We start from the raw sequence: 57,671 nt of genomic DNA, 5'->3' as shown, positions 1-57,671 counted from the left end.
CATCAAGCATCATAGATTTAGGCTTAGCCACCGCTTTATCGGCAAAAAAACCATGTAATGGAATAATGTTGGCGGTACGTGAAAATGGGTATAAATCGTCAGATGAATCGCTTTGATAAACGGTTTTAAGTCTATCCAGAATATGCCTGTTCATTACGCAAAGTACAGCGAGCGAAGGCATATGACGTACTGCTAGCTCCCAAATAAATCGATGGGTTGAGCGTTGAATACGCGCTATATCTCTAATTTTGAAATACGCGGAATTTTCCTCAACCATGGCATCAACACTTGCCCCAGCTTTAGATTTTTTTACATCTTCTAAGCATAGGCGTACAACGCCTGACGAAGCGTCATAGTGAACAACCTTATATTTCTCGTTTTTAATTTTAAGGTCTGGTACCGATACCCGCACTTCATTTTGCAGTTCAGTGCCTGGTGCAACCATTATCTTCATACCACTGGCAGATAAATCGGCAACACGTACATTAATTGAAGATAACAGCCCTACTTTTATCATGGCGACTTTATCGATGATATACCGGGTCTCAGAACGCCTATCAAGATCATCTTCCATCACAAAATCAATGGACCAGTTGTCGCCCGAAGCCCGCAGCGTTTTCGATAAGGGTTTAAAATCACACTTTTCGCTTAGGGTTAAATTAGTAAGGTACATAGAGATATCGCGGCAGTACATTACGTGGCTTAACGCAGCAAGATGCTCAAACTCTTTGCTAGGGATATCATGAATAGCGAATGCTTTTACTTTGTCTTCACGGCTTACATCTTCTAAGCGGCACTGCGTACAAGTAAACTCCCCACTTTTAACCAGTAGATAAACGATAGCATTGAGCTGACCAAGTTCTACAAGTTGGCGATGGGTTGCAGTGATGGTAATTGCACCATTTTTAGTTTTAATGATGCCATGAAAGACAAAAGCTTCATTGTACTTTTTTAATTCTTGAACCAGATTTTCAAAATGCGCTTTGTTTTGCAGACTTGCCAGTAATTTTTCTGAATTGTTATTATCCACATTCGCTTTAGTAAATAGCGCAATAATTGGCTTAAGGGATTTTTGATGGGCAGAAAGAAATACTGGCAACCACGGGCTATTTTCTAAAATACGATCTCGTTCGAGGTCTTGCATTGCCCTTTCAATTTCTAAGTCTCGCTGCAAAGGCTGTTTATACGACGTGCCTTTAATGTACCGCTTTAAACTATTCAGTAACGTCAGATCTGTTTCTGAAGACATAATGAAAAACGATTCATACTTACCAAGGTGTTTATTGTACTTTATCGCATCCAGCTCATAGGTAATTTCAGTCGGCTCGGTGGTTAAGCCCATCACTTCTGGTATAACGAAGGTAACAATATCACCAGTGGTCGCATTAGGCGGTCGTTTTGTTTCTACAGCAATACCTGTAAAAGAAAGGGAGCTAACCGTACAGTGCCTGCCCTTTTCAAAATCTACGGAAGACACGGTGAAGTTGGGTCTTACAGCAATGTCATCACCAAAATCTATATCAGTAAATGACTGGCTTTCTACATTAAATGCTTCAACAATTTTTTTAAATTGATCGCGCTTAATTTGTGTTTGATAAAAATCGGAGTTCATCACCGATTCAAACACACCTACGGTATATCGTTCTTGATATAAGGCAGTTTCATTTTGAAGGATTTTAGCGCCCACTTTGTCTAAACGCATGGGGATGCCAAAATGTTTGAACTTCATGACAGGGAATTTTGCGAACGCAGAATTGTCCGCAGATGCATCAGTTAAAGACGTAAGCCTAACGACTTCCTCTTTAATGATTTTGCGGATATTGCCTGGGAGCCGCTTTGAAAATTTATTAATACCTTCCAATAAGCGATTATCTTGCTCATAAGGAATTAAGGCACGAATAAGCGGCTGATACTGCTTTATGATTTGTTGTTCTTCGCCGGCCGACATTGGTACACCATGCACCGTATTTAATTAACTACAATCTATTCAGATTTGAAAATAAAACCTGCATCCAGATATAAATTTAAACTTAAGTAACGAATATACCAAATTTTTTTTCAATAGATATAAAAAAACCGCAACATGTGCGGTTTTTTTTATTTAAGCTATGGAGGCGTCTACTCTTTCTCGAAGCTCTTTTCCTGGCTTAAAGTGAGGGACATATTTTCCATCTAACTCTACTGTTTCGCCAGTTTTTGGGTTACGTCCCACGCGCGGAGCGCGGTAATGTAATGAAAAACTGCCGAAGCCTCGAATTTCAATCCTGTCACCTTTTTGAAGGGTCTGGGCCATCTGTTCGAGAAGTTCTTTAATTGCCAGTTCAAGATCTTTCGCAGGAATTTGACGCGCTTGATCCGCGAGCCGTTCAATTAATTCAGACTTGGTCATACCAACCTCGTTTCAATATTATCGTTAAACAGCTACTGCGAACAAGGGAGTGCAAGACACTCCCACATATAGCTTATTATTCGCCTTTAGCAGCTTTAAATGCTTCTGCCATTGCGCTAGCAAAACCAGCATCTTCTTGCTGATTAACCTTGTCGATAGCTTCTTTTTCGTCAGCCTGATCTTTTGCTTTCACAGATAGGTTAACGGTGCGGTTTTTACGGTCAACGCCCATAAATTTCGCTTCGATGCTGTCGCCAACGTTAGCAGCTTCAGTTGCGTCTTCAATACGGTCAACAGATAAATCTGCAACGCGAATGTAGCCATCAACTTCTTCAGAAAGGTTAACTGTAACGCCTTTAGCGTCAACTTCAGTAACCGTACCTACAACGATAGCACCTTTCTTGTTATCTGTCAGATACTTGTTGAAAGGGTCTTCTTCGATTTGCTTAACGCCAAGAGAGATACGCTCACGCTCAGGGTCAACTTGAAGAACAACAGCTGAGATTTCGTCGCCTTTCTTATAGTCACGAACAGCGTCTTCACCAGACTTGTTCCAGCTAATGTCAGAAAGGTGAACTAGACCGTCGATGCCGCCGTCAAGGCCGATGAAGATACCGAAGTCAGTGATTGACTTGATCTTACCAGACACTTTGTCACCTTTTTCGTGTGACTTAGCGAAAGTTTCCCAAGGGTTGTCGATGCACTGTTTAAGGCCTAGAGAAATACGACGACGTTCTTCGTCGATTTCAAGAACCATAACGTCAACTGTGTCACCTAGGTTAACAACCTTAGATGGGTGGATGTTCTTGTTAGTCCAATCCATTTCAGAAACGTGTACAAGACCTTCAACGCCGTCTTCGATTTCAACGAAGCAGCCGTAATCGGTAAGATTCGTAACCTGACCAGAGATCTTAGTACCTTCTGGGTAACGTGAAGCAATTTCTTGCCATGGATCGTTGCCCATTTGCTTCATGCCAAGAGAAACACGTTGCTTCTCTTTATCGAACTTAAGTACTTTAACGTTGATTTCGTCACCAACATTTACGATTTCACTTGGGTGCTTAACGCGCTTCCAAGCCATATCGGTAATGTGTAGTAGACCGTCTACGCCACCAAGGTCAACGAATGCTCCGTAATCAGTAAGGTTCTTAACGATACCTTTGATTTCGTGGCCTTCTTCAAGGTTAGCAAGAAGAGATTCGCGCTCTGCGCTGCTTTCTGCTTCAATAACGGCACGACGTGAAACAACAACGTTGTTACGCTTAGCGTCAAGTTTGATAACTTTAAATTCTAGCTCTTTGCCTTCAAGGTGAGTTGTGTCACGTACTGGACGTACATCAACCAATGAACCAGGAAGGAAAGCGCGCACTGTGTTAACTTCAACAGTGAAACCGCCTTTAACTTTACCGTTGATAATACCTTTAATGGTAACTTTATCATCGTAAGCTTTTTCCAGCTCAACCCACGCTTCGTGACGCTTCGCTTTTTCGCGAGAAAGGATTGTTTCACCGAAACCATCTTCTACTGCGTCTAGAGCTACATCTACTTCGTCACCGATAGCGATTTCAAGCTCGCCTTCAGCGTTTTTAAATTGGTCAGCTGGGATAGCACTTTCTGATTTCAAGCCTGCATCAACAAGAACGATGTCTTTGTCGATAGAAACTACAGTACCTTTTACAATTGAACCTGGACGTGTTTCTAGTTCTTGTAAGCTTTCTTCAAAAAGTTGTGCAAAATTTTCAGTCATAAGGTTTAAATTAACTTTAAGTTGATATCCACGCTTCAAATCCGGATAACGTGGGGTTATTAGTAAAAGCCGCCACTCCCTGTGGTAGCACTGCTTTGAATATCTTAAAAACTCACCTTACTTAAAGGCGCGAATTGATGATATCCATCGCTTTTTCAAAGACTTGGTCTATATCCAAGTCCGTTGAGTCTATAATTACCGCATCTTGAGCCGGTACCAATGGCGCCACTGAACGTTGTGTATCTCGCTCATCTCTGGCCTTGATATCGGTTAAAAGGCGCGCAATATTAACATCCATACCTTTAGCTTTCAACTGGCTATAGCGACGTTCAGCACGGGCTTCGGCGCTAGCGGTAAGAAATATCTTCACTTTTGCGTCGGGGAAAACCACTGTACCCATGTCTCGACCGTCGGCGACAAGGCCAGGATCTTGTTGAAAAGCACGTTGACGTCGAAGCAAAGCTTCACGAACGCGAGGTAACGCGGCAACCTTCGATGCAACACTACCCACTTCTTCAGTACGAATGTCGTCAGTTACGTCTTCACCTTCCAAAATGACACGTGTGGTGTCTTTGTCAGTTTCAAAACTTACATCAAGACCCGTTGCTAACGGAACAACACATTCTTCATCGTCGCACGGTAAGTCGTGGTGTAGAGCTGCGACAGCCAGAACACGATAAATCGCGCCGCTATCTAAAAAGTGCCATCCAAGCTTCTTTGCGAGTAAGCTACTTAACGTTCCCTTACCTGCACCGCTGGGACCGTCAACCGTGACTACGGGTGTAGAATGCATACCTGCTCCAGAATTTATAAAATACGTAAAAATCGCGCGCAATTATACGCGTTAAGTAGAGATAAGCAATGCCATCGAGCGTTGATGGCATTGTACATAAGGCTAAATTTCGTTTTAAAAATAATACGCTATGAACGAAATAAGGTCTTTTTTCAGACTAAGAATAGAGTGTGGCAAACCGTGTGAAGTAATCAGGGAAGGTTTTGCGGGTACAGCCTGGGTCGTTAATGGTTACCGGCGTATCACTGAGAGCCACTAACGAAAAGCACATGGCAATGCGATGATCGTTATAGGTATCAATGGCAGCATGCTTTAACGTATCCGTTGGCCATACTTTAATATAGTCATGCCCTTCTTCTACTTCTGCACCCAACTTTCTAAGCTCAGTGGCCATGGCGTTTAAACGGTCAGTCTCTTTTACTCGCCAGTTGTAGATGTTAGTAATACTGGTTGGCCCTTGTGCAAAAAGCGCAGTAGTGGCAATGGTCATTGCGGCATCAGGAATATGGTTCATATCCATGTCTACACCCTTAAGTGGAGCCCCTGTTACTTCCACATATTCATCATGCCAAGTGATTTTAGCGCCCATGGCTTCAAGCACATCGGCAAAGCGAATATCACCTTGGATGCTATTTTTACCAATTCCGGTTACGCGTACCGTTCCGCCTTTAATGGCGCCGGCTGCAAGGAAGTAAGAAGCCGATGATGCATCACCTTCCACCATAAATTTACCTGGCGAACGATATGATTGCCCTGCACTAATGGTGAATGTTTGATAGTTATCATTGTTCACTTCAACACCAAACTTCGCCATGGTATCTAGGGTAATATCGATATACGGTTTTGACACTAATTCGCCTTTAATACGAATGGTCACGTCACCAGTAAACAACGGTGCAGACATTAATAGTGCAGTCAAAAATTGACTCGACACACTACCGTCTACTTCCATTTCACCGCCGGATAACGTCTTACCCTTAATTTGTAGCGGAGGAAAACCGTCGTTTTTAAGGTATTCAATTTCCGCGTTACCCATGCGTAATGCATCAACCAAATCGCCTATAGGGCGCTCTTCCATGCGCGGCTCACCGGTAAGTACGACTTGTACCTTACTGGCAGCGAGTGCAGCGCATAGTGGGCGCATTGCCGTACCTGCATTACCTAAGAAAAGTTCTAATGGCTCGGCAACTGAAAACGCCCCGCCGTTACCCACTACTTTACAGCGAGTTTTATCTTCACTAAGTGAATAAGTAACGCCAAGTTTGGTTAGCGCATTTAGCATATGCTCAATATCTTCACTATCAAGCAAGTTTGTTAGTTCGGTTTCGCCTTCAGCTAATGCAGCAAGCAGTAATGCTCGGTTCGACAGGCTTTTAGACCCAGGAACGTTTACTTCCCCTGATACTTTGCTAATAGGTTCTAATGTTAACTGTTCCATGACTACCCGTTTACTCGTTCAAATTCACGCATAAATTCTACTAACGCCATCACCCCTTCAACGGGCATAGCGTTATAAATGCTGGCACGCATTCCGCCTACAGAGCGATGACCTTTTAATGCCATTAAACCAGCATCTTGTGCTTGGCTTAAAAATAGTGCATCTAATTCTGGGTTAGCCAACTGAAACGGCACATTCATTTTAGAACGATTGTCTGGGTGTACTTGGCTACCATAAAAATCAGAAGTGTCGATTGCAGAATACAACAATGATGCTTTTTCGCTGTTGCGTTTTGCCATAGCATCAACGCCGCCCATCTCTTTGAGCCACTCAAACACTAACCCCGCCAAATACCACGAGAACGTGGGCGGCGTGTTATACATAGAATCAGCTTTAGCGGCTAATGCGTAGTCGAAAATTGACGGTGTTTCTTTGCGGGCTTTGCCCACTAAGTCTTCACGAACAATCACTACCGACAAACCACTTGGGCCTATATTTTTCTGCGCACCGGCGTAAATAAGACCGTGTTTAGCAACATCAACAGGCTGAGACAAAATAGTAGAAGACATATCAGAAACCAGCGGTACATCGCCAGACTCTGGTAACCAATCGTAGGCGATACCGTCAACGGTTTCATTCGGGCAGAAATGATAATACGCTGCAGATTGATCTACATTGGCCAGTGAGGGTTGCGGCATGTAATGCAAACCCTCTTTTTTAGAAAGCTCGCCTACCACTACAGCATTATTGTATTTCGCAGCTTCACTCACCGCACCATCAGACCAAGACCCACTGACTAAGTGAAGACTGGTGTCTGAAGCAGACGATAAATTAAGGGGAACCGCTGCAAATTGACCACGTCCACCGCCATGGGTGAAAAGAACATGATAATTTTTAGGAACCGAGAGTAATTCGCGCAAATCTTGTTCAGCTTTGGCTGCTATCTCGATGAAATCTTTTCCGCGGTGACTGACTTCCATTACCGAGCAACCTGAGTCGCGCCAGTTAGTAAATTCAGCTTGTGCTTTTTGCATTACGGCTTCAGGCAACTTTGCCGGGCCAGCGCTAAAATTGAAAACCTCTTTCATTGCGTTTTTCAACACCTATAAAATAACAAGCGGCCTAAGCCGCTTGTAATAAAGAACACCGATAACTGCCCGCTTTTAAATTAAGCGGGCAATACCCTACTCTTCTGTCGTTGAGCTGTCGCCGTCTTGTGCAGCGTTTTCTTCTTGCTCAATAGGTTCTTCTATAGCGATTGGATTGCCATCTTCATCTAACTCTAGCAATTCTTCTACTACTTCTTCTATACGTTGTAAGCCAACAACGTGTTCATTCTCAACAGTACGGATTAAGCGAACACCTTGGGTATTTCGACCTACCACTGATACTTCACCAACGCGGGTACGTACTAAAGTACCTTGGTCAGAAATAAGCATGATTTCATTGGCTTCATCAACTTGAACCGCGCCAACCACTTTACCATTACGCTCAGAAACCTTAATCGATACTACACCTTGTGTAGCACGGCTCTTCGCTGGGTAATCTTCAAGCGGTGTACGTTTACCAAAACCGTTCTCTGTGGCAGTAAGGATAGGACCATCACCACGAGGTACAATTAGGGACACAACGCGTTGGTCGTCTTGTAATCTGATACCACGAACACCGGTAGCGGTACGACCCATTGGACGTAGTGCTAATAGTTCTTCGCCAGTTTCAGGATCTAATTTAACGTTACCTGTTTCGCTTTCACGCAGTTTTTCGTTAAAGCGAACCACTTTACCCGCGTCTGAGAACAACATAATGTCGTCATCACCATGGGTAATGTCAACACCAATTAGTTCATCACCTTCGTTCAAGTTAACAGCAATGATACCGCTTGAACGTGGGCGTGAATAAAGGCTTAAATCGGTTTTCTTCACCGTACCGTTAGCCGTCGCCATTAATACAAACTTACCTTCTTCAAATTCTTTGATAGGTAGAATTGCAGTAATACGCTCGTTATCTTCTAAAGGAAGAATGTTCACAATTGGACGACCACGCGCGTTACGGCTCGCTAACGGCAATTGATACACTTTCAACCAGTACAAACGGCCACGGGTTGAGAAGCAAAGTATGTGGTCATGAGTATTCGCAACGAGTAGCTTCTCAATGAAATCTTCATTCTTCATCTTGGTAGCGGATTTACCACGGCCACCACGACGCTGAGATTCATAATCATTAAGTTTTTGATACTTCACATAGCCTTCACGAGACAAGGTAACTACAACGTCTTCTTGTTCGATTAAGTCTTCAATATCAATATCGTGACTAGCAGCAGTAATTTCAGTACGGCGCGCGTCACCAAATTCGTCACGAATTTTCTCAAGCTCTTCTTCAATCACTTCCATTAATCGCTCTGGGCTATTAAGGATGTGAAGTAGTTCAGCGATAACGTCTAGAAGCTGTTTATATTCTTCAAGAATTTTTTCGTGCTCAAGACCAGTTAGTCTGTGCAAGCGAAGGTCTAGAATAGCTTGTGCTTGTTGTTCGGTAAGGTAGTATTGTCCGTCACGAATACCAAATTCAGGCATTAACCAATCTGGGCGTGCAGCATCATCACCAGCACGTTCAAGCATTTGCGAAACATCGCCTAAATCCCACCCTTGTGCGACTAATGCTTTTTTCGCATCAGCAGGGCCAGGTGAGGCTTTAATTAGCTCAATAATTGGGTCGATGTTGGCTAGCGCAATGGCTAAACCTTCAAGGATGTGTGCACGGTCACGAGCTTTACGTAGTTCAAATACCGTTCTGCGGGTAACGACTTCACGGCGATGCAGAATAAAGGCTTCTAAGGTCTCTTTTAAGTTAAAGACTTTAGGCTGGCCGTTATCTAACGCAACCATGTTAATACCGAATACCGTTTGTAACTGCGTATTGGCATATAAATGGTTAAGCAGTACTTCTGCTGATTCGTTACGTTTTACTTCAACAACAATACGCATACCGTCTTTATCAGACTCGTCACGTAGTGCAGAAATACCTTCGATACGTTTTTCTTTAACTAGCTCAGCAATTTTTTCAATAAGGCGAGCTTTGTTAACCTGGTACGGAATTTCATTAATGATAATGGTTTCTTTACCGTTATCTTCCGTTTCAATTTCCGCTTTGGCGCGCATGTATATTTTGCCGCGACCGGTACGGTAAGCGTCATCAATACCTTTACGACCACTGATCATAGCGGCAGTTGGGAAATCAGGACCAGGGATATGAAGCATTAAGTCATCAATCGTAATTGATGGGTCTTTAATAAGGGCAATACAGCCGTTGATAACTTCAGTTAAGTTATGTGGCGGAATGTTAGTTGCCATACCTACCGCGATACCAGAAGAACCGTTTACCAGTAAGTTAGGAACCTTAGTAGGTAACACTTCTGGAATGTGTTCAGTGCCATCGTAGTTAGGTACGAAGTCGACGGTTTCTTTATCGAGGTCGGCAAGAAGTTCGTGGGCAATTTTTGCCATACGTATTTCGGTGTAACGCATCGCAGCGGCTGAATCGCCATCTACCGAACCAAAGTTACCTTGGCCGTCTACCAACATATAGCGAAGTGAGAATGGCTGGGCCATACGTACAATAGTATCGTATACCGCAGAATCACCATGTGGGTGATACTTACCAATTACATCACCTACCACACGGGCAGATTTCTTGTATGGTTTGTTGAAGTCGTTTTTCAGTTCGTTCATTGCGAACAGCACACGGCGGTGTACAGGCTTCAAACCATCTCTCACGTCAGGCAATGCTCGCCCGACAATAACGCTCATCGCGTAATCGAGATAGGAGTTCTTTAACTCTTCCTCAATATTAACGGGGAGGATTTCGTTAGCGTTATCAGACATAAACTGCTTAATCCCTTTTTTTCGGTTTGTTCTGCATTATCTATCTAGCTCAATCTACACAATATAGAGAAGCAAACGATAGATTTGCATTGTTATTATGGGCTCATAATCTTGCTTCGAGTGTAACACTTGATGACACATTTATGTAGCGCTTAATTGCCCTTCCTTACGTACTCGTTAACAAGCGATTATTTTTCGTTCAAGCAGGCACTCGAAACTGCATTCAAGTGCCAAAAACGATGCCTTAACGCTGGTTTTGCGTTATGTTATTGCTCTTATATAGGCAGTGTTTAATTAATCGCAGATATCTTCTATCTGTCGAGCGGCATCAGTCATGTGCGTTCTTTTGCAAAATCGGTATATAAAAATCGATGCTATAAATTAGTGCAAAACAATAAGCAGGCGCAGAAAGGAAAAAATATAAATGACAAACGTTGATGAGCAGGAAATTGATAAGTTTTCAGAGTTAGCCTCACGGTGGTGGGATCCTGAAAGTGAGTTCAAACCCCTACATTTAATTAACCCACTTCGTTTAGATTTTATTAACCAACACAGCAATGGCTTGTTTAACAAGAAAGTGGTGGATATTGGTTGTGGTGGCGGCATATTGGCAGAGTCTATGGCGAAAGCCGGTGCTGAAGTTGTTGGGCTCGATATGGCAAGTGCGTCTTTAGAAATTGCCAAGCTTCACGGTTTAGAGTCGGGCATCAATGTTGACTACCACTGTGTTACCGCTGAATCCTTCGCAGACAGTCACGCAGGCGAGTTCGATGTAGTGACTTGTATGGAAATGCTTGAACATGTTCCCGACCCTGCTTCGGTAGTGCGGGCTTGCGCTAAATTAGTTAAGCCTGGTGGCCATGTTTTTTTCTCTACATTAAACCGAAATATAAAGTCTTATTTGATGGGGATCGTTGGGGCTGAGTATTTATTAAAGCTGGTGCCAAAAGGCACTCACGATCATTCTCGATTCATTAAACCTTCTGAACTTATGCAGATGACAGATGATGCCGGTTTGCTACCACGAGATATGACCGGCTTACATATGGACCCTGTTTCCCAGGGCTTTTATCTTTCTGACCGCAATGTAGACGTTAACTACCTACTATATACGGTGTCGCAAGATTAATTAGCACTACATATTGGGGCTTGATGATAATTTCAACACCACATATCGTGTTTAGGTGTTAAGTACGATATTAAGTTAAATTATTTTAAGCCTCGATCATTTTTTCGAATAGTACTTGCAATCAGTATATTTAAGGCTTGTAGAAAGCTAAAAAGTTAGTCACTACTAACCTAAAATCCGTGCCAGTTTAAGTGGTCGTTTAAGCACCAGATATTGGGTTGCATTGTGAGGCAAACCTCACTATCTTGTGTTTAATCCAACGCGGGATCCCAAAGCGATTTTTTTGGAGATTATTGAGATCGACAACGATCCTTTTACTGCGTTTATTCGGATGATCAGACAAAACATACTATTAAAGAAAAGCATTCAGCGGCATCTCTCAAACTTATGCGCTAATAAGTTTAGGGTTGGTCGTGGTTAGTTGTGTATTTCGCGCAAATGGTCTTACGCAGATGTATTACTTCGCAGCGAAACAACTAACTTAAAAAGAATACACATTATAACAGGGTGATATACCCACGCCTCGCGCGCTAACAGACAACGGCCAGAGTAACATGAATAATAGTTTATCCGTCACCAAGCGAAATGGTGAGCAAGAATCCATCGACCTAGAAAAAATTCATAAGGTGGTGACATGGGCTGCAAAAGGACTTGAAAACGTCTCAGTTTCACAAGTTGAAATTAAAGCTCAAATCCAGTTTTTCGACGGTATCAATACCAGCGAAATCCATGAAACCCTTATCAAATCAGCTGCAGACTTAATTTCTACCGACGCGCCTGATTACCAATACTTGGCAGCTCGCCTTGCTATTTTCCACCTTCGCAAGAAAGCCTACGGTCAGTTCGAGCCCCCTGCACTGTTTGACCATGTCACTAATATGGTTGAGATGGGCAAATACGATAAGCATTTAATTGAAGATTATACTGCTGAAGAATTTGCCGAGATGGATACTTATATCGATCATTGGCGCGACATGAACTTCAGCTACGCCGCCGTTAAGCAGCTTGAAGGTAAGTACCTGGTTCAAAACCGTGTAACCGGTGAAATTTACGAAAGTGCCCAGTTCTTATACATCTTGGTAGCAGCGTGTCTGTTCGCTAACTACCCGAAAGATACCCGTATGAGCTACATTCGTCGTTTCTACGATGCCGCTTCTACGTTTAAGTTATCACTACCTACGCCAATTATGTCTGGCGTACGTACCCCTACTCGTCAATTTAGCTCGTGTGTACTCATTGAAACTGGCGATAGCCTTGATTCAATTAACGCTACCGCTAGCGCTATCGTTAAATACGTAAGCCAGCGAGCAGGTATCGGTGTGAATGCTGGCCGTATTCGCGCACTAGGTAGCCCTATTCGTGGTGGAGAAGCTTTCCACACAGGTTGTATTCCTTTCTACAAGTACTTCCAAACAGCCGTTAAAAGCTGTTCGCAAGGCGGTGTTCGTGGTGGCGCAGCTACTTTGTTCTACCCACTATGGCATATGGAAGTTGAATCGTTATTAGTGCTTAAGAACAACCGTGGTGTAGAAGAAAACCGCGTTCGTCACTTAGACTACGGCGTACAGTTCAACAAACTCATGTATCAACGCATGATGAAAGATGACTATATTTCATTATTTAGCCCATCTGACGTACCTGGCCTTTACGATGCGTTCTTTGCCGATCAAGAAAAGTTCGAGCGTTTGTATGTGCAATACGAAAACGACGACAACATTCGTAAAAAGCGCATTAAAGCTATGGAGCTGTTCAGCTTGTTCATGCAAGAGCGTGCAAGCACAGGTCGTATTTACCTTCAAAACGTTGACCACTGTAACACGCACAGCCCGTTCAACCCTGAAGTGGCACCTGTACGTCAAAGTAACCTTTGTCTTGAAATTGCATTGCCTACTAAGCCTTTGCAGCACGTTAACGACGAAGAAGGTGAAATTGCCCTTTGTACGCTATCTGCCTTCAACTTAGGGGCCATTAAGTCACTAGACGAATTTGAAGAATTATCAGACCTAGCAGTACGTGCACTTGATAATCTACTCGATTACCAAGACTACCCAGTACCAGCGGCATACAATGCCACTATGGGTCGCAGAACCTTAGGTGTGGGTGTTATTAACTTCGCTTACTACTTAGCTAAACATGGTGTGAAGTATTCAGACCATAGCGCGAATGGCCTAGTTCACCGCACGTTTGAAGCTATGCAGTATTACCTACTGAAAGCATCGAACAACTTAGCGAAAGAAAAAGGCGCGTGTCCTAAGTTTAACGAGACGACTTATTCGCAAGGCATCATGCCTATCGATAGCTACAAGAAAGATCTTGATGGCGTATGTAACGAGCCACTTCATTACGATTGGGATGCCCTTCGTGAAGAAATCAAGACTCACGGTTTACGTAACTCTACTTTGTCTGCGTTAATGCCTTCTGAGACATCTTCTCAAATTTCAAACGCAACCAACGGTATTGAGCCGCCACGTGGCTTTATTAGTATTAAATCAAGTAAAGACGGCGTACTTAAGCAAGTAGTACCAGAGTACGAGCGCTTAAGAGATCAGTACGAATTGTTGTGGGATATTCCTTCTAACGATGGTTACTTGCAGCTAGTCGGTATTATGCAGAAGTTTATCGACCAAACTATCTCTGCTAATACCAACTACGATCCTAGCCGTTATGACGGTAACAAGGTTCCGATGAAGCTGTTACTGAAAGACCTATTAACAACGTACAAGCTGGGTGTGAAAACCCTGTACTACCACAACACACGCGATGGTGCGACAGACGCTTCAGCATTAGATGTTAAAGCCAATGAGCCGTTACCTCGTCAAGAAGAAGTGGTTATAGAAGAAGACGATGATTGTGCAGGCGGTGCGTGCAAAATTTAGCACGCGCCCGCTTTTGCGAAATCGGTATCGCAGCAAGAACATAAATAATAAAACGCGTTTATCATTAAGTTTTTAGTTAGGCACTCATGAAATATACTACGTTTAATCAGCAAAGTACCAACCCATTGGTTGAACCTATGTTCTTCGGTAACCCGGTGAATGTAGCCCGTTACGACCAACAAAAGCATGCCATTTTCGAAAAGCTTATTGAAAAGCAAATTAGCTTTTTCTGGCGCCCTGAGGAAGTAGATGTATCTCGCGATCGTGTTGATTTTCAAAAATTAACCGACCCTGAAAAGCACATCTTTATTTCAAACTTGAAATACCAAACCCTATTAGACTCGGTTCAAGGCCGCAGCCCTAATATTGCCTTTCTACCTATCATCTCATTGCCTGAGCTTGAGACCTGGGTGGAAACATGGTCTTTCTTTGAAACCATCCACTCTCGCTCTTACACGCACATTTTGCGTAACTTGTTTTCAGATCCTAGCGATATTTTTGAAGACATTGTGGTTAACGATGAAATTAAGCGCCGTGCCGCCGACATTTCGAAGTACTACGACGACCTTATTTTTGCCACTCAATTATGGCAAACACAAGGTGAAGGTGTGCACACTGTTGATGGCGTGCCACATACCATCAACATGTACGAGTTAAAGAAGAAGCTTTTCTTGTGTATGAACTCAGTGAATGCTTTAGAAGCCATTCGTTTCTACGTGTCGTTTGCCTGTACGTTTGCCTTTGCGGAACGTAAGTTGATGGAAGGTAATTCTAAAATTATCCGCCTGATTGCCCGTGATGAAAACCTACATTTGTCTTCTACCCAACACATTTTGAACTTGTGGGCACGAAGCAAAGACGACCCTGAAATGGCGCAAATTGCACAAGATTGCAAAGAAGAAGCTCGCGCTATCTTCATGAATGCCGTTCAGCAAGAAAAAGAATGGGCTGATTACCTTTTCCAGAATGGCTCTATGATTGGCCTTAACAAAGAAATCCTTTGTTCTTACGTTGAATATATTGCCAATCAACGTATGACGGCTATTGGCCTAGATGCACCATTTGATATCAGCAGTAACCCTCTGCCGTGGATGAATAACTACCTTAACTCTGACAACGTTCAGGTAGCGCCACAAGAGTCTGAAATTAGTTCTTACTTGGTAGGTCAAATTGACTCTGCGGTGAGTGAAGACGATTTTGCTGATTTCGAATTGTAGCGCTAAGCTGATTTTGAGCGCTAACAGAGCACACTACAAAAACGCTAAGAAGTAGCGCCAAAAAATAATGAGCACAGCTGATAAAACACTCCGCATCGACGTTGTTGATGTGGGGTGTATTTCATCCCCCCCTGATACTACGCTTCTTACCGCCCTTGAAGCCGCTAACATCAATATTCACTACCATTGCCGTGAAGGTTTTTGCGGTGCGTGTAGAACTAAGCTGATTGAAGGCGAAGTAGAATATACTACCGATCCCCTCGCCTTTATTGATGATGACGAAATTCTTCCGTGCTGCTGCGTAGCCTTATGTCCGCTTAAAATCAAAGTGCCTTTATAAATCGAGCCCCGCTATGAATCGAGTACCGTTATATATCAAGTCCGCTATAATTTACCTACCGCTTAAGCCCAACCTTAATGACTATTCGCTAAGGTAAGTTCAAAGCTAAAACACGTGCCCTTCCCTAATTGACTCTCTACTCTCAAATCGGAATTAAGCAGTGCCATTAGCTTTTTGCAAATAGCCAAACCTAAACCTGCATGGCTACACGTATCTTTTTCTGTATTACTGGCCTGATACCTAGCATCAAAAATGTACGCTATTTCTTTATCGCTAATTCCAATACCGGTATCACGAATATCTACTCTAAGCTTATCGTTATGTAACACCACAGCAAGGTCTATGCTGCCATTTTCCGGGGTATGGCGAATAGCATTGGCAATAAGGTTCGTAAGCACGCGCTCAAGCTTGCCAATATCAGCAAACACGTAGTATTCAAAGTGATCGGGAATAACTTTAATAGCGATATTTTTCTGTTTCGCATCAAGCTCGAACTTTGCGGCCACATCATGCAGTAATTCACCTAACGGAAAAGACTCTTGATGCAAGGTAACTTGTCCGCCTTCTAAATACGCCAGCTCGAATATTTGGTCGATAAGATGCTTTAAGTTTTTCGCGTTTTTAAGCGACACATCTACAAAATGTCTTCTATCTTCTTTAGATAAACTGTCTTCATTCAGCGCTAATGTTTCAATGTAACCTTGTAGGCTAGCCAAAGGAGTACGCAGGTCGTGTGATAAGTCGGCAAGCAGTACACGCCGCTGGCTATCAATTTTATTAAGTTGGTCGAACTGATTGTCTATATGGGTAAGCATATCGGTAAACGCACAGCCTAAGCGGTCTATTTCGTTGGCGCTGTTTTTGTTCCATGTAGCCAAATTAGGGGGTAGTTTTTCACGATGAAAATCGGCTTCTCGTACGCAGTCCATATCATCGCTTAAGCGTCTTAATGGCGTGGTGAAATATTTAAACAACACAAGTAACGCTAGCAAAAGCAAAAACAAACCAACAAACATAAATAATGCGACTTCGCGCATGCTCTGGCTATTTTGTAAATTCGCGATAATGGAGTCGTAACGCTCACCACCAATAATCACATACAAATAGCCTTGCAGTTGTTCGTTGTTATAAACCGGTGCCGCAGAAAATATTTTTTGCAGGCCAATGTTTCTTGGGTCATCGCCTTCAATAGGAAAACCGCGTTCGGTATTAATAAGCTGTTTTATAGGGGCAATATCCACCGCCTCGGCTTTCACTTTTCCAGGCTCGGCCGAATACGTAAGAATGGTGCCTTCAGGGTCTAAATAATAGAACTCAAAACTTGGGCCCAAAATCATTAGCGTATGGAAAAGGTTTCCAAGGGCCTCGTAGTCGTACACCCCTTCCTTCAGTAACGGGTTATCACTAACAAGATGTTCCGCTAAGCCAATATGCAGTTTTTGTTCTGCTTCTTGTTGTGTGCGTTTTTGTAATAAATTCGTGGAGTAAAAACAGGCAATCATCACCACCATAAATACGCCAACCAAGCACACGGCAAGGCGTGGATAAAAGCCAAATTTCATGGGCTATACTCCTTGAGGATTAAATTTGTACCCTACACCCCATACGGTTTGTACAATTTGGGGCGCGGTGGCGTCGTTTTCTAACTTCGAACGCAGCCGGTTAATATGTGAATTCACCGTATGCTCGTAGCCACTATGATGGTAGCCCCACACCGATTCTAATAATTGGCTGCGACTAAATACCTGCCCGGGGTGACTGGCTAAGTGATGAAGCAATTCAAATTCAGTGGCGGTTAGTACCAATTCTTCTTCAGATAAAAATACCTGATGATTTCGCTGGTCGATAACAAGGCGGCCTAGTTTTAACGGTGTATCTGTTTGTTGTTGCGTAGTTTGAGTTTGCTGCACCACATGATATTTTCGAAGCTGAGAACGCACCCTTGCTTGCAGTTCTCTTACACTGAATGGCTTTGTCATGTAATCGTCGGCGCCAAGCTCTAACCCTAATACTCTGTCGGTTTCAGAGGTTTTCGAGGTAAGCATAATAATGCTTTGCATAGGCAAGGCATCTCGCACCTTGCGGCATATATCTAAGCCGCTCATGCTAGGTAGCATCACATCCAAAATTACAATGGCAAATTCATCAGACAACGCGCATTCCAGTGCTACTTTTCCATCAGTTTGATGTTCTATTTCAACACCCAGTTCTAACAGATTAACCCGCATTAAATTTGCGATATCTTGGTCGTCTTCAACAATTAATATTTTGTCGGTCATTTTTGGGAAAACCACAGTTCAAAAACTAATAGAACGATGGAAAAGCGTTAATCTTTCACAAGATTAACGCTTTTTATTTACTTGCCCGTTAAATTAGCGGCTGAATTGGCCGTTCTTCTAGCGATAGAGGCATTGTTTTTCATTACTCTGTTCGCGTAATTTGTATACGAATAACCGGGTTATCGAACTTATGTTCAACCGTTAACGCCGAGGTTGAAAGCCCGTCATCTGAGCTCACCACACCTGGGTGCATTGAGATAAACCCTGTGTCGTCACGACTTGGGCTAAAGCCTTCACCATTGGCTGCTGGGCCTGGCACGGTTGCTGCACTTTCAGTGTTTGCTTCCGTACCTGCATCATAAGCTGGGCTAACAGTAGTATAGGTAGCACCTACTTCAAGGTTGGCTAGGCTCCAACTGTTAATACCGGTAAAGGCATCGTTGGTATTTCCCAGCATGGCGGCAATCGTTAGGTTGGCGTCGGTGATATCGTTAATGGTGACACTAATCGTTTGTGAATCGCCTGGGGTAATTGGGCCAACACCGCCACCACTTGCATCACCTAGCATTAGAAAGTCGGCAGAATCACCTTGTTCAGCAATACGCTCTAACTCCACCGATGCAACTGCACCTACTTCCCATAACGTACCTTCGCTATGCAGCACTACCGCAGGCGGCGATACTGGCTGACCATTGGTTAAATTAGTTACGGTTACGTCGTACGATACCGGCACTGGATCGGGAACTTCAGCTGGTACTTCTACTTCTACAATTACTTCACGGGTATCGTCATCACCACACGCCGCAAGCAAAAAGGGTAACGTAAGTACCAATGCTTTTTTATAATGTTTGGCTAAATATTGCATAACAGCCTCCTTATCGTACGGTTACTGTTACTTTAGCTACTGGGTTCAACCAACGATGAACGGCGTTGTCTACATCACTTGCACCTTCCGTTAACGAGTCGTCGCCAATGTTTCCGCGGTGAATATGTACGGTAGTGTTAGTATCTGCGCCTGCTACACCAGTTCCGCCGTTACCAAGTAATGGGTCTAGTGGAGGTGGTACTGGCATACCCGCCATACCTGGTTCGCCGCTACCACGTAATTCGTCGTTAGCTTCTGTTCCCGCATCATAGGCATTAATGAAAACCGTATAGGTGCCAGCTTCTGTTGGAATTTCCCAGTTATCTAACCCGATAAAACCATCGTTAGAAGGAAGGATCATCGCTACAACCGACAATACAACATTGTCGTCTGCGGTCATTAAGTCGGCTGACGTAGACATGGTGGGCGCTAACAGCCCGCCTGCAGGGTTGGCGATAACGTCTGCACCAATAGCAGTGCCAATGGTAGCAATACCGTCTAAACTGCCGCCTTCGGCCATCATTTGAATTTCAGTGCTGACAGCCTCACCCACTTCAAACAAGCTAGCATCAGCGGTGTGCGCCACAGCGGCAATAGGTGTGAAGTACAACCCGTGAGTTAAGTTCTGAATTTCTACCGTTATATCAGCAGCGAAACTTTGTTGGCTTGCAAACGCAAGCAATGCCGCTGCAGAAATTTTATTAAATCGCTTCATGATGTTTCCTTAGTAATGAATGAGTGAGTGTTAACGCCCTATCAATACTGAAAGAAAGATGTCACGAAAGTATCCAGAAATTGGGACAAAACTGTACTGATGACATAACAGGTTTGTAAAGTTGGCTCGATAAATGTGTTCGATAAGGTAACGAGTCCACTGTAACCAGAGGGGAATCATGGGTTTGGTGGCCATGATGATCGTATTTACCGCAATAGCTAATGGGTGTTCTATGCACTCGATTACTCATAGAGTGAGCCAGTAAATGTATTCGCCGCATGCACAAATTATTAGACATTGCGTACTTACGCCGCCACACATCAAATTTTGACAGCATTCTGGTGAAAACACTTCCACTAAAATGAGCAGCTTTCTTCATCAATATGCTTTACGTAAATTTTTCCAAGATGACTTAAATAGAATCTTCAGCTGCATGAACTGCCTTAATTGGAACAAACGGAATCAAAACCCCCTTCAAAAATAGGTTTGTTTTTTGGTAAATAAGCCTGAATACTCTTTACTTTATAGTAATTTATCATGTGGCAAATAGGCTCTCCATAATGTTTCATAACCTTCCATTATCAAGTGCAGGAAAGTGAGGTTTAGAAATGAAGTAAGCCCTTAGGTATCAGCCCATGCACGGAATGCGAGTCAATTATCTCTTTCGTTAAAAATGACCAATCACTTTGCCTATAAATATAAAAAAAGTAGCACCTATTAACAGGCAAATTGATAAGGCCAACGCATTAAAAAAAACTTTTTTGACTCCAAGTTCATTAATGTTCGTAAATTCATAAGGATAGAATTCTGACCATTTACCATGCAGAATGGTGTATAGGGCGTAGCTTAACGGAAAGATTAGCCAATACCCTACCAATGAGTATTCGAGTTGTTGCTTTTCTGAAAATAACAACCAATACGTTAATGTAGCAAACGGCGTGATAGCGTGAACAAACAAATCAGCAATACGCTCGAAGAATGACAGTTTAAGCCATCCATAGATAAGGTAATTAGCGATACCTACCGTAAAGATGTAAAACGTAATGGCAGCGGCGATATTGGCATTAAGCGCGAAGGTACTGACTGCCTGTGAGGAAGAAAAAGTAATAACTCCAGACCATAACAAGACAAGAACGTTTGAGAGCGTAGTGTAATAGCTAAAAAATTTCCAAACCGTGACAGCTAAGCTATCTTCTCCTCTTTTAGCGATTTCTCTGACGAGACTTAAAGTTAAAGCTAAAGCCGTACTTAAAAAAAGCAAGATACTCATTTCGAATCCTTGGGAAGAAAGAAGGTTCCCCCCACCTCACCACGAGATAAATAATAGTTAGTAACGTTGAGCGAATGTTCAGAATAAATAACACGGCTGCTTATTAATCACACTGGCTTGTTTTTCTAAAAGCGCATGCCAAATACTATCCCATGCTCATAAAAAAGACTATTCGCCACCTCCGCCGCAGTCGCCATCCCCACAACCACCTTCCCCCCCAATAACAACACTTTCACCACCGATGGTTGAGCGACGAGAATAATCTAATAGTGATTCGAAATTAAATCGAGGCCAATTTCCAAAACACGTTTTAGATACGTCTAAGCGCAGATCATTATAAGTTGACGCTAAACCCAATTTTTCGAACTCAGCCTGCGAGCAAAACATGGCAAAAGCATATTCTACATTGTGTTTAGTCTTGAGCTCACTATCAAAAATACGCTTCACTTCTTCAGTAGAATAAAATGTTTGCTTTTCAAACGCACTCACCAATGCTGGGGGCAATACGCTAGCAATTCTGTGAATTGGATTTTTATCAAACATATCTATTATTTAGTACACTCCATTTTGTCATTTTGCCATTTGATGCTTTGCACAGCAGAATTTATTCATGGGTCAGGTTATGCTATCGAGTAGCCTCACCACGAATGCTTATAAAATCAAACTTTTAAGCTGTGATTTTTGTTTTGGGCTAAGGTCATTAACTGACTTCAATGCATTTTTAAGGGCTGACTCGGCTTCTTCTGTCATTTTAAAATCCATATAGGCCTTAATTAAGGCTGAATGTGCATCTACTGAATGAGGATAGTTTTTTCGATTCCACTCCAATAATTCCAACACATCATCATGACGGTTCAAGTATTGCAACCACTGGGCGTAACCATTGACTTTATCTTCTGGAATTTTTAAGTGTGTTTTGAGAAGTGTTGAGCGACTGGCAAATTTTGACTGTAAATCAGCCAACGTTTTAGGCTCACCCTCTGGAATAGGCCATTCGGAAAACAAGTATTTTAATCCGGCATATTGCCCTTTGAGCACGGTTGTATTATGCGTTTCATCACTAAAAGTCTGAGATGTGGCTACCAGCTTCTCAGATGGATAACTAACAAGTAGATCGATAAACTGTTGATACGGATCTGTCATGGTTGGCTCTTCGTTAGCTATCGACATATACAAACGTCCTTGTAACTTTTTGTCTTTTAGAGCTTGCTCGGCTAACCCAAGCAATTGCCGATTATTCCAGTATAAAGATGGGCTGATGGCGATAATGCCATTAAATAAGTCTGGCCGCTTTACCATTGCATTGATAGCAAACTGCCCGCCATGAGAAGTTCCAGATAGAATTTGATAGTCCAGAATGCGGTACTGCTGTTTCACATAAGGAATGACTTCTTTCTCTACAAAGTCTAAAAATCTGTCTGCGTTTTCCAGTTGATTAAGACTTTGCTTATCTGAAGGTGTTATCGTCAGATCTCTAATACGTGTTTTAGCTGGGTTTACAATACCCACTACAATCATTTGCGGTATCTGCTCAAACTTTGCTAGATAGTCTATTGTGCCAACAGTATGTGATCCCTGAATGTCACCATCGGTCAGGTATAATACGGGGTAATGATTTTGACTAAATTTATACCCCGCCGGCAGGTAAACCACTAAATCACGCTTTTCACCAAGTACACTACTATCAATCGTCAATTCTTGTAATGTCGGTAGCTTCGATATAGCCCAGCTATTACTGTGGCTTCCCAGTATAAGCAGCAGTATTCCGTAAATTAATTTTTTCAATCATTTTCCTTAATTTTATTACACTACTCACCATTAGAGTGGGAAACGACAACAACCCAACACGAGTGTTGTTAATTAATTTATTTTAGATAAATTTCGCATAATGTTGATAAAGACTCTTAACTTGCATTACCCCAAACAAACTCTACAGTTTCAAGAATTTTGAAACAACTAATTCGGGGGAATCGCCCGCCGAAGGCCGAAACAAATTTGATTGCTTTGTTATGCAGACACCGGTCATGCAGCCAATTTCCAAACTGCAACTCCAAGCATGGCAAGTAACACCACGCAACCAACCATGAAGAGCCGCAACCGCATTGGCACATAGTTGGACCCCACGTGGACCCAGGCATGCGCGTATCGACTCACAACAAACATATAAGCCAGAACGACGGCCACAATACCGGCGGCATTTATACTGTAGAGAACAACGCATAAAACGTAGAAAAGGATCGGGACTTCAAATTGGTTGGCAATGTTGTTGGAAACCTTGACGACCTCTTCAGGCCATACCCGATTATCTAACGCCGCTTGCTGACGATTAACCTTGCCAGCTTTCACTACCTTGGCCTTTCTTGCTCCCAGAATGATAAAAAGTACTAGGGTAAGAAAAACCTGAGCCAATACAGGCCAAAAGATATGACTAGAATTCATTCGTAACTCCTTATGTAACCAGTTTGTTATGCGTACATCACTGCAAATACGCTAGGGTAAATTGTCGCAATACGTAGGCTAAAATTGGAACGAAGGGACAGAGCAATGTCTCATTGAGCTTGCGAGCAATGTAATGTCATTGTTGTATGCCCTTACCGCGCTGATATTGATATAACCCTGATAAAGCATTGTATAAGCCCGCAACCATTGTGAAATCGTGAGAAACATCGTCAAACTCGTTTAGCTTTAACTTTAAGTCGATGGAACGGTTTTTCATTAGTGTAGCTGCAAACGAGTTATACACTGATTTCATTTCACCGTTTTCACTTCCAATATTCATATAAAGGTAATTTTCGCTGCCTCCGTTTGAGAGCACGTAATTTTGAGCCGATTTAGCCGTCTCTCTTGCTCCCCACCAGACAGCAGGACTGAAGGCTAGATGAGACTGAAAAAGTTTTGGGCGTGAATGAAAGCTATGGATAACTAGCAGTCCAGCAACAGAGTGGCCAGCGATGGAATTAAATTCTCTTGTGCGATATTTTTTGTTGATGCGCGGCATAAGCTCTTTTTCTAAGAAATCTAAAAATTGGTCCCCGCCACCTCCTTTTCCAACAGGGCCTCGTGGATCCATGTTTACGGTTGGTGCGAAATCATCCAGCCGATCCTCTACATCGATACTTACAATAATATGCTCATAAGACCCCTTTGATAAATGGAGTCTTTGAAGCATGCCATTTAGCATATTCTGATTCGAGGTGCCGTCTAGTAAGTAAATAACAGGGTATTCTTTTGATGTCTCAGTTTCGTATGACTGAGGAACAATAACGTTCACTTTGTGAGTTTGGGCATCTGCGGTAAAGCAAAAGAAAATTGAAAGTAACAGGTAATAGGTTTTCAAATTTTAAACTCCTTTTTCGAAGAACTAAGAAACTTAACCAGACAGGCATAATTCGAAACCACCAAAACTGTCCCTTAGTACACTTTCTTTAATCTGAATGGCTAACTTTAACCACGCAGTTTGAAACCTGCTTTAAGCAGGCCGCTGGCAAAGTGATTCACCTTGAGCAATACGCACACAACCAACATCAGCAACGGGTTGAAGGTCGACAAAGTGCAATGCGATTGCTGGGATAGCGTTGCATCTAAATAGCAAATCTCGCAAAAGCAGCTTTACCTTTCCAATTATGCCTGTCTTGTTTAGTCGCTTAATATAACTAGAAAATACGAGCGCTTTACAGCGAGCAGTTTTCCGTTGATGTTTTTGTTATAACCCGAATTAGCCGAGGACAACGACTGTGCCAATGACACCAATTATTATTCCTATTACGAATCCAAATAATCCGCAGATTTGGCCTCTTTTATCAAATAAAGAATTACCTATAGTTTCTTCTAGTAATAATCTATCTGAATCTTCCTTAACTTTTTTCTCTACTATAGTTTCAATATACTCAATTTTCTTTGATTCGGCAGGCGTGTCAGAATTTGCTTTTACACGTAAGTTCATTGCGACTTGCTCTGAAACAATCTGCTCCCCTTGAGATATATTGAAACCCTCTACGACACCCGCTGATGGTGATACTACCTCTAGAACTACTTTTTCTGTTTCGATATCAAACAACGCTTGATCGTACTCAACTTCTTGACCTTCATTAACATAAATTCGAATGATATTTGCGGAATTAGTTGATTCTGGTAATTGAGGTATTTTAATTTCAGTATTCACTTACCTTCCTTGGGATTGGTCTTACCCACTAAGTTTGGGTAAGTCCTGCACATAGACACAATGACTCCCTGTGAAATGCTAGCCTCCGCATTTTCGTGGGTTAACTTTTCAGCCAAAGCCATAATTAGTTTGTTCAATACTAAATCAATTTGGAGGCTAGCATGAACAAACATAGCATGATTTTTATCGGATTGGATACGCATAAAGAGTTTCACGAGGTTGCCTATTGTGAAGAGCAGCGTGGAGCAAGTGCGGTGCACTATGGCCGAATTTCTTCTTCAAAAGTCAGCGTCAAAAAGCTCATTCGTCAGTTTGAATCGAAATACCCCGGGGCAACGATTCACGTGGTGTATGAAGCAGGGCCATGTGGATATTGGATTTATCGACTTATCGCAAGTTTAGGACATTGTTGCTACGTCGTTGCGCCCTCCCTTATTCCGAAAAAGCCTGGTGAACATATCAAGACCGATAGGCGCGATGCATTGAAGCTGGTGAAGCTGCTAAAGTCGGAAGATCTCACGCCTATTTATGTGCCTGAGCCAGAAGATGAGGCAGTAAGAGATTTATCCCGCGCTCGCGAGCTTGCCATGAAGGATCTAAAAGAAGCCAAATACCAACTCAAAGCGCTGCTACTGAGAAATAATATTCGATATGAGGGCACTGCTAATTGGTCGAAGAAACATCTGCGGTGGCTGACTGAGTTGATATTACCTCATCCCGCGCAGCACATTGTGCTGCAAGAGTACTTACAAACGATAGAAGAGCGCATACGACGATTGGAAAGGTTAGATAACGAACTGACACATCACGTACACCAGTGGCGGTATTATCCTGTCGTTAAAGCGATCCAAGCCATGCGTGGTGTGAGGCTGCTAGTGGCGGTTGGGGTTGTTGCGGAACTTGGTGATTTACACCGCTTCGACCATCCTAGGAAGCTTATGGCTTATTTAGGTTTGGGACCAAGCGAGCATTCCTCAGGCGGAAAACGTCATTTGGGCGCTATTACGAAGTCTGGTAACGGCAGAGCTAGGCGCTTGTTAATTGAGGGGGCGCACAGCTATCGATATCCCGCGAATGTGTCGACTAATATTCAAATCCGGCAAGAAGGGCTACCCAAAGACATCGTCGACATTGCGTGGAAAGCACAGCTTCGCCTGTGCAAACGCTACCAGCGAATGAGCAAGAAAGGTAAACATTACAATCTCATTATTACCGCAATAGCCAGAGAAATGGCAGCCTACATATGGGCTATTGTGAGAGAGGTCGTGCTTACGCCGGTCAATCCAAAATTAAGACTGAGCAGAGTACCTGCATGACAAACGAGTTTGAGCTAACGCATTCGGATCAGGCCGCGGAATGTGGCACAACCTACGAGGGCGTTATGACGGCAATAACTTAACGGTTATTGATCCACGAATACCAGCATGACAACCGACGACATTACTACCTCATCCGGTGCGTTAGCTCATTTATTTAGAGCAAGAAAGCAGCTAATTATGGACCGAAAAAATGTCAGGGAGACACTCGGTTTTTATTGACAAGGGGAGTCATACCAACGGAAAGCTAAGAGGCTGGCGATAGCCTGTCCTTACTTGAACGTATTGTTATGACCGTAATTATCACTCACGTAATCACTTTTAAAACTACCATCAATAGTTAAAGATTTGCTAAAAGTACTTTTCGCAGCCTCGCTATCTCCTTTCGATAAATAGGCGAATGCCAAACTGTCGTAGGCCTGCGGTGCATTGGGAAACAATGAAACTAAATATTCGAACATATCAAATGCCTCGGTCCATGATTTTGTTTTAAGTAGTTCCATTCCTACTTCATTAATTGTTCTGCCGATGAATCGACTGTAACCATTGTCGTTATAAACCTGTTTGAAGTGTTTATAGAATTGTTGTTTTCCTTTTGATTGGTAGTACTTAAAGGCAAAGTTTTTTTCCAATTGTCTAATTGGTTGATACTCACCATTTTTGATGTAAGAGTGTATTCGACCAGAAATGCGTTCGGCAACTAAGTGATCAGTGTTTGCCAGAACAACTATTTCATAGCTAGTGTCCAAATCTACTTCCGCGGCTGCACTGACGCCCTGACCACCTCCATATGCGCCCCAATGGGAGCCGTCCATTGCAAATAAATGGCGATTAATCGCGTCTGAGTTCTTTAATAACTTATTGCTATAGAATAACGCTCGATAAAATCGTTGCACATCCACAACAGTCGATTCAATGCCGCCATCGGGACTAGGGTGTTCGATAATACCGACCTTCCTCAAATTGCCATTGTACTGGAATGTATATCGGACTGACTGATATTCATGAGAATTGACCGGCCTGAAGGTCGTTGAAGACATCTCAACCCGATTGAAGATATTGTTTTTGAGTAGTTCTTCGAAAGGCTTTCCAGTTACTTTCTCAAGAATCACTCCTAATACCACATACCCATAATTTGAATATTTTCGATCAGTCCCAGGTGTATATAAAAGGGGGCTTTTTATCAATAACTTTATTTTCTTGTTTAGAGTATCAAATGCAAGTTGATTCTGACGATATTCAGCCACAAAGATATCAGCAAAGCCTGCACTATGATTTAGTAGGTGCTCAATCGTGATTTTATCAGCATCAGGTTGTTTGAACCCCAACTCGAAGCTAACTAGTTTATCACTTAACTTTAATTTTCCAGCCTCAACCTGTTGCAAGATCAAGACCTTGGTAAAGTCTTTCATGATTGAGCCAAGATTAAAGCGACTTTGAATGCTGTTCTTTATTTTTTCTTCGACATTCTGAAAGCCATAAGATGACGCAAACTCCACCTCATTATTTTTAGTTATCAGTAATGCGCCGGAAAACCAGCCCATCTGCTGGTATTGCATGGCGATGCTGTCTGCAATCGTTGCGAGACTAACAGATTTATCTTGCTTTATATCCTCACTGTCCAAAGCCAGTGAAGAACTGGCAAAGAATAAAAGAAAGATTAAACCTAAATTTTGAACCATTTGGCGGAATCCTTTCTGTCATAACGCCGTTTTAAGCGGCTAAAAAATAGTTGGCTACAATTTGTGAGGCACGAACGAAGCCAACTGTTTTTTGTCCGACTTGAAAACTTGTTATGTGGCCGCTTGCTCAAAACTTGAACCCCGTTGCTTTAATGGGAATGCTTTTAATAGCACTTGTACTAATGTGTGTTTTCAAGTCTGAGTATACCTCAGTAGCAAAGTTATAGAATTCTTGATGAAATGCATCATCGTCTGAACATTTAGAAGACTGCGCAAAGCATTTTGCTGCTGAAAATAATTTTGATATACCCACGACCATTATCATTTGTTTTAACCCAACTGCACTGTCTCTAGTGTCTGGCAGAGGAATAACAACAAACTCACCTTTTTCATTCATGGCATGACTTGTTTCGTCATCTATTTGTTGCAGGGTAGGATGTTTCATTTTGCACAGAAGTTTATAGTTGTGGTAACAAAGCTTCCATGCTTGTTCAAAGTTGCTGTCGTTCGGGGCATGGTTTTTTATTTCACCGAATAAATCTCTTTGCGCTGCCATTTTGGATAGCTTTTGAGGTTGCCAAGGAACGTCACCGTTTTTATTCGTAAGTATTTTTTCAGCCAAATCATCTCTACCGCTAATACAATTCACTACTAGTGCATTTTCATAGAGGGAAGCGGCGACACATGCTGCTTGATATGGGTAACCCCAATTAACGAGTAACCAAGCACCTCTAAAATCACTCATTGTTCTTTTAAGAAAGGCAGCAGCAAGCTTTAGAGATTTGCTACCAGTTTCCTCGCCTTTTAAAAATGGTGCTTTTATCGCTAGATTCATACATTTTTCGGCAAGTTCATCCCATGGCTTTAACGCAGTGTAATTTTTATCAATCGCATGGACCTCTAGCTGAGCGAGGTAATTCCAGTAATGATCTGGCCAATTTTCGGGTGTGATTTCCGTCTTCATGTTTTGGACATTCCTCGGGCTTACCTAGGCCACATAACGCACCAATAAGGGGCTAAAAATTGTTTGCTAACATATGTAGCGAAGCGAAACCGAGCAAACTGTTTTTAGTCCCGCTTGATTGGCTTGTTATATGTTTTATATATTAGCTTCAATGACTTGCATATAGAACTCTGAATCTAACTCACCACTAATAATAGAATTATTTTCGTCTGAAACAGTATAGATTTGCTGATTACCTGCAAGAGAACTACTCCCCTCAAGTGCACTGAGCAAAACATATAAGTTTTCTGTTACAGCATCTTTGACGAGTGCTAACACTTCGTCTTTGTTCTCAGTAGAGAGATCTAATGAGTCAAGTTTACTGCCAATATAAGATTCCTTATTAGCATAAAGCTCAAATGAGTTGTCTAATTCAGACTTTAATAAAGACACAAATTTCTTAGAGTTCATAGATATCTCGAAACACATAACTTTTCAATAAGGGGCGCAGACATGTGGGGCATAATGGCGAAGCCGTCCTGCGTGTTAGCTTCCCAGCAGGCCGCCCTAGCGGACTGCGACTTAAGCGTTTAGTTATGTCACAATTGGTAGGCAAAGCTTATTTTCCTTAGAACAAACTCGTTTTCTGAACCATAACCGCCTACGCCAGAAAAGCTCAAATCAACAAATACTTCGTCCGTGCCGGCAGAGACGCTGTAGGATGGAACTCCCAATTCAATTTTCAGCGCTTCCTCGACTTTTTCAAATCGCTCCCTGAAAAATGGCTTACCATTGATAGTTAAGTTACTGACATCATATTTTGTGTTAAATGTTGTCGGAAGTTCTGAAAACGCGTCTGATAAATCGCCACCGATATGAACTTCTCGGAATCTATTTCTTGAAATGAGTAAGCTTACCGATTTTCCGTAGAACAAAAGCGTTCTATTCTTATTTATTCGATAATATCCATTCGGTTTGCCTAACACGGCTTCAACCTCTTCTTGAGAAGAGAGCCATTTAGCTCCTAAAAATCCTTTGTTTATATCTATGTCTAAGTTTGATGCAAATCCATAACTAGGCAGTAGCAATATTAAAAATATTAAGTTCTTCAAAAAAACTCCTTGTGACATAACGCTCACATAAGGGCGACTGAACGCTGGCTAAACTTAGGAACGTAGTGACGCCAGCCAGCGAGAAGGCGTCCCAGTGAGCTTGCGAACGAATTCATGAGCTTGTTATGCATACATTGTACGCAAATTATCATGTTCTTTTTTAATGAAATGTTCAATGACTCGACGCGCATCGGAAAGAGATAAAGATTGGGAGGACAAATTAATGGTTCCCTGCTTTTTAGATAAGCCAAACCAAGAAGGTACAACGCAAGGAAAGTAGCATTCAGAAACAAATGTTAATCTATTATTATTCTCGAAAGGTGAAACCCAAATGTATTCTTTGCCTTCAGTAATAATTAATGACAGTGTAGGTGCACATTTTTGTAATTTATTGGCTTCTTTAGCTTGTCCAACCCAATCAAAATCATCAAATTCTATTAAAGCTTCTTCTGCTAATTTAATAGGTTTATCTTCTGACTCTTCATGCGAGTTATGTGCGTATTGAAAGTTTAACTTCACCTGAACCATCCTTGTATGCGTCCCAGCGAACGTAGTGAGTGTGTTTATTGATTTGTTATCTTCTTTCCATAGTTGCCCAAAAGTAGACCATTAACACTTAAGTCTTCGTCCAGTTGAGGCCAATGAATACCTTCGCCATCACCTAGTATTTCCCAATCTTTAAGTTGATCTGCAGTCGCAGATGAAAGAGATGGGAACCAAGCTAAAGGAACGGAAAGAGTGCGTCCATCAATTAGGCTGATAATAAGTGAGTCTGAGTCGAAACTAACTGAATGAGCAAGAGGGTGATGTTCAACTGCTAAAATAGCCATTCCGAGCCTCCAAAAATGTTTCTTTATTTTCTACCACCAATTGCTCGAGTTTTCTTAACTCTTTCGGTGGAATACGAGTAGAGCTAGCTAAAGCAACGGGCTTTAACCAGAATTAAGCAAGAATCATCTCTCGCTGAATATGTGCGGGTTCATCGTTTTCATCACTATAAAAGAAGAAACGATAAGGCCCTAATCTTAATACTGTCGGCATAAATTAAGATTATCGCAGAAGAGCGCATATGCCAATTGGAAGATAACGCTCCCATAAGGGGCAAATATTTTTTGGCTATAATGACCGAGGTACGAGGTAAAGCCAACGAGTATTTGCCCCAGTGAGCTTGCGAACGAATTCATGGGCTTGTTATATGGTACTTACCACTTATTCTTGTCTAATAATTTACCTGCATATGATTGGATAGCAAGCCAATTCGAATCACTTTGCAAGCCTGATACACCATTATTCATTGGTACATTTTCACCAAATTTATCGAAGTATTCATTAAACAATGAGAGATCGATTAGCTCATTAGTATTAAATGCATTTACAAACTCAGTAGAGTTGGGATGATAAAAATCGTCGAACCACATACAAAACAGCTCAGCTGGAACATTAGCAATAGGTACATTTTTTTCGTATGAAAACTGATTTTCTGATGAGGCAATCAATTGTAACGTTTCGATAATATTTTTTCTGTGCACCATACTTCCTTGTTCCATATAACAGCTTATTATGTTCGCTCGCTTTCATCCTATTAAGCCGCTTTTTATCATACGATAATAGCCACTTGAAAAAGTGTTGTAAGCGACGAATAAGCAAAAACTTATGAGTACAGCAGGTTTCAACCAGTCAACTCCTCTTAGTCGGTCATTATAAGCTAGATAAGCAAATAAAATTGCAGCGGCTATGAAGACGAAGCCAAAGAGAAAAACTGCAATAGCAAAAAAAGAGTCCAACTGAACTTTTCCTTTTTAGAATATAACGCCTCAATAATAGGCGCAGAAATGCTTGGCTAAAATTAGCGACGAAGGAGCGCAAGCCAAGCGTTTTTGCGTCCTTTTGATTGACTTGTTAAGTTACCTATTGAGACGATACAAGCCACATTCATTAGCCCACTTTGCAATTTGAACAGCATGTTCTGGATTACGCAAATAGAAAACATTTGTGTCGTCCCAACTTTCGAAATACACGGCTTCTAATTCAGGCAACACAACTTTATAAAAGTGACTACTATCCACATTATGTTGAGCACACATCAAGTATTTTTCTTTAGCTGTGTTTGAAGTGAATTTACGAAATTGTGGTGTTGCTGAAATCCACCGACCTTTGAATGTGAAATTTAGAACTTCGGTATTGTCGATCAACTTTTTAGCAAATTTAACGAACTTTGAATCTCGGCTATTTTGTTCCTTGACAGAAACGTCAGATAAGTATTTGATTGAATCTTCTTCTCCCAGCCATCGATCGAAAACTGAAATTGCCATATAGGTATATGCATCAGTTTGTTCCACAGCAACTAACTTATCCAAGTCAGGAAACTTTTTCCGAAGATTAAATTGCGATTGTTTATCCAGAGCTAGAAATTTGCGCATATCTTCCTTGGTAACTTAAGCCCGCATTTGCGGCTGGTTTGGAGCGCAGCGGAAAACCAGTCCGACAACATGCGCTTGTTAAATTTAGAAACCCTCAGGATGCGACGATAACCATTCACGGTGCTGCTCCTTTAGTTGATCTCCTTCCTCTGCTGATGCCAACACGATGTCCGCGCCACCATCATAGGGGTGAAAAACGATGCCTTTGCTGGGGCAGATAATCATAATATTACCCACCTCATCGTTGGCCACCATACGAAAAAGGCTATTCAGCTCACTGCCTGTGTACTCGACCTCTGACACATGAAGATGCCAATAGGATTCGTAATCGTCATCATCTTCGTGTTGCTCCAGTGTGCACCAAGGTTCACTGGCTGAAAATAGCTTTAAGAGTTCTGGCTCTGGTTGCGAGGGTACTCTTTCCTCAGAGTACTCTGGTAATACAACGAAAACCTTACTTCCATTACCGCACAACTCTTGAAGAACGATATTGTGCCTATGCAAGACCTCTAAATACTCATCTTCATTTTCTGGATATCGCTTCGACTCTGGCAACGAATGAAAGCGTACCCATCGGCTTTTATACTCATGTTTTAAGTTATGAGCTTCAGGAGCGAAATTATCGAATTCGCTACTCCAGAATTTGGCAAGTTCTTCAATCATGGTGAAATTTAACGCCGTTTTAAGCGGCAAATTGCAGTTGGCCAAAATAAGTGAGGCACGAACAAAAAGCCAACTGTAATTTGTCCGTCTTGAAAACCCTTGTTATACGGGGATTACCGCCGTACCAATATTACTTGCGAAGCCACCAACCTTTACACTGATTACAGTAGAGTTATCCGATTTAACAGATGCTGTAATTATTGAAGTACAATCCATTACTCTACCTTGCTCAAAAACATAGTTACTTCCCAAGGCTAAATGCTCTACAAGATAGCATGCTAAAGCACCACTAGAGCTACCCGTAGCTGATTCTTCTGAGATACCAAAAAAGGGAGCAAAATTACGACAGCTTGCTGTAAGTTTACTTTCAGAACCACAAAGTTCAAAAACATGAAAACCAACAACTTTATGCTTTTCACAAAAGTTAGCGATAAGTTCGTCATCTGGTTTTATTATATCTAAATATCCATTAGGAACCGGAATAATCACATCAGGTAGACCTGTTGAAATAACTTCAATAGGTAACTTAGTGCTTTCTAGTATGCTACTTTTAATGCCAATAACATTTGAAATTTCTTGATATGAAAAACAATCTAATTTTTGAGGTAATTGCTGCTCCATGATTACCTTACCACTTGGTTCGATGGTTACTGGTAATATTCCAGCTTTCGTACGTTGAACATAAGAACCTGCTGTTAGAATGCCCTTTTGGTACAAAGTAGAAAAAGTTGCTAATGTAGCGTGTCCACAAAAGTCAACTTCACCTGTTGTCGTAAAGAAAGAAACTTCATAATCAGCTTCGTCATCACTGGAAACAAAAGCCGTTTCTGAATACCCTACAGCTTGTGAAATTTTCAATTTTTGAGCATCCGATAGTTTGTCTGAATTCAAGACAACACCTGCAGGGTTTCCGCCTTTGCCATTTACTGTAAATGAGCTGACCAAATTAACTTCGATATTCACCAACAACTTCTTCCCCGTATAACAGCTTTTTATATGGAAAAAATCCTTTATACAAGATGGAGTCTTTCCGTACATCATGTACCTAATTCACAAACTTTCGCACGAAAACATTCTATTATCAATCAACTACAATCTAACCTTTAAAAAGTGTCCCCACATTCCGGAATAATTCCTTTTTATTTTTAATCATTCAAAAAACTCGACTAACTGTATAAATAAACAGCCTAGAGAGTAAGACAGGCACAATATGTATACGTTTGTACACAAAGATGCCTGTCTTGTTTAGTCTCTATTCGTGACTAAGCCCAGTGCGGCCGTTTATCAAGATAGAAATCGATAAACGCGCGCACTTTTGGTTCTACCGTGACAGTTTGATGATAGTAAATAAACGCCTCAGCTCTATCCCACCAGTACTCTTCCATCACTGGTACCAATGAACCATCTTCTACGGCCTCCTCAATCTGTTTAGCCTTAGGTAAAGCATTTATTAATCCTAATCCAGACTGAGCACACTCAACCATGCCCGCAACGGCTTTTACCCGTGAGTTAAGAATCTTATGAATTACCTCACCTGTTTGAGACTGTAATACCAATACATTACTTGGCTGGTTATACAAATAACCAACAACATCATGTGTTTCTAAGTCATCAGGTACTTTGGGAGTGCCTTTTCTTTTAAGGTACTCGGGCGAAGCAAAAATGCCATAGCGCTCATTATATAAAGAACGTTGCTTCAATCCGTTAAAGCGGTCACCTAAGTACGAGCCAACCCCCCAATAAATGTCATATTCGTCATGTGCAATGTCGACGAGAGACTCCTTCACATCCAGTACAACGTTCAAAAGTGGGTATTGTTTAAGAAACTCCCCTATCCATGGTGTAAAAGTCTCTGTAATTACTTCGTTAGCTTGCGTTAAAATTCGAATTTCACCCGACACCTCGTACTCTGTCGATTGAACCCACCGCTGCAGTTCTCGGTGTTGATTATTCAGTGCAGTACATCGCTTAAGAAACTCTCTCCCATACTCAGTAAGCTTGAGCTCCCTGCGTGTACGAATAAAAAGAGCCTGACCCACACTGTGTTCTAAATTACTAATTTGCTTGCTAACCGCCATTACGCTCTTCGACATTAACGCTGCGGCTTTAGTCATATTCCCTTCTAGAGCCACTAACTCAAACGTTCGTAATTCTCTTAATTGCATAGCATTACTCATGCTTAAACTTTTAGTTTATCTATTATTTAATATTAATTTATTTTTTTAACAAAGCCAGTTGAATATGCTGTAAGCATTACGAAGTCACTTAAGAAACTATTTATGAATGTAAGCATCTGGTCCTACTCAATGTTGGTTATCATCCTTGCCATACCGCTATATTGCTTGTGGGAAGGCAATAAAACTGAACTGGCCGTTGTATCGGGCGAACAATCAAAATTAGAAGCCTACGCTTCAACAATGGTTTTGCTATGGTTGCCCACTTTATATCTAGTTATTGGCTTGTATAGTGAGCAGATAAGTACTGTTGAAATTTCACTTGTGTGGGTAGGCAGCACTAATAACTGGTTAGGTGCATTGGCCGTGTTAGCGATGACAGGCTATTTTGCGCTTAATTTAATAATGACGAAAAACGCAAAAGAGACACACCCAACACTTGAAGCACAATTGGAACACGTAGCGTGGCTGATGCCGCGAAGCCCAAAAGAATTAATGTATTTTACGTGTGGCGTGTCGTTATCAGCTGGCATTTGTGAAGAACTTCTGTTTCGCGGGTTTCTATGGTTTTTGATGACACCTTTCCTTGGTTTTTGGCCTGCTCTTCTAGTTTCGAGCTTACTTTTTGGTTTAGCACATGCGTATCAAGGGAGCGTTCATGTGCTAAGAACGGGCGTTATGGGCATAATATTAGGTGTAATTTCATGGCTTACAGAAACAATATGGATTGCGATTGCAGTGCACGCACTTGTGAATATTTATGGTGGGCTATTAGCCTACATAGTGTGTAGTAATCCGAAGCCAGAACAAGCGAGTAGCATTACGGACGCTTGTTAGTTTCTTTAAATTTAAAAAGACAGGCATAATTCGAAACCGGTAAAACTGTCCCTTAGTACACTTTCTTTAATCTGAATGGCAAATCTTAACCACGCAGTTTAAAACCTGCGTTAAGCAGGCCGCTGGCAAGGTGATTCACCTTGAGCAATACGCACATAATCAACGTCAGCAACGGGTTCAAGGGCGACAAAGTGCAATGCGATTGCTGGGATAGCTTTGCAACTAAATAACGAATCTCGCAAAACTGATTACCACTTTACGTTGGTGAAGGAATAAATACACTTAAGAATTACTTAGCAACTTTAAATTGCCATATTTTTGTTGGTACACCAGAATTTTCATCAACGCCTTCATGACTGTGCTCCCCAAACAATTTCGATGCAATAGCTAATGAAGCCTCATTGTCAGCCTCAATAAGTGATTCAATATAAAACTCTTTATAGCTTCTAGGTAAGTCTTTTTTGAACTGCTCTAGAATTTGTTCGATAAATAAGACCGTATTACCTTTGCCTCTTAAAGCTTCAAGTGTTCCATAAAATAATCAAAAACACGGAATCCCATCAATAGGTTGGTTTTCATCTAACACAACTATTTGTTGTACTTTTAATTTATTTAATCTCGCATACGTATACCGCTTATTGTAAAGGCCATTGTCTTTTACAAAATAGATATCATCCGTGAACGAAACTCTTTTCATTCTGAAGCCCTGAGAAAAAGCAAGTTCTAATGTTTTGAAACCTGTCATGGGATCTTGGTCTGGATGCAATTTAAACTCCTTATAAATTATTGAATACTGTAGAGTCAGACAGGCACAAAATGTACACCTTTGTACACAAATATGCCTGTCTTGTTTAGTGTAGTCCTATACACATCGCCCACCTAAAAGGCAATGTATTAGCGTGGTTTTTTGCATTGTTTGCCAAAACTATGACAACGAAACATTGTCGTAGTTAAGGAACTTGTTATACATTTTGAGCCTGAAACCTATCAACAATTTTCTGTACTTCAAATGGGTTAGTAGTTGACGCTCTATACTCAGGATCTTCTAAGTGCGATTTATTAAGAAGTGTATTGATCTCACTAGCAATTCGTTTGATATCATCTTCATTAGTTAAATCAAGGTGAGTGAAGTCATCCTCTTGTAATTTTTTGAAAATACCAGCTAAGATCATAGCAACTGAAACTTGGTACTTGTTTCCTCTTTTTGATGAAACTCCATAAATTTCTTTAGAAAAAGGTTGTTCCGTAACTACTGTTAATGCTTCTATGAATTTATTAAAACCATTAAATAACTCTTTTGTTTTCTCTAGCCCAACTAGATCAACTTCTTCAAGATCACTTTCTGATTTCTGCTTCATATAAACCTCGGCATACTGAGGTGATTTACTGATAATTGTTTCATTATCATTTTCATTTATGAAAGTCTGTATAACACCATTTTCTAGTATGCTTAGATTAACAAATATATTCTCGTGGCAAGCTTTTTTCTGATATCGGTCTTTTGATATTGCGTATGCCTTAGCAAGTGAGCTTTGCGGATTTTTATATAAGTCAGTACAGAACATATTCACCAAATTATTGACCGATGAATCAAAAACAGCATGTCTGATTTCTTGCTGTGTTAGTGGTTTTGTGCCCTTATTATATCTATTAAAAATCTCCAACTCGAATTTCTTACCTGGAAAATCTCTGAATGTGATAGTCGCAACTCTTCGACTAAGGAGTTCAATTTTATCGTCTATTGGCATTGTATTTACATCTAAACCTTCAAATTCACTGATAATACTCAAATCTGTTAGCTTATACTCTCCGGTTAAAAAGCGATAAAAGGCTCTAAGTCGATGTTGACCGTCGACAACATTTAATACTTGAACCCCTTTGAGTTTGTGACTGGCGAGAAAAATAGGAGGGATAGGTATTTCTAGTAAAGCCGATTCTATCAACGAACTTTCATCTGGTATTGATGACCTATACTCTCGTTGATAATCCGGTGCAATAATAATTGCATCATTGAAATCTACAAGTTGATCATTAGTTAAGACATCATCTTTTATTTCTTGTAGTTCAAATCCTAGCTTTATACTGTTGAATATTTTTTGCCAAGATTGGTTTTCATCTTTTGGGTTTATTTTAAATTGTTTCTTCATTAGTTTTTCTCCCTAATATAATCCCAAATATCCTGTTGCATCACAATATCTTTAGCTACTGATGGTAGCTCCGGATAAATATGAGAAAAACTAATACCCAAAGAATATAAACTCGATAAAATATTTTTTGCTTCTGATCCCGTTATAATTAATTTTCGTAAAATTTCATCGTTATTAATAGACTCAAGAGGTTTATCATCATTTTGAAAAAGCACAAATAAACCTTTTTGAGCATTAACTCTTTGGTTTATTTTTCTTCCTTGAATCACTATTGGGCCATCATGTATCTCACTAGGTATGCCGGGGATACCAGAGATATTTAATATTTTTTCCTGTTGGACATTTAATAAATTCAACTTTGTTGGATTTAAAAAATAAACAACTGCGTCAACATCATTTTCATTTTGAAAAGACTTCTCTACTGCAAATAAAAGGGACACTATATGAGAAGTAGTAAAATCCATTAACCGCGTAGGGATTCCATAATGTTGCGCATATAACATCCACTCTACATCATTTTCAATATCTGATGGGTTTGCCATATATTGATAAGAATTCAATTTGAATTCATCTAAGAAATTCCTAATTGCTCTTTTGGGATACTTTCGATTACCTGAAGCATCTTTTCTTAACGCACTTGGTAGCAGGGGGTAGTCACCTCCCTGTCCACGCGACAATGTGAACTCTGTCGGTAACTCCTCAATGAAAGCCATATATTCACTAAGTTTATTTATTATGACTGAAGTCAATTTACATCCTTATTTAATTTACACTCAAAGCTCGACAAATGTATAACGCCTCAATTAGCCGCCGCTTCAGCGGTCGGTTGCATTGACTTGTTAGAGCTTCCCGACTGCATAACTGAAACGGTCAATGAGACTGTTGAAATAATTAGAGCAAGAACAGCGATTGCAGTTCCTATCCAAAACCTCTTTCTCTCTTGGCGCAAGCCTGCCAGAACGGAGGTCATAAGTGGAAAATTTACGCACTTCGGGTCATTTCTAACCTTGAGAGCAAAGAAATGAACATTACTCCCATCATTTTGTTTGTAGCCATACTGTTTCTCTAAGTGGTAGTACAAGCGACCAAAGACAATGTCAGAATCAACTTTAAGCTCTCCAGCAATTTTCTTGCAGTCGACCGGAACATAAATTTTCGAAGCCCGCGTCTCATCACCTCTTTCAAAAGCAACAAAATCAGAATGATACATACGGTATATCGTATTTAATATTTCTAAATCCGTGGGAATTCTCATATTTAACCTAGAGCTCTAACAGCTTATTATACGAAAAGCTTCCTTTATACAAGATGGAAAGTTTCCGTACATCACGTTCCTAATTAACAAACTTTCGCACGAAAACACCCTATTATCAATCTATTACACTTTAACCTTTCAAAGTCACTCCAACATTCCGGAATAATTCCTTTTTCTTTTCAACTGCTCCAAAACAGCAGTAAACTATATAAAAACACACCCCGCCAACATCCCCAACCAACTCACTCAAACACCAACCTATTAACTTCAAAAACAACCCGATCTTTCAACTCCAACCGCATGTTACCCAATCCCCCTACTTCATCCAACAAACTCATCAATTCTAAGCTCGGCTGTTCAATGCTATTAAACACATCTAATACACGTTGCAATTTGTATTGATGAAAGCTGAATACAAAACGTTGCTCTTCTACATTTTCAGTTTCGCTCCGCCCTATTTTAAACGTGTGCTGCCCTATTGTTCTTGGGATAAAGCGTGAAGTATTTTCATTACCCGCGTTTTGAACTCGCCAATCAGCTAACGCTTCTGAAGTGTTTTTCAACACCGGCCATTGCTGAGCAAACATATCCTTTAATAGCGGCAATAAGGTTGCAGGTACTTCGTCGTTTTCTAAAAAGTCAGGGGTATTTATGTCGTTACTGGCAGCAGCACTTGTATGCTTTTCAGCGCTTGAGTTATTCATTCGCTTAACCCAGGCGGCTACATTGGGTGCTAGCTTATCCATCAATTGTTTTGGTGCAGGGTCGCGGTATAAATGAGCATACAATGGGCCTAGTAAACCAAAGTCGCCAGTGCAGGGTTTATCGCCCAGCAAATATTTATGAGTAGCAAAATGTTCGTTTAAGTAATGCAGAACGGTATTTTCGTACCAATCTTCAATATAGGGAATGCTTTTCTCGGTAATGCCTAACAGTGGCACAAACCCTTGAAACTTTTTGGCTATTTTCTTTCCAAAATACGCTTTAACAAATTTGGGGGCTTTAGGGGTAACTACTTGCCCAAACTCTTCGTATATAAAAGGAAAGTTATCTTTGTTCCAGCGGTAGTGCATAGCGGGAATAACCAGCCATTCGTCTCCCCATAGGGCGAACAGTTCGCTTGCAAGGTGCTGTGCCGGTGTGGTGGGCACTACTGATAGATTATTGGTGTTGGTATCTGCCTGTGTATTAGCCCGAGCCTGCGCTTCAAAATAATCAATAATGCGGGCGGTATCTTGTAAGTATTCGTCTGAAGGTGTTTTTACCACCGGAATAAAAGTTACACCGGTTTTCGGGCGAATAATTTTTTTGTAATCCGACACGGTAGACAGCACCTCGGTAAAAGGCAGTTGCTTATAGTTAAGGTAAGCGCGAATTTTACCCGTATACAAAGACACTTCAGAACCATACAAAATATACACTACAACATACTCTTAAACGCTGAATAACAACAAGATAATAGTAAGTCATGTTCACGTCTATTAAATGCCTATTTTGTTCAATGATACAGCGCTATAAGAATGGCTATTTACTAGCCTCTACTCTTTACTTATTAGCCATCGACTCTTTACTTACTACCCACCTACGCACCACTTATTAGCCATCTAAGCACCAAGAATTAGTCATTTCCCAACCGCTTAGTAGCTATATAAACGAAAAAAGCAAAAAGTATTTCACATCACAATTGTTACAATATAACATATCACCAACTTTCGACTTTATACCGTAAATCAATGACATCAAAATCTGTAATTAGTGCTAGTGAATTATCGGTACGTATAGGCCAACGTACTATTCTTGATAACCTTAATTTTGAAGTAGGCAAAGGTGAAGTGTTTGCCCTTCTTGGTGGAAACGGTGCGGGTAAATCCACAACCCTTAAAACCTTTTTAGGGTTAATGAAACCTAGCGCTGGCACAGCGTCTGTTATGGGCATGTCGGTAGCAGACAATACCAACGAAGTGCAAAAGTCGGTGGCTTATTTGCCGGAGTCGGTCACCCTTTATGGTCACCTTTCAGGGTATGAAAATATTCGCTACTTTTTGTCGGTTGCGGGTGTCGAAAAATCGGACGATGCTATTCATGAAGCCCTTAAAAAAGTAGCCCTTCAAGAAAATGCCTGGCACAACACCTTATCGAATTACTCAAAAGGAATGAGGCAGAAAACCGCCATTGCATTAGCCATTCTTCGTAATGCCCCAGTGCTGTTTTTAGATGAACCTACCTCTGGCCTCGACCCTGCTGCTATTGATGAATTTAACTCGCTAGTGTCTGAGTTGGCAAACAATGGTGCCACCATATTTATGGTAACCCACGATGTATATGGGGCTTGCCAGGTTGCGCACCGTATTGTGTTACTAAGTAACGGCAAGCTTACGGGGTCGTTTGAACGCTCGGGCGATACGCCTATCGATACCGAAGCCGTTCACGCAGCCTTTGCAGGGCGCAAGTAATGATTGATCAAACAATAAAAACCATTTGCGCTGAACAGTGGCGTTATTGGCTGCGAACCAAAGTTGCTACCACGGTGTTAATTTTGGGCAGTGTACTCACCCTAGCTGCACTTGTGGTAAATAGCTTTCATATTGAAGAGGCAGCGCACGCCAGAGAACACCTTCAACATGAAGCAGAAGAACGCTTTTTATCACAGCCCGACAAACATCCGCACCGCATGGTGCATTACGGGCATTATGTGTTTCGTACGCCTACCCCGCTTAGTGTAATAGAACCGGGTGTAGACACGTACACAGGTAACGCTATTTTCTTGGAAGGCCACAGGCAAAACAGTGCCATGTTTGCCGAGCAGCGTCAGTCTGCAGGGCTAACCCGTTTTAGTAGCTTAACGCCAAGCTTTTTGGCGTTAGTGTTAGCACCATTGTTTATTATTTTAATTGGCTACGGCAGTGTTTCACGGGAACGTGAAGCAGGCACACTCACTTTATTACTTACCCAAGGCGCTAGCCGTTGGCAGTTGGTGCTTGGAAAACTGGTGGCCTTACTGCTGGCTAGCAGTATTTTTTTACTGCCCTTGTTATTAGCTTGCGTGTATGTCGCCTTTTCCAATGAAAGCGCCTTAGTGGTAACGCTTTTCTGTGTAGGTTACATGCTTTACTTCATGTTGTGGGCTGTGGTGGTTACCGCCTGCTCTACGTTATTTGAAAAAAGCAGTGCCAGCTTTACCGTGCTTATCGTTATATGGATGAGCGCTTGCATATTGCTACCTAGAATGGGCAGCAGTGTGGCGACCAGTATAGAGCCCTCTATTGGCAAGTTAGAAGCCGACTTTAAAGTAGAAGAAAAGCTTCGAAGCTTAGGTGATGGTCACGATGTTAACGATCCGGCTTTTGTTAAGCTTAAACAAGACCTTCTCGAGAAATACAATGTCGATTCGGTAGACGACCTTCCTGTGAACTTTCGAGGCATAGTGGCGCAATATTCAGAGCAGCGCCAAGCGGTAGTCATTAATGAATTTGCAGAAAGCCGCATGCAAGAAGAACTAGCCCAAGCCCGTATTGCAAGGCAGTTTGGCTGGCTTTCCCCTACCGTGGCACTGCGTTCATTCTCTACCCTGCTTGCGGGCACCAGTATTGAAACTCACCACCGTTTTTTGCGTGAAGCCGAAATCCTACGTATGCAGTTTGTACAAGGCTTAAACAAAGTGCACGTAGAAAAGCTTGATTACAAACTGGATATGAACCGCAATGCTAGCGAAGAAGCCGCAGACAAAGCGGTAGTACAGGCCAGTAACTGGGCAGTATTGTCTGAGTTTAGTTTCCAGCCCGAAGCCCCCTTGGCGCGCTTAGGCAGTGCTGCCATGTACTGTTTACAACTTTTTCTTTGGGTGGGTGTTGCTGTACTACTTCTTAATCTTGCAGTAAGGAGGCTAAACCCATGATGCGGTTTAACGATATTAAGCGCGAAGCGGGGTTTGTGTTTGCACACCGTCAATTTAAATTAACCTTGTTGGTGGTATTTCTATTAAGCACGGTAGCCTTGTGGTCGGGTCATGCTGAAATGCAGGCGCAACAAGCTACTATTGAACGTTTATTAGAAAAAGACACTGTAGAGCGTGAAGCGGTGCTTTCCCATCAAAATAGCTATGGCATGGTGGCGTATTACGCCTTTCACCTAACCTATGCGCCACCTTCGCCCCTCGCCTTTGCTGTTGTGGGTGAGCGTGATGTGTTTCCGTGGAAGCATCGTATACGTATGTTAGCCCTTGAAGGGCAAATATACGAAAGCGACACCGACAACCCAGAACTAGCGTTTTTAGGGCGTTTCGATTTTGCCTTTGTGGTAAGCGTGTTACTACCGCTATTTATTATCTTGTTGCTGTACGACTTAAAAGCAAAAGAGCGTGAAGCCAGACGTTTCGACTTACTTAATGTAACGGCGCGCAATAGCCATGCGGTATGGACCTCTCGTACGCTAGTTACGCTGGTGCCGTTAGCCTTAGTCACACTTATTCCTTTTATTGCCTTTGCCATTGTAAATGGCGCATCGGCAAGTTCTATCTTGTTAGCCTGCGTTATTGTACTGGGTACTATAAGCGTGTGGTCTGCCACTGTATTGGCCATTGGCGCGGCGCAACGTTTTGCTAAGTACAGTGCCACCCACCTTGCCTCGTTAATGTTGGGTGTATGGCTTATTACCACCGTAATAGTGCCGGTTACCGGTCATACCGTTATTAATGCGATTGTCGATACACCGGAAGGTGGCGACATTGTGCTTACACAACGTGAAGCCGTAAACGGTGCGTGGGATAAGCCGGTAGAAGCCACGTGGGAAAAGTTTATTGAAACTCACCCACAATGGGCTAATTACACGGCGTACCATCCTGAACGTGATGGTTCGTTTAACTGGAAATGGTATTACGCTTTTCAACAAGTTGGCGATGAACGGGCAAGCGAACTTTCTAACGCTTATCAACAAGCCACCCTTAGAAAAAACCAACTGGCAGGTTATGTGTCTTTGTTATCGCCTTCGTTGCTAACCCAGCGTTTGTTGTCGAACACCGCTAGCACCAACGTGCAATCTATGATTGATTATGAAAATAAGGTGCGCGCGTTTCACGCATCGTTGCGCGAGTTTTATTACCAACAACTTTTTGCTGCGCCTGAGTTTACAGAAGCCAGCCTTAAGCAGCTTCCACAATTCACTACAACTTCACAATTTACTACAACATTTACTACAACAAAAAATGAACACACAGGAAAACACCAATGAAAAATAACTGGGTGAAATCTACACTCGCCATCAGTATTGCCGCATTTTTCAATGCCCCTGCTTTTGCTCAAACAAATGACCAAAGCTCGTCTCAAAAAAACGAAGAAGCAAAGGTCGAGAAAATTACGGTACACGGCATGCACCGCGCTTATCAAGGTGCATTTGAATACAAAGAAGTGCCTGCCGCCGCACAAGATATCGACTTAGGCCTAATTGGTGATGCAGGTGCTATTAACTTAAATGATGCATTAGATCTTTCAGCTTCGGTAGCCAGGCAGAATAACTTTGGTGGGTTGTGGAATAGTTTTGCCATTCGTGGTTTTTCTGGTGATGAAAACCTACCAAGTGGTTTCTTGGTAAATGGGTTTAATGCTGGCCGTGGCTTTGGTGGCCCTCGTGATTTAGCGGGTATCGACCATGTGGAAGTATTAAAAGGCCCTAAAGCGGCTTTATTTGGCCGCGGTGAACCTGGCGGTGCGGTAAACTTAGTCACTAAGCGCCCACAATTTTTCACAGGTGGCGAAGTAAAAGCCACTTATGGTAGTTGGGAACAAGTACGTGTTGAAGCTGACGTGCAAACGGTAGCGGGCGCAAAAGAAGACATTGGCGTTCGCCTAGTGGGCTTTTACGAAGACGCTGAGAGCTTCAGAGATACGGTAGAAACCGAAAAGTTAGGCTTTTACCCTTCTGTTACCTGGGAATTTTCTGAAGATACCCGTATTACCTACGAACTTGAGTATACCAAACAAAAAATTCCTTTCGACCGTGGTGTTATTGCGGTGGATGGTAAGTTAGGAATTCAGCCTATTGAAACCTTCGTGGGCGACCCATCTGGCGATAGAATTACTACCGACGTGGTCGGTCACCAGCTTGAGATTTCTCACGAACTCAACGATGACTGGAACCTACTTATTGGCGCAGGCTTACGTGATACTACCTTTGAAGGTAATGCACTAGAAACCAACTTTGAAGGCCGCCAAACCTTGTTTATCGACCCAGATCAAACCTTGCTATCTCGCTTTCAGCGCTACCGCGATTTTGAAACCGATTACGTAGTGCTGCGCGGTGAAATTGCTGGTGAATTCGATACGGGTTCAATTAGGCATCGCGTTATTATTGGTGGTGATTACGATAAGTTTGAAAACGACCAAGTTATCTTGCGCTACCGCCCGCCTTATTTTTCCAGTGACACAGACATCAACGATTTGGATTTAAGCCAATATCTTGTGGTAGATATTCTTAACCCAGATTACTCGCCTGTGGCTGATGTTGAATTGTCAGACAACCTAGACCGCCTAGAAACCCAAGAAGCGTGGGGAATGTACATTCAAGACCAAGTGAACATTACCGATAAGTTTCAAGTGCGCTTTGGTGGTCGAATTGACAAATTCGAACAAGAAATTCAAAACCGCTTAAGCGATCCGGTAACCACTACATCACAAGATGATACTCAATTTTCACCTCAGTTAGGTGCGGTGTATTTACTTGATGACAGCATTAGTTTTTACGCCACCTACGGTGAAGGCTTTCGTCAACTTACGGGTTCTGATTATGCTGGAAATCCGTTTGAACCAAATCAATCAGAGTCTACCGAAGTGGGTGTTAAAACCGACCTAACGTCGTTCTTTAACAATGTTCGCGGCGATATCACCCTGTCTATCTTTAATATCGATCAAAGCAATATTTTGGTGTTCGATAGCAGCGATGAAGCGTCTGACGGTTTCTTCCTAACCCCTGGCGGCGAAGCACGCAGTCGTGGTGTTGAATTAGATATTAACGCTGAGTTCAGCAATGGTATTGCGTTGTGGGTGTCTTACGCTTATATCGATGCAGAAAGTACCAACGATGCGGCTGACGCTAACTTTGTGGCGGCTATTGAAGCGGGCGACCCGCTAATTAACGTGCCTGAAAATCAACTAAGCGTTCAAGTAGGCAAAAGCCTTACGGTTTCAGATATGCCGGTGCGCTTAGGCACTGGTTTGTTGTACGTAGATGAGCGTTTAGGCCAAACAGCAACAGACTTCTATTTGCCTAGCTACACTACCGTGCGCGCGTTTGCGCAAATTGAACCGGTTGAAAACTTAGTGGTACGTGCAGATGTAGACAATCTTTTCGATAAAGAGCACTACACCAACTCTTTTGCCGATGTATGGGTTGAGCCAGGTGCACCGCGCCGCTTTAGAGTATCGGCGTCTTATCGTTTCTAGGCTTTATAGTTAAAAGCTTTGTAGTAAAAAGCTAGCATAGATGACGTAGATAAGCTTTGTTTCCCTCATGCTTGTCTACGTCATTTTTTATGTGTTGAAAGCCTAAAGCTCAGCTTATCGGCATGGGTTAACGACTTAGGTTATCGACTAGGCGTAGATTGCACTTTTAAGTTGTAGTCTTTCGCTATGCCCTCAACAATGCGGGTTAAGCCCACTATCTCGCCTTGGTCATCCTTACTCCATGTGCAAGTAAGCGTGCTGGTGCCTTTTCGAAGCTTGCCCTGCCAACTGTCACGGCTTACATCAAGGTCGCCTCTAGCATCAGTTAATTCCCAGCCTTTATCTTTAAAGTCGAAAACAATGGTGGCAAACCTTTCGCCTGGGATAGCTTCAATAATTTTTAAGTCTTTACGCTGAAATTTAGAAGCAATTAGTGCTCGGCGAATGTTAGTCAATAAGCCCACGTTAATCCCTTATAGTAATGGTCGAAGCTGCGGTATTTAGTCTGAGCTGCGGTATTTAGTCTGAGCTGCCGCTCATATTAGCGTTGCGGCTTATTATAGGCCAAGCTTTATTAGATTAAGCTTTGCGCATTTTAATAACCAACCAAATACCGCCTAATGTCATTAAAGAGGCTACCATAATTTGCACGCTAATGGCTTCAGCAAGAAATGCCCAGCCCATCAGCGTGGCAATTACCGGTACGCTTAACTGAACGGTGGCAGCCGTTGTCGATTGAATTAAAGGTAATGCTTTGTACCAAATGGCATAGCCACAACCAGATGCCACTATTCCAGATGCCAGCGCATATAACACCCCATCGTTGCTCCATTGCCAAGTATCGGTTACCCATAACCAAACAATCAAAGGCAGGGTAAGTAGTGTGGCATATAAAAAGTTACCCGCCGTGAGCAATAAGGGCGCATTACTCTTTTTACCTAGTAAGGAATAAAAACCCCATGCAATACCAGCGCTTATCATTAATAAGGCTGAAAACAATGGTGGCGCACTAGCCCCTGGAAGCAGCAAGATAACTAAGCCTGCAAAAGCCAGTAAAAACCCTAGCCACTGAAATGTAGCAAAGCGTTCGCCTTTTAATAAGCCTACTGAAATCATAGTGAGCTGCACTGCGCCAAACAATAGCAACGCGCCTGTGCCTGTCGACATCGAGATATACGCATAAGAAAATGCAATAGCGTAAATAAATAAGCTTAACGCCCCTGCTATTGATGCTTGTTGTTTAATGGCTGCTATTGGGCTGGTGTTTTTTGATGAACGGCGGGCAGTAAATGCCACTAAAAGGGCTAAACACAATGCGCCACTGGCTAAGCGTATTGTGGTGAAAAGGCCGGGGTCGATATCGGTATTAGCCAATGCCATTCGGCATAATAACGAATTGGCCGCAAACGCCAGCATGGCAATACACACTAATCCGTACGGGTTACCCATTCGTTTTCTCCAGCAGCGTATGCATAAAAGCCCTTTTTATAATGATGATAATTTTATAGCGTTTAGTTGTGCATTTAGCATTATATAAAATGCACAAAGCGCTTTTTGAACAAGGCTATTTTAAATAAAGCATTGTTTAATCAAAGCTCTGTTAATCAAAGCGTTGTTTAATTTACCTTTTTACAGACAAAAGAAAAGGACCGCAATGGGTCCTTTTTTCGTTCAATCTTTGCATTACTATGTAAGTTACAGTGAAACACCTAAGCGTTCTGCAACTTCAATGTAAGTTTCAACTACTGAGCCTAGGCCTTGTCTGAAACGGTCTTTATCCATCTTCTTACGGGTTTCTTTGTCCCACAAGCGGCAACCGTCAGGGGTAAATTCATCACCCAAGACAATGTTGCCATCAGGATCAACACCGAATTCAAGTTTGTAATCTACTAGCAACATGCCTGCTTCATCAAACAGCGATTTAAGTACGGCATTTACTTTAAACGTTAACGACTTCATTTCAGCAATTTGCGCTTCAGTCGCCCAACCAAATGAAACAATATGATAATCGTTAATCATAGGGTCGTGCAGTGCGTCGTTTTTAAGGAAGAATTCAAACACAGGCGGTGCCAACGTTTGCCCTTCTTCTACACCAAGACGACGAACCAAAGAGCCAGCCGCTAGGTTACGAACAACACATTCCACTGGGATCATGTCTAGCTTTTTAACTAAAGATTCAGTGTCAGAAAGCAAGGCTTCTACTTGCGTAGCAATACCTGCTTCTTCAAGTTTAGTCATAATAAAATGGTTAAACTTGTTATTCACTTCGCCTTTACGGTCTAGCTGTTCAATTTTTTCACCATCGAAAGCTGATGTGTCGTTTCTGAAATGCAGAATTAACTTATCGCTGTCATCGGTAAAATACACAGTTTTTGCTTTACCGCGGTAAAGCTCGTCACGTTTTTCCATTCTCAGTCTCAATTATATATCAAGGTTATCTTCTGACATGACCTCGGCAAATGCGCCGTAAAGGTCTGAAACCTGATTGGCTTCAAAAGGTTCGCTTTCATTATTCATGAAAGTCACTGAACTGCGTTTCTCACCGGCACGTGAAACTTTCAAACGGTAGTCACCTTTTTCAAGTAACTCGTTGTCGCTGGAGAACAAGCCGCCCCACCAACCCGTGTCACTACCATTATAGGTAACAAACAGTAAGCCGTTTGATTTGTCTAAGTCTTTAACGTCGAAACCAAGTTTACGCAATACCAACAACATACGTGGCCATACCACGTCGTATTGTGCATCTACCATAAATGCGGGGTTGCCGTCATCGTTAAAGCCCATTTCGGTATTTAGGCCTTGGCGAATACGTGCAATTCGGCGAGTTTCTTGTAACTGAATTTGGTATTCGTAATGACCAATCACTTGGTTAAGTACGTCTACTTCTTCACGGCGCTCTTGCATGCTTGAAATTTCTGCAACAACATCGTCACCTGTGGTGGCCATGTAGTCTTTTAAATCAACAGAAAGGGCTGCGGTTCTACCGTGAGGTTTTACGTCTAGAACGAATTCAAAGCGGCGACCCACTTCACTTTCAGTACTGGTCCAGCTGTACCAAGGGCTGTCCACTTCTTTTTTAATGATCATCCAGTCAGTGTTTAAAACTTGCTGTTCAGGATCGAAGAAATCTACGCCAATGCCTTGCTCGTCTAGGAAGCTTAACAAAGAATTCCAAATTGCTTGGCTTAACGGCTGGCTATCATCAACTTGGTCGAACCAAATTGTTGCTGTGCTTTTACCTTCTTCAACGTGAGAACCGGTTACTAGCGGCAATACCAATGCAGGAGATTGCACAAGCAATTTCTTCCCAACAAGACTTCCATCTACGCTTTCGTCTAATTCAGGTACTGCAAACTCTCTAGAAAAAGTTGGCGCATCTAAGTCGTCAGGAACACGTACTGGGGTTTGTTCTTTTGTTTCTAAGTACTTGTACGTTCCTGAAGCCGTCTTTCTATCTGTTTGGCTTGAACAACCTGCAAGTGCGATTACTACCATCGAACTCACTATAGCCAGCGTTCTATTCATCTGTGTTCCTTATTAACCCGAAATCAATGCGTATTTTTGTAATAGTTCTTCGATATGTTTTTGGCTTACAAGTTCCGGTAAAACCATAGGTAATCGCATTTGTGCACTTTCCATCATGCCCATTTTGTATAAAGCCCACTTTGGAATAACTGGATTAGGCTCGATAAATAGCGCGCTGTGAAGCAATTCGATGCTTTCATCTATAGTGCGACATTTATCAAAATCTTTTGCTAAAGCGGCTTCGCACATTTGTGCAATGGCCTTAGGTACCACGTTTGCTGTCACAGAAATAACCCCATGACCGCCTTCACACATGAACTCACAACTTGTGCCGTCATCGCCGCTTAGTAAAACGAAGTCTGAAGGTACCAGTGCTTGCGTTGCTTTAAGGCGAGAAATATCGCCTGTTGCGTCTTTTAATCCAACAATATTTTTGTGAGATGAAAGTTCGGCCACGGTTTCCGGCAGCATGTCGGCAACGGTTCTACCCGGTACATTGTATAACAACACAGGTAAATCGCTGGCATCAGCAATGGCGTTGAAGTGTGCCACCATACCCGCTTGTTGAGGCTTGTTGTAGTAAGGCACTACGCTTAAGAAGCCGTCGATACCAGCCGCGCCCAATTGCTTAGTTAAGAAAATCGCTTCGGCAGTTGAGTTTGCACCACTACCTGCAATAACAGGAATAGCGCCAGACACCATAGCAACGGTCTCTTTAACTACATTTACGTGTTCATCAAACGGTAAGGTGGCCGACTCGCCAGTGGTGCCAACAGACACAATACCATGTGTGCCTTGTTCAACATGAAAGCGCACTAGCTTCTCAAGTGACTTATAATCGATGTCGCCGTTTTCAAACATCGGCGTGACGAGTGCTACGTAACTACCAGTAAACATAATCTCTCCGCAAAATATGAGCGCACATGGTAAATATGTCGGTAGCTAAACACAAGCTATCTCACGTCTAAATGACAAGAATTTGACAATAATCTGCATCAATACTACAAAAAGCCGCTGGTACTAAAAAAAAACTCTATGCTACCATCACACAATACGTTTCTTGTGATGTAGGTTTTAATGTCTCAACACCAACTGATTGTTACCATTTTAGGTTCTGATAAAACGGGTATATTAAGTGAAATTGCGACCACAGTTTCTGCAGCGCAATGCAATATTTTAGACAGTCGGCAAGCAATTTATGGTCAAGAGTTTTCACTTACTATGATTTTAGAAGGCTCGCAGTCAGCCATTACCCGCGCTGAGTGTAGTGTGCCTCCCCTTTGTCAGCGCCTAGATCTGCTTTCCATGATGAAACGTACCAGTCACCACGAAAAGCAAAATCTCGATCACTTATTTCACGTTGAGTTCAGCGGCGAAGATACGGCTGGCCTTATTGAGGCAGTAACAGGCTTTTTCGCAAAACGTAACGCGTCAATCAGTGCGTTTAGACAAGCCACTTACAAAGCGGCTGAGTGTGAAAACGAATGTATGCGATGCAAGTTTGTTGTGAACATGCCCGCCTCAGAAGATTTTGCTGCTCTAGAATCAGAACTAACCGCGTTGTTTGAAGAGCTCAATGTAACCGGTAAAGTTGTAGATAAACATATTAAGGAATCAAATGAACACGCTTCAAGCTGGTGATAAAGCACCACAATTTTCACTTCAAAACCAAAATGATGAAACCATTACGTTATCAGATTACCTAGGTAAAAAAGTACTGGTGTACTTTTACCCTAAGGCGATGACACCAGGTTGCACCGTGCAAGCGCAAGGCTTGCGTGACAGCAAAGATGCCCTAGACGGCTTGAACGTAGAAGTGATGGGTATTAGCCCTGATGCGGTTAAACGCTTGCCAAAATTTGCTGAAAAGGAAAGCCTAAACTTTACCTTGTTGTCAGATGAAGACCACGCGGTAGCAGATGCTTTTGGCGTATGGGGCTTGAAAAAGTTCATGGGTAAAGAGTATGACGGTATTCATCGTTTGAGCTTTTTAGTAGACGAAAACGGCGTTATTGAACACGTTTTCAATAAGTTCAAAACCAAAGAGCATCACACAGTAGTGTTAGATTACTTGGCAGATAACAAGTAACTCTTTATAAACGTATTTCGTTAGCGGTTTTATATCGATTTAACATTGACAAAAAGCTAATAAAAAAAGCGGTAGTTCACACTACCGCTTTTTTTATTTCACTGGATGTTAAATATTTACAGCTTATTCGCTTTCAGCCACCGGTAAACCGGCAGGGTTACTCGACCACGCTGTTATTACTGCTTTTACCAATGTTGCCAACGGTATAGCAAAGAAAACGCCCCAGAAGCCCCAAAGGCCACCAAATACCAGCACGGCAATAATGATGTACAGTGGGTGCAAACTTACTGCTTCAGAGAAAAGCAAAGGCACCAATAAGTTTCCATCTAGTGCCTGAATAATCGAATAGGCAATAAACAAATACCAGAAATCAGGCGTTAAACCCCATTGAAACAATGCAACTATGGCAACAGGAATGGTAACCACCGCCGCGCCAATATAAGGAATTAGCACAGAAATACCTACCAATACACCAAGCAAAATGGCGTATCGCAAATCCATGAAGGCAAAGGTTACGCACGACACTAAGCTAACAATCACGATTTCTATCACTTTGCCGCGAATATAATTGGCAATCTGTGAATTCATTTCATGGCCAACTTGCGTAATCAAACGGCGCTCTCTAGGTAACAATTGAGAAATGCTTTCTAAGAAATACATTTTGTCTTTCAGCATGAAAAACACCATTAATGGTACAAGTACCGCATAAACTAACAACGCAGCCACATTGGCAATATTACTGAAAGAAGCCGATATTAAGGTCTCTCCCACACCAACAAGTTTGTCGTTTAGCCCTTCCATCATTTGATGAATTTGGTAAACCTGCACGTAGTCAGGGTATTTTTCTGGCAAGGTTAAGATCCAATCTTGGGCTTTTTGCCATATTAAAGGGGTTTCTTGAATAAGATTAATGCTTTGCCGAGTGACAATGGGCACTAACCCAATCAGCATGAAAATGACAAGGGTAATGAACCCCATTAGTACGATGCCGCAGGCAATAGCGCGCCCTACGCCAAATCTAACAAGGTGGGTAACCGGCCAATCAAGTAAATACGCCACAACGGCCGCCACTAAAACGGGCATGATAAGCTCGCCCCACAAAAGCAGTGCAGTTGTTGTAATAAGTATGAGAATAAGCAGCATGGCTGCATCAGGATCGGAAAATTTGCGTCGGTACCAGCGACCAAACACACTGATCATAAAAGCTTCCTGAGAAATGTTAAGATTAGGATACGCATCATAGTGTAAAGACTTAGCATCGGGCAATACACTTTCTATTTAAATCAATCTGGTAAGACGATTTAACAAGCAACACACGAATCAATTGCCAAGGTTAACGATAATGACAGAGTGACACTAAAACTGGCATAAACGTACTTATCTAGGCAGAATGATAAAATTCACAATAAATAATTGAAACTGAAACGGTACTTTGATGCTCTAATACGTATTCCAGTATTGTTTAGTAAATCACAGGTACATGAAGAAAAGGTTATCTCAAAAACTCTTTGCGCTGTCTTTCCTTATTACAGCCAGTCTATCGAGTATTGCGCAAGACGCGAGTTATACGAATAAAAATGCGCTGCCTGAAATTGGTGTAGTGGCGTCTGACGCTATTTCTTTAGATAAAGAAATGATTGTTGGCGATGCCGTTATGCGTCAAATGCGTGGGCAAAGCCCGCTAATAGCCGATCCTGTTTTAGATGAATATCTACAAGATTTAGGTAACCGCTTAGTTATTCATGCCGAAAATGCCAAGTTCCCCTTTCGTTTCTTCTGGGTAAACAACGATGCGATTAACGCCTTCGCGTTCTTTGGTGGGCATATAGGTGTTCATACTGGCCTTATGCGAAGGGCAAATACTGAAAGTGAATTGGCCTCGGTATTGTCTCACGAAATTTCTCACGTTACACAAAGGCACATTGCTCGAAGCATGCAGGCACAACAACGTTCGTCGCCCTTAGCCATTGCGTCACTTATTGGTGGCGTATTAATTGCCATGGCAAACCCTCAAGCGGGTATGGCAGCAATGCAGGCTGGCCAAGCGGCCTCTGTACAAATGCAAATTGACTACACCCGTTCAAATGAACAAGAGGCTGACCGCATCGGTATTGCTATGTTGTCTCGGGCCGGGTTTGATGCCAATGGCGCTGCCGACTTCTTTTCAATTATGGCAGAAGAATATCGAAACGTTTCTCGTCCGCCAGCGCGCTTGTTAACGCACCCATTAACTGAGTCTCGTATTGCCGATGCCCGTTCACGAGCAGACGACTATCCTTCTCGCTTTGTGCCTGTAAGCAAACAGTTTGAACTGGCTAAAGCTAGGATCATGGCCAGATATTCATTCGAACCTGATTACGCCGTAGAGTATTTCACCGCACAGGTAGATAAAAAGGCTTATCGAGTAAGAGAAGCTTCGCTTTACGCCTTAGCATTGGCGTACATGCGTACCGAAGAATACGACAAAGCCCAAGAAATCATTATGGGTGAATTGTTAACCAAAGATAGCGGCAACCTGTTTTACCTAGACGCCGCAACAGATATTTACATTGCTAAAGGCGAGCCTTTGAAGGCGGTAGAAATGCTGTCACCTTTTGTAGAGAATAGCCCGCGCAATCAAGTACTGGCACTCAACCAAGCGAATGCCATGATAAGTGCAAGTCGTTACGATGATGCTATTAGCTTACTGAAAGACTTTTTATTGGTGAACGATGAATACCAAATTGCGCATCAGTTGATGTCAGAGGCGTATCAAAAAGCGAAGCGCTTTTCGCAAATGCATCAAAGTAAGGCAGAAGTGTACGCCTTGTATGGCGCTTATACTCGCGCCGTAGATGAATTACAGTATGCTTATAATTTTGCGAAAGACGACGACCATCTTCAAAAGCAGCGCATTAGGGCAAGAATAAAGCAATTTAGAGATCAAGAAGAGCGGTTACAGCGTTTATAGCGCCTGCGCCTGCAACGCCGCAATTTTGTCTTTTAAGATGTCAGCGGTTACCTCACCTAAAATCTCGGCGTGAACCTGCCCTTTCGGGCCCACAATATAAGTCGCCGGTAAATACGGCGGCTTTGTAATGGGAAGCTGGGTTTCTTCATTGGCTACAATCAAATTCAGCGTAATATCAAACTTGTTTGCCATGGCCTGTAAATCATCTTCCGGTAGCACGTCGTAATTAATCGCGAATAACAAAGTGTTTGGCGGTAGGTTTTCGCTTAAATGATGTAACTCAGGCATTTCTCTTAAACACGGCGCACACCAGGGTGCAAAGTAATTAATGATCACCCAATTACCTTCTAAATCACGCCATTTATATGTTTCGCCCTGAAGGGTTTCAAAGTCGGTTTGATGGTAATTGTAAAACCATACTCCAGCGGTTGCCGAAAGTAACATCACCAATATAATCAACAGCCCTTGCTTCACAGCGTTCGTCATTTTTAGCGTACCTTTTTGCCTTATGAACAGCGTTATTATTTATAAAAACAATATTACCAACAAAATAAACAGCAACGGTGTGCAAACATGCCTAGCTGCGTATTTAATAGCAAGTATTTTCATGTATTTGGGATTGAGATTACTTTGGTATTTACGCCATATTAAACGCGTAGTTTGCACATGCAGGGTTAATTGCTTAGCATCACCTTTCATTTATGGGGCCTACACACCAATATTATTGCGCTTTTGTCACTAATAAGGCCTTAGCACCTTGAAAAATACCTTCAAACAAGCAATAGTCAGCGCCAAAATTTGGCAATGATTTAACGATGAGGCGACATTATGTCTTCGGTTACTATTTTACATAACCCGCGCTGCTCTAAAAGCCGCCAAACCTTAGCACTACTTGAAGAAAAAGGTATCTCGCCTACCGTAGTAGAATATTTAAAAACGCCACTGAGTATCGATGAACTTAACACCTTGTTCGGGCAACTTAACATAGAAAATGTGCGAGACATGATGCGTACCAAAGAAGAAGCCTATAAAGCGAATGCATTAGGTGGTGCAGATATTACCGATGAGCAGCTTTTCGCCGCTATGGTAGAACACCCTAAGTTAATTGAGCGCCCTGTGGTGATTAACAACAATACAGCCCGTATTGGAAGGCCGCCAGAGGCCGTACTGGAAATCGTATAATGGGCCCTATTTTAATTCTTTATTACAGCCGCCATGGCAGTACCAAAAGGTTAGCCGATGCTATAGCACATGGGGCAATGGCTGAACTATCAAGCATGGAAGCCAATGCTATCTCTGCATCACCGGCTACCGCTGCATCATTTGTACGACCTGAAGTAATAGTGCGCAGCGTGGCAAGCCTAAACATTAACTCGAATAGTTCAAGTGATCAGGGCTCAGGCGAAGAAAATGCAGATGCCAGTTTAAAAGAGGCAAACCCTAACGCCGCCCCCACGGTAACCTTACAAGAACTCGAGCAGTGTAGCGCGCTTGCCCTAGGAAGCCCTACGCGATTTGGTAACATGGCTGCACCAGTGAAGCATTTTTTAGACAGCACCAGCAGCCAATGGTTAAAAGGATCGTTAATTAATAAGCCTGCGTGTGTATTTACATCAAGCTCTTCCATGCATGGCGGTCAAGAATCAACGCTGCTGTCTATGATGATTCCGCTATTTCACCATGGCATGGTGATGTGCGGCCTGCCCTACAGCGAGCCTGCGCTTCATCACACGCGAAGTGGTGGTAGCCCTTACGGTGTGAGCCATGTGGCCCTAGATAATGCGGTCACACTTACCGAAGATGAAAAATCTTTATGTATTGCTCAAGGTAAACGTCTGGCAAACTTAGCCAGTGCTTTGTGGCATGCAAATAACCAGGAGACAACACATGGCGCCTAATACGCGTTTTTATCGTTATTTGGCACTGGGTTGTCATACCTTATTAATTGTGTGGATTATTGCGTGGCAGTTTTTTCTTAATAAAACGCTAACGTACTCACCAATATTTATTACGCTAGTTTATTT

General features: G+C 42.1%; 54 protein-coding genes and 1 pseudogene (1 of these 55 running past the window's edge). 15 read left to right on the top strand and 40 right to left on the bottom strand.

The window, feature by feature from the left end:
* The 7 genes from KYS23_RS07180 to gyrA all read right to left on the bottom strand — a co-directional run.
* Window positions 1–1,948: the 5' portion of a PilZ domain-containing protein gene (locus KYS23_RS07180; RefSeq protein WP_218418304.1), read on the bottom strand. The gene continues 392 nt to the left of window position 1, outside the view; only the first 1,948 of its 2,340 coding nucleotides appear in the window; the start codon lies at window positions 1,946–1,948; its stop codon lies beyond the left edge, outside the window.
* 153 nt (window positions 1,949–2,101) lie between these two features.
* On the bottom strand, window positions 2,102–2,389 hold the full coding sequence (gene ihfB, locus KYS23_RS07175; RefSeq protein ID WP_013784167.1) for an integration host factor subunit beta: 288 nt from the start codon (window positions 2,387–2,389) through the stop codon (window positions 2,102–2,104).
* Window positions 2,390–2,465: 76 nt separating this feature from the next.
* Window positions 2,466–4,136: a 30S ribosomal protein S1 gene (rpsA, locus tag KYS23_RS07170; RefSeq protein ID WP_013784168.1), complete on the bottom strand. Its 1,671-nt coding sequence runs from the start codon at window positions 4,134–4,136 to the stop codon at window positions 2,466–2,468.
* 121 nt (window positions 4,137–4,257) lie between these two features.
* A complete protein-coding gene (gene cmk, locus KYS23_RS07165) occupies window positions 4,258–4,929 on the bottom strand; it encodes a (d)CMP kinase (protein WP_013784169.1) in 672 nt (223 codons plus the stop codon).
* A gap of 157 nt (window positions 4,930–5,086) precedes the next feature.
* Window positions 5,087–6,367 (bottom strand): 3-phosphoshikimate 1-carboxyvinyltransferase, encoded by a 1,281-nt coding sequence (gene aroA / locus KYS23_RS07160; RefSeq protein WP_159530450.1) that lies wholly within the window; start codon window positions 6,365–6,367, stop codon window positions 5,087–5,089.
* A 2-nt stretch (window positions 6,368–6,369) separates the two neighbouring features.
* Window positions 6,370–7,455, bottom strand: coding sequence for a 3-phosphoserine/phosphohydroxythreonine transaminase (serC, locus tag KYS23_RS07155; protein ID WP_218398043.1), 1,086 nt, complete (start codon window positions 7,453–7,455; stop codon window positions 6,370–6,372).
* 96 nt (window positions 7,456–7,551) lie between these two features.
* The gene (gene gyrA / locus KYS23_RS07150; protein WP_218418303.1) at window positions 7,552–10,248 is read right to left on the bottom strand and encodes a DNA topoisomerase (ATP-hydrolyzing) subunit A; all 2,697 of its coding nucleotides are present in this window, start codon (window positions 10,246–10,248) and stop codon (window positions 7,552–7,554) included.
* A 424-nt stretch (window positions 10,249–10,672) separates the two neighbouring features.
* Here gyrA and ubiG point away from each other — a divergent pair, with 424 nt between their 5' ends.
* From ubiG to yfaE, 4 genes are all read left to right on the top strand, one after another.
* Window positions 10,673–11,377, top strand: coding sequence for a bifunctional 2-polyprenyl-6-hydroxyphenol methylase/3-demethylubiquinol 3-O-methyltransferase UbiG (gene ubiG, locus KYS23_RS07145; protein ID WP_159530454.1), 705 nt, complete (start codon window positions 10,673–10,675; stop codon window positions 11,375–11,377).
* A gap of 554 nt (window positions 11,378–11,931) precedes the next feature.
* Complete coding sequence (nrdA, locus tag KYS23_RS07140; RefSeq protein ID WP_159530456.1) at window positions 11,932–14,253, top strand: class 1a ribonucleoside-diphosphate reductase subunit alpha; 2,322 nt, start codon at window positions 11,932–11,934, stop codon at window positions 14,251–14,253.
* 86 nt (window positions 14,254–14,339) lie between these two features.
* Window positions 14,340–15,470, top strand: coding sequence for a class Ia ribonucleoside-diphosphate reductase subunit beta (gene nrdB, locus KYS23_RS07135; protein ID WP_126873193.1), 1,131 nt, complete (start codon window positions 14,340–14,342; stop codon window positions 15,468–15,470).
* 67 nt (window positions 15,471–15,537) lie between these two features.
* The gene (gene yfaE, locus KYS23_RS07130) at window positions 15,538–15,810 is read left to right on the top strand and encodes a class I ribonucleotide reductase maintenance protein YfaE (protein WP_013784176.1); all 273 of its coding nucleotides are present in this window, start codon (window positions 15,538–15,540) and stop codon (window positions 15,808–15,810) included.
* Between the two features lie 74 nt (window positions 15,811–15,884).
* Here the strand turns inward: yfaE and KYS23_RS07125 are convergent, their stop codons facing one another.
* The 10 genes from KYS23_RS07125 to KYS23_RS07080 form a co-directional block, all read right to left on the bottom strand.
* A complete protein-coding gene (locus KYS23_RS07125; RefSeq protein WP_218418302.1) occupies window positions 15,885–17,372 on the bottom strand; it encodes a sensor histidine kinase in 1,488 nt (495 codons plus the stop codon).
* A gap of 3 nt (window positions 17,373–17,375) precedes the next feature.
* Window positions 17,376–18,089: a response regulator transcription factor gene (locus KYS23_RS07120; protein WP_218418301.1), complete on the bottom strand. Its 714-nt coding sequence runs from the start codon at window positions 18,087–18,089 to the stop codon at window positions 17,376–17,378.
* Between the two features lie 142 nt (window positions 18,090–18,231).
* Window positions 18,232–18,954, bottom strand: coding sequence for a spondin domain-containing protein (locus tag KYS23_RS07115; RefSeq protein WP_218398048.1), 723 nt, complete (start codon window positions 18,952–18,954; stop codon window positions 18,232–18,234).
* 10 nt (window positions 18,955–18,964) lie between these two features.
* Complete coding sequence (locus tag KYS23_RS07110) at window positions 18,965–19,669, bottom strand: spondin domain-containing protein (protein ID WP_218418300.1); 705 nt, start codon at window positions 19,667–19,669, stop codon at window positions 18,965–18,967.
* 667 nt (window positions 19,670–20,336) lie between these two features.
* On the bottom strand, window positions 20,337–20,939 hold the full coding sequence (locus KYS23_RS07105; protein ID WP_218418299.1) for a Pr6Pr family membrane protein: 603 nt from the start codon (window positions 20,937–20,939) through the stop codon (window positions 20,337–20,339).
* A 168-nt stretch (window positions 20,940–21,107) separates the two neighbouring features.
* Entirely contained in the window at window positions 21,108–21,482 is a 375-nt protein-coding gene (locus KYS23_RS07100; protein ID WP_218418298.1) for a DUF6559 family protein, read from the bottom strand.
* Window positions 21,483–21,590: 108 nt separating this feature from the next.
* Entirely contained in the window at window positions 21,591–22,724 is a 1,134-nt protein-coding gene (locus tag KYS23_RS07095; RefSeq protein ID WP_218418297.1) for an alpha/beta hydrolase, read from the bottom strand.
* Between the two features lie 237 nt (window positions 22,725–22,961).
* A complete protein-coding gene (locus tag KYS23_RS07090) occupies window positions 22,962–23,378 on the bottom strand; it encodes an MAPEG family protein (protein ID WP_159530472.1) in 417 nt (138 codons plus the stop codon).
* A gap of 136 nt (window positions 23,379–23,514) precedes the next feature.
* The gene (locus tag KYS23_RS07085) at window positions 23,515–24,276 is read right to left on the bottom strand and encodes an alpha/beta hydrolase (protein ID WP_246604324.1); all 762 of its coding nucleotides are present in this window, start codon (window positions 24,274–24,276) and stop codon (window positions 23,515–23,517) included.
* A gap of 378 nt (window positions 24,277–24,654) precedes the next feature.
* Window positions 24,655–25,101 carry a biotin/lipoyl-containing protein gene (locus tag KYS23_RS07080; protein WP_159530474.1) on the bottom strand — a complete coding sequence of 149 codons (447 nt, stop codon included), beginning with the start codon at window positions 25,099–25,101 and terminating at the stop codon, window positions 24,655–24,657.
* Between the two features lie 161 nt (window positions 25,102–25,262).
* On the opposite strand from KYS23_RS07080, the gene KYS23_RS07075 reads away from it, so the two are divergent.
* Window positions 25,263–26,417, top strand: coding sequence for an IS110 family RNA-guided transposase (locus tag KYS23_RS07075; protein ID WP_218418296.1), 1,155 nt, complete (start codon window positions 25,263–25,265; stop codon window positions 26,415–26,417).
* A 272-nt stretch (window positions 26,418–26,689) separates the two neighbouring features.
* Here KYS23_RS07075 and KYS23_RS07070 read toward each other — a convergent pair whose 3' ends face one another.
* The 12 genes and pseudogenes from KYS23_RS07070 to KYS23_RS07020 form a co-directional block, all read right to left on the bottom strand.
* Window positions 26,690–28,099 carry a serine hydrolase domain-containing protein gene (locus KYS23_RS07070; protein ID WP_218418295.1) on the bottom strand — a complete coding sequence of 470 codons (1,410 nt, stop codon included), beginning with the start codon at window positions 28,097–28,099 and terminating at the stop codon, window positions 26,690–26,692.
* Between the two features lie 127 nt (window positions 28,100–28,226).
* Window positions 28,227–29,063, bottom strand: coding sequence for a hypothetical protein (locus tag KYS23_RS07065; RefSeq protein ID WP_218418294.1), 837 nt, complete (start codon window positions 29,061–29,063; stop codon window positions 28,227–28,229).
* Window positions 29,064–29,198: 135 nt separating this feature from the next.
* A complete protein-coding gene (locus KYS23_RS07060; protein WP_218418293.1) occupies window positions 29,199–29,513 on the bottom strand; it encodes a hypothetical protein in 315 nt (104 codons plus the stop codon).
* A 128-nt stretch (window positions 29,514–29,641) separates the two neighbouring features.
* Window positions 29,642–30,154: a hypothetical protein gene (locus KYS23_RS07055; protein WP_218418393.1), complete on the bottom strand. Its 513-nt coding sequence runs from the start codon at window positions 30,152–30,154 to the stop codon at window positions 29,642–29,644.
* A gap of 123 nt (window positions 30,155–30,277) precedes the next feature.
* Window positions 30,278–30,673, bottom strand: coding sequence for a hypothetical protein (locus KYS23_RS07050; RefSeq protein ID WP_218418292.1), 396 nt, complete (start codon window positions 30,671–30,673; stop codon window positions 30,278–30,280).
* Window positions 30,674–30,717: 44 nt separating this feature from the next.
* The gene (locus tag KYS23_RS07045; RefSeq protein WP_218418291.1) at window positions 30,718–30,984 is read right to left on the bottom strand and encodes a DUF2442 domain-containing protein; all 267 of its coding nucleotides are present in this window, start codon (window positions 30,982–30,984) and stop codon (window positions 30,718–30,720) included.
* A pseudogene (locus KYS23_RS20905) lies at window positions 30,965–31,084 on the bottom strand (hypothetical protein); the annotation flags it as partial. The pseudogene KYS23_RS20905 and the gene KYS23_RS07045, both read right to left, overlap by 20 nt.
* A 272-nt stretch (window positions 31,085–31,356) precedes the next feature.
* A complete protein-coding gene (locus tag KYS23_RS07040) occupies window positions 31,357–31,701 on the bottom strand; it encodes a hypothetical protein (protein WP_218418290.1) in 345 nt (114 codons plus the stop codon).
* Between the two features lie 357 nt (window positions 31,702–32,058).
* A complete protein-coding gene (locus KYS23_RS07035) occupies window positions 32,059–32,574 on the bottom strand; it encodes a hypothetical protein (protein WP_159530488.1) in 516 nt (171 codons plus the stop codon).
* A gap of 84 nt (window positions 32,575–32,658) precedes the next feature.
* Window positions 32,659–33,237 (bottom strand): DUF3885 domain-containing protein, encoded by a 579-nt coding sequence (locus KYS23_RS07030; RefSeq protein WP_218418289.1) that lies wholly within the window; start codon window positions 33,235–33,237, stop codon window positions 32,659–32,661.
* A 102-nt stretch (window positions 33,238–33,339) separates the two neighbouring features.
* Window positions 33,340–34,200 (bottom strand): PhzF family phenazine biosynthesis protein, encoded by an 861-nt coding sequence (locus tag KYS23_RS07025; protein ID WP_159530494.1) that lies wholly within the window; start codon window positions 34,198–34,200, stop codon window positions 33,340–33,342.
* 299 nt (window positions 34,201–34,499) lie between these two features.
* Window positions 34,500–35,414 (bottom strand): LysR family transcriptional regulator, encoded by a 915-nt coding sequence (locus KYS23_RS07020; RefSeq protein WP_232370613.1) that lies wholly within the window; start codon window positions 35,412–35,414, stop codon window positions 34,500–34,502.
* Window positions 35,415–35,516: 102 nt separating this feature from the next.
* Here KYS23_RS07020 and KYS23_RS07015 point away from each other — a divergent pair, with 102 nt between their 5' ends.
* Window positions 35,517–36,248 carry a CPBP family intramembrane glutamic endopeptidase gene (locus tag KYS23_RS07015; protein WP_159530498.1) on the top strand — a complete coding sequence of 244 codons (732 nt, stop codon included), beginning with the start codon at window positions 35,517–35,519 and terminating at the stop codon, window positions 36,246–36,248.
* Window positions 36,249–37,210: 962 nt separating this feature from the next.
* On the opposite strand, the gene KYS23_RS07010 is transcribed toward KYS23_RS07015, so the two are convergent.
* The 4 genes from KYS23_RS07010 to KYS23_RS06995 form a co-directional block, all read right to left on the bottom strand.
* On the bottom strand, window positions 37,211–38,395 hold the full coding sequence (locus KYS23_RS07010) for a DUF262 domain-containing protein (protein WP_218418288.1): 1,185 nt from the start codon (window positions 38,393–38,395) through the stop codon (window positions 37,211–37,213).
* Window positions 38,395–39,144: an FRG domain-containing protein gene (locus tag KYS23_RS07005; protein WP_218418287.1), complete on the bottom strand. Its 750-nt coding sequence runs from the start codon at window positions 39,142–39,144 to the stop codon at window positions 38,395–38,397. The genes KYS23_RS07010 and KYS23_RS07005 overlap by 1 nt, the downstream gene beginning before the upstream one ends.
* A gap of 50 nt (window positions 39,145–39,194) precedes the next feature.
* Window positions 39,195–39,650: a hypothetical protein gene (locus KYS23_RS07000; RefSeq protein ID WP_218418286.1), complete on the bottom strand. Its 456-nt coding sequence runs from the start codon at window positions 39,648–39,650 to the stop codon at window positions 39,195–39,197.
* A 242-nt stretch (window positions 39,651–39,892) separates the two neighbouring features.
* A complete protein-coding gene (locus KYS23_RS06995; protein WP_218418285.1) occupies window positions 39,893–41,071 on the bottom strand; it encodes a glutathione S-transferase family protein in 1,179 nt (392 codons plus the stop codon).
* Window positions 41,072–41,383: 312 nt separating this feature from the next.
* Here KYS23_RS06995 and KYS23_RS06990 point away from each other — a divergent pair, with 312 nt between their 5' ends.
* From KYS23_RS06990 to KYS23_RS06975, 4 genes are read left to right on the top strand one after another with little or no spacing between them, the layout of a single operon-like run.
* On the top strand, window positions 41,384–42,103 hold the full coding sequence (locus tag KYS23_RS06990) for an ABC transporter ATP-binding protein (RefSeq protein WP_218418284.1): 720 nt from the start codon (window positions 41,384–41,386) through the stop codon (window positions 42,101–42,103).
* On the top strand, window positions 42,103–43,545 hold the full coding sequence (locus tag KYS23_RS06985) for an ABC transporter permease (RefSeq protein ID WP_218418283.1): 1,443 nt from the start codon (window positions 42,103–42,105) through the stop codon (window positions 43,543–43,545). The genes KYS23_RS06990 and KYS23_RS06985 overlap by 1 nt, the downstream gene beginning before the upstream one ends.
* On the top strand, window positions 43,542–44,876 hold the full coding sequence (locus KYS23_RS06980) for a DUF3526 domain-containing protein (protein ID WP_218418282.1): 1,335 nt from the start codon (window positions 43,542–43,544) through the stop codon (window positions 44,874–44,876). Before KYS23_RS06985 ends, KYS23_RS06980 begins: the two co-directional genes overlap by 4 nt.
* Window positions 44,873–47,083 carry a TonB-dependent siderophore receptor gene (locus KYS23_RS06975; RefSeq protein ID WP_218418281.1) on the top strand — a complete coding sequence of 737 codons (2,211 nt, stop codon included), beginning with the start codon at window positions 44,873–44,875 and terminating at the stop codon, window positions 47,081–47,083. The genes KYS23_RS06980 and KYS23_RS06975 overlap by 4 nt, the downstream gene beginning before the upstream one ends.
* 140 nt (window positions 47,084–47,223) lie before the next feature.
* On the opposite strand, the gene KYS23_RS06970 is transcribed toward KYS23_RS06975, so the two are convergent.
* From KYS23_RS06970 to dapA, 5 genes are all read right to left on the bottom strand, one after another.
* Window positions 47,224–47,547: a hypothetical protein gene (locus KYS23_RS06970; protein WP_218418280.1), complete on the bottom strand. Its 324-nt coding sequence runs from the start codon at window positions 47,545–47,547 to the stop codon at window positions 47,224–47,226.
* A 115-nt stretch (window positions 47,548–47,662) separates the two neighbouring features.
* Window positions 47,663–48,532, bottom strand: coding sequence for a DMT family transporter (locus tag KYS23_RS06965; protein ID WP_218418279.1), 870 nt, complete (start codon window positions 48,530–48,532; stop codon window positions 47,663–47,665).
* Between the two features lie 246 nt (window positions 48,533–48,778).
* On the bottom strand, window positions 48,779–49,492 hold the full coding sequence (purC, locus tag KYS23_RS06960; protein WP_013784230.1) for a phosphoribosylaminoimidazolesuccinocarboxamide synthase: 714 nt from the start codon (window positions 49,490–49,492) through the stop codon (window positions 48,779–48,781).
* Between the two features lie 12 nt (window positions 49,493–49,504).
* The gene (gene bamC / locus KYS23_RS06955) at window positions 49,505–50,608 is read right to left on the bottom strand and encodes an outer membrane protein assembly factor BamC (protein ID WP_218418278.1); all 1,104 of its coding nucleotides are present in this window, start codon (window positions 50,606–50,608) and stop codon (window positions 49,505–49,507) included.
* Between the two features lie 12 nt (window positions 50,609–50,620).
* Entirely contained in the window at window positions 50,621–51,505 is an 885-nt protein-coding gene (dapA, locus tag KYS23_RS06950) for a 4-hydroxy-tetrahydrodipicolinate synthase (protein ID WP_159530534.1), read from the bottom strand.
* Between the two features lie 180 nt (window positions 51,506–51,685).
* On the opposite strand from dapA, the gene KYS23_RS06945 reads away from it, so the two are divergent.
* Both KYS23_RS06945 and bcp read left to right on the top strand, forming a co-directional pair.
* Window positions 51,686–52,249: a glycine cleavage system transcriptional repressor gene (locus tag KYS23_RS06945; RefSeq protein WP_159530536.1), complete on the top strand. Its 564-nt coding sequence runs from the start codon at window positions 51,686–51,688 to the stop codon at window positions 52,247–52,249.
* Window positions 52,227–52,697, top strand: coding sequence for a thioredoxin-dependent thiol peroxidase (bcp, locus tag KYS23_RS06940; protein WP_218418277.1), 471 nt, complete (start codon window positions 52,227–52,229; stop codon window positions 52,695–52,697). Before KYS23_RS06945 ends, bcp begins: the two co-directional genes overlap by 23 nt.
* A gap of 123 nt (window positions 52,698–52,820) precedes the next feature.
* On the opposite strand, the gene KYS23_RS06935 is transcribed toward bcp, so the two are convergent.
* Window positions 52,821–53,897: an AI-2E family transporter gene (locus KYS23_RS06935; RefSeq protein ID WP_159530548.1), complete on the bottom strand. Its 1,077-nt coding sequence runs from the start codon at window positions 53,895–53,897 to the stop codon at window positions 52,821–52,823.
* Window positions 53,898–54,177: 280 nt separating this feature from the next.
* Here KYS23_RS06935 and bepA point away from each other — a divergent pair, with 280 nt between their 5' ends.
* Window positions 54,178–55,647, top strand: coding sequence for a beta-barrel assembly-enhancing protease (bepA, locus tag KYS23_RS06930; protein ID WP_159530550.1), 1,470 nt, complete (start codon window positions 54,178–54,180; stop codon window positions 55,645–55,647).
* Here bepA and KYS23_RS06925 read toward each other — a convergent pair.
* Window positions 55,642–56,133: a TlpA family protein disulfide reductase gene (locus KYS23_RS06925; protein WP_218418276.1), complete on the bottom strand. Its 492-nt coding sequence runs from the start codon at window positions 56,131–56,133 to the stop codon at window positions 55,642–55,644. The two genes, bepA and KYS23_RS06925, sit on opposite strands and share 6 nt — an antisense overlap.
* A 342-nt stretch (window positions 56,134–56,475) precedes the next feature.
* On the opposite strand from KYS23_RS06925, the gene arsC reads away from it, so the two are divergent.
* Window positions 56,476–56,829, top strand: coding sequence for an arsenate reductase (glutaredoxin) (gene arsC, locus KYS23_RS06920; RefSeq protein ID WP_159530553.1), 354 nt, complete (start codon window positions 56,476–56,478; stop codon window positions 56,827–56,829).
* Window positions 56,829–57,545 carry an NAD(P)H-dependent oxidoreductase gene (locus KYS23_RS06915; RefSeq protein WP_159530555.1) on the top strand — a complete coding sequence of 239 codons (717 nt, stop codon included), beginning with the start codon at window positions 56,829–56,831 and terminating at the stop codon, window positions 57,543–57,545. Before arsC ends, KYS23_RS06915 begins: the two co-directional genes overlap by 1 nt.
* Window positions 57,546–57,671: the final 126 nt, after the last annotated feature.

The sequence above is a fragment of the Alteromonas lipotrueae genome, assembly GCF_019249255.1.
GTDB classification, from domain to species: domain Bacteria; phylum Pseudomonadota; class Gammaproteobacteria; order Enterobacterales; family Alteromonadaceae; genus Alteromonas; species Alteromonas lipotrueae.
Note: the sequence above shows the minus strand (reverse complement) of the source record. Positions and strands in the feature narration are given on the sequence as shown.

Bases quoted from the DNA above. Each gene is read 5' to 3' on its own strand.
- ihfB (WP_013784167.1), bottom strand. From the start codon at position 2,389: ATGACCAAGTCTGAATTAATTGAACGGCTCGCGGATCAAGCGCGTCAA.
- rpsA (WP_013784168.1), bottom strand. From the start codon at position 4,136: ATGACTGAAAATTTTGCACAACTTTTTGAAGAAAGCTTACAAGAACTA.
- cmk (WP_013784169.1), bottom strand. From the start codon at position 4,929: ATGCATTCTACACCCGTAGTCACGGTTGACGGTCCCAGCGGTGCAGGT.
- aroA (WP_159530450.1), bottom strand. From the start codon at position 6,367: ATGGAACAGTTAACATTAGAACCTATTAGCAAAGTATCAGGGGAAGTA.
- serC (WP_218398043.1), bottom strand. From the start codon at position 7,455: ATGAAAGAGGTTTTCAATTTTAGCGCTGGCCCGGCAAAGTTGCCTGAA.
- gyrA (WP_218418303.1), bottom strand. From the start codon at position 10,248: ATGTCTGATAACGCTAACGAAATCCTCCCCGTTAATATTGAGGAAGAG.
- ubiG (WP_159530454.1), top strand. From the start codon at position 10,673: ATGACAAACGTTGATGAGCAGGAAATTGATAAGTTTTCAGAGTTAGCC.
- nrdA (WP_159530456.1), top strand. From the start codon at position 11,932: ATGAATAATAGTTTATCCGTCACCAAGCGAAATGGTGAGCAAGAATCC.
- nrdB (WP_126873193.1), top strand. From the start codon at position 14,340: ATGAAATATACTACGTTTAATCAGCAAAGTACCAACCCATTGGTTGAA.
- yfaE (WP_013784176.1), top strand. From the start codon at position 15,538: ATGAGCACAGCTGATAAAACACTCCGCATCGACGTTGTTGATGTGGGG.
- KYS23_RS07125 (WP_218418302.1), bottom strand. From the start codon at position 17,372: ATGAAATTTGGCTTTTATCCACGCCTTGCCGTGTGCTTGGTTGGCGTA.
- KYS23_RS07120 (WP_218418301.1), bottom strand. From the start codon at position 18,089: ATGACCGACAAAATATTAATTGTTGAAGACGACCAAGATATCGCAAAT.
- KYS23_RS07115 (WP_218398048.1), bottom strand. From the start codon at position 18,954: ATGCAATATTTAGCCAAACATTATAAAAAAGCATTGGTACTTACGTTA.
- KYS23_RS07110 (WP_218418300.1), bottom strand. From the start codon at position 19,669: ATGAAGCGATTTAATAAAATTTCTGCAGCGGCATTGCTTGCGTTTGCA.
- KYS23_RS07105 (WP_218418299.1), bottom strand. From the start codon at position 20,939: ATGAGTATCTTGCTTTTTTTAAGTACGGCTTTAGCTTTAACTTTAAGT.
- KYS23_RS07100 (WP_218418298.1), bottom strand. From the start codon at position 21,482: ATGTTTGATAAAAATCCAATTCACAGAATTGCTAGCGTATTGCCCCCA.
- KYS23_RS07090 (WP_159530472.1), bottom strand. From the start codon at position 23,378: ATGAATTCTAGTCATATCTTTTGGCCTGTATTGGCTCAGGTTTTTCTT.
- KYS23_RS07075 (WP_218418296.1), top strand. From the start codon at position 25,263: ATGAACAAACATAGCATGATTTTTATCGGATTGGATACGCATAAAGAG.
- KYS23_RS07070 (WP_218418295.1), bottom strand. From the start codon at position 28,099: ATGGTTCAAAATTTAGGTTTAATCTTTCTTTTATTCTTTGCCAGTTCT.
- KYS23_RS07065 (WP_218418294.1), bottom strand. From the start codon at position 29,063: ATGAAGACGGAAATCACACCCGAAAATTGGCCAGATCATTACTGGAAT.
- KYS23_RS07060 (WP_218418293.1), bottom strand. From the start codon at position 29,513: ATGAACTCTAAGAAATTTGTGTCTTTATTAAAGTCTGAATTAGACAAC.
- KYS23_RS07045 (WP_218418291.1), bottom strand. From the start codon at position 30,984: ATGGCTATTTTAGCAGTTGAACATCACCCTCTTGCTCATTCAGTTAGT.
- KYS23_RS07040 (WP_218418290.1), bottom strand. From the start codon at position 31,701: ATGGAACAAGGAAGTATGGTGCACAGAAAAAATATTATCGAAACGTTA.
- KYS23_RS07035 (WP_159530488.1), bottom strand. From the start codon at position 32,574: ATGCGCAAATTTCTAGCTCTGGATAAACAATCGCAATTTAATCTTCGG.
- KYS23_RS07030 (WP_218418289.1), bottom strand. From the start codon at position 33,237: ATGATTGAAGAACTTGCCAAATTCTGGAGTAGCGAATTCGATAATTTC.
- KYS23_RS07020 (WP_232370613.1), bottom strand. From the start codon at position 35,414: ATGAGTAATGCTATGCAATTAAGAGAATTACGAACGTTTGAGTTAGTG.
- KYS23_RS07015 (WP_159530498.1), top strand. From the start codon at position 35,517: ATGAATGTAAGCATCTGGTCCTACTCAATGTTGGTTATCATCCTTGCC.
- KYS23_RS07010 (WP_218418288.1), bottom strand. From the start codon at position 38,395: ATGAAGAAACAATTTAAAATAAACCCAAAAGATGAAAACCAATCTTGG.
- KYS23_RS07000 (WP_218418286.1), bottom strand. From the start codon at position 39,650: ATGAGAATTCCCACGGATTTAGAAATATTAAATACGATATACCGTATG.
- KYS23_RS06990 (WP_218418284.1), top strand. From the start codon at position 41,384: ATGACATCAAAATCTGTAATTAGTGCTAGTGAATTATCGGTACGTATA.
- KYS23_RS06985 (WP_218418283.1), top strand. From the start codon at position 42,103: ATGATTGATCAAACAATAAAAACCATTTGCGCTGAACAGTGGCGTTAT.
- KYS23_RS06980 (WP_218418282.1), top strand. From the start codon at position 43,542: ATGATGCGGTTTAACGATATTAAGCGCGAAGCGGGGTTTGTGTTTGCA.
- KYS23_RS06975 (WP_218418281.1), top strand. From the start codon at position 44,873: ATGAAAAATAACTGGGTGAAATCTACACTCGCCATCAGTATTGCCGCA.
- KYS23_RS06965 (WP_218418279.1), bottom strand. From the start codon at position 48,532: ATGGGTAACCCGTACGGATTAGTGTGTATTGCCATGCTGGCGTTTGCG.
- purC (WP_013784230.1), bottom strand. From the start codon at position 49,492: ATGGAAAAACGTGACGAGCTTTACCGCGGTAAAGCAAAAACTGTGTAT.
- bamC (WP_218418278.1), bottom strand. From the start codon at position 50,608: ATGAATAGAACGCTGGCTATAGTGAGTTCGATGGTAGTAATCGCACTT.
- dapA (WP_159530534.1), bottom strand. From the start codon at position 51,505: ATGTTTACTGGTAGTTACGTAGCACTCGTCACGCCGATGTTTGAAAAC.
- KYS23_RS06945 (WP_159530536.1), top strand. From the start codon at position 51,686: ATGTCTCAACACCAACTGATTGTTACCATTTTAGGTTCTGATAAAACG.
- bcp (WP_218418277.1), top strand. From the start codon at position 52,227: ATGAACACGCTTCAAGCTGGTGATAAAGCACCACAATTTTCACTTCAA.
- KYS23_RS06935 (WP_159530548.1), bottom strand. From the start codon at position 53,897: ATGATCAGTGTGTTTGGTCGCTGGTACCGACGCAAATTTTCCGATCCT.
- bepA (WP_159530550.1), top strand. From the start codon at position 54,178: ATGAAGAAAAGGTTATCTCAAAAACTCTTTGCGCTGTCTTTCCTTATT.
- KYS23_RS06925 (WP_218418276.1), bottom strand. From the start codon at position 56,133: ATGACGAACGCTGTGAAGCAAGGGCTGTTGATTATATTGGTGATGTTA.
- arsC (WP_159530553.1), top strand. From the start codon at position 56,476: ATGTCTTCGGTTACTATTTTACATAACCCGCGCTGCTCTAAAAGCCGC.
- KYS23_RS06915 (WP_159530555.1), top strand. From the start codon at position 56,829: ATGGGCCCTATTTTAATTCTTTATTACAGCCGCCATGGCAGTACCAAA.